Below are 57,671 nucleotides of genomic sequence, written 5' to 3'. Positions count from 1 at the left end.
CGGGAAAGTATAAAGAAAGGGGAATTAAAGAGCTCGACGGATACCAGGCAGAATTTGTTGTTGACGATGAGGAATTTATTGTTAAGGTGCCCGGTGAGATCAGGCATATCGGAGTTCTTACCGAGCCTATGTCTGTAGTTGAAAAGGCAATCGATGAACTGCTTCTTATTCAGGCCTCCAGGCTTCCGGAGAAGGACGTTACAGACTGGATCAAGGGGAAGAATGCGCTTGTAGCAGGACTGGGCCCTATAGGGCTCCTGGCCTCTTTTATACTCACACTCAGGGGCGCAAATGTCTACGGGCTTGACATTGTTGATGAAAACACTCACAGGCCCGCTCTTCTAAAGGCAATTGGCGGAAAGTATATAGACGGCCGTAAAGTTGAGACCACAAAAATTGACGAGACTTACCGTCCGATGGATATCATTGCAGAGGCAACGGGAATTGCAAAGCTGGAGTTTGAGCTAATGGACGTTCTGGGTATTAACGGCGTTTATGTGCTTACAGGAATTCCGGGCGGGGACCGCCCGGTTTCAGTTCTTGGAAGCAGGATTATGCGGCAGATGGTGCTGATGAATCATGTCATCTTAGGAAGCGTGAATGCAAGCATACATCACTACCAAATGGCAATAGACGATTTAGTCAGTGCCAACACCAGGTGGCCCGGGGAACTAAGCCAGTTAATAACCCACAAGGTGAAATATGAAAACTTTGAGAACGTGATGAAAAAACATTCCCCTGATGAGATAAAGGCGGTGATAGTGTGGGGGGAGTTTTAGGTTCAACGTTCGACGTTTAATTTAGAAGTATCATTTTCTTATAAAGAGCGTATCCGGTTCCCTTAACTGAATAAAGGTAAACCCCGGAAGAAAGGGGTTTACCGTTCATGTGGACTGCCTTCCACAGATACTCATTACTGCCATTTGCCCTGAGGCCAAGATCCTCTCTATAGACCAGGTTTCCCAGGAGGTCGTAGACGTCAAAAGTCACGTTGTCTTTGGCGGGAAGTGAAAATCTGATTTTTGTCATTCCGTTAAAGGGATTAGGATAATTCTGCTGAAGACTAAAGCTTTCAGGTTTCCCTGCGTTACTTTCCTCTAAATTGTTTCCCCCGACATCTGTTGAGGCCTTTTCAACTACAAGTCCGTACAGCTGTGCCATATCCGTTTTGGCGGCAAAATAAATGTCCAGCACCCCGTCGGTGACACTGATGCTATTGAAAACCTTTTCATAAGTCCTGTTAATTCCGGCTAAAGAATATAAGTCCAGGTTTAAGGCTTGTCCTTCATTCTCAACATAAACATCAAAAACTCTTTTGCTCGCCTGAGTAAAGTAATTCTCCATCAGCATCAGTTTTACGTTATACTTTCCTTCGGGCACGCGGACCTTGTAGGAAACCATCCCTTTCAATGCATTTTTATAGACCTCTGAAGTTCCAGTTGGCGGATAAGCAGGATCCACGCTTCCGTCCTGATATCCGTATTCAGAGGTTTCCTTCCATTCCTGGTCTGCAAGGAATCCGCTAACAGCTCCTCCGCCAGTGTTGATTTTTATAGGGAAGCTTAATGGCGTCTGTTTTATGAGTGAGATTGTTCTGGGTAAAAGTGTGTTGGCATCAGTGGACCTGTCCTTAACGTTAGCAACTGTTATTGACTGGACTGAAGCGTCGGAACTACCCAAAGAAAGTTCAACAGTTTTGCGGTCTTCGAGTAGTTGTGCACTGCTTACAGTAAGCCCCGCAGAAGTATAGTTGGAAGCTGATTCAGCGCTGGTCTTTTCGACCTCCTCAGAAAACTTTACTATAATTTTGTTTCCTTCAAGTCTGGCCCAGAGGGGCTGGGGTGTATTCTTATCGGTATAGCCCGTATGGTAGCTGTCTGTAATGCAGAGAATAAGCATGCCGTCTTTAATTACGGCGTTGTCAGTTATAAAGTCGCAGTTATTTCCATCCCACGTGTGAGTTGCCTTCTCCCAGCGCGACTGGTCCCATGAGTTAAAGTCGTCCTTCCATTTAAGCGAGAAGTTGTTGCCTGTTCCGTAGCTGCCCGAGCCCGGTGTATAGGCATAGTAGCTTACCCAGTCGTAGTATGCAAATGCCGGAAGCGCCGCCGGATTAAGCACGCCCGCCCAGTTTGGGTATGCAGGGTTCCAGACGTTCATCATAATCTTTTGTGCTTTATTCATGGTCTGGACGTGCGAGCCTGTCTGCCTGTAAACCTCAGTTCCGTCAACGAACCAGCTTACGTACTGCGGCGTCCATTCGAAAGCGTATGTATGGAAGTCGAGCGAGGGGTTGAATTCCACATAATTTGAGCGCACGTGGTTGGTCTGTCCTGAAGTTATTGCATTAAACTGGACGTTATTGCTGAAGCGCCCCATGATTTCGAGGTCTATTTCATTCCAGTCGGCAGTAGTCTGGATTTCGTGGTACGTAAAGAAAGAAGCCAGAAGGCCGTCCTTCTCAAATGACTTCATACGGACCTCAAATCTTCCGTATGTATATGCCTCCTTGGTCCTGTACTCAGCCCCCTTGTAAGTTTTAGCCGAGGCAGGAAGTGACGTAAGCATAATAGATGCAATAATAAAGTTAAATATTGAAGTAAATGGTTTTCTTATATTCATTTTGACACCAAAGATGTTTATTTAATAGGAAAGCATATAGAATTTAAGCAGTAGAGGCACCACAAAGGAAGAAGCTGTCGGCTTTAGCAGAGGCAAAGAAAGTTTTAGAAAGGTGGGGCAAATGCCCCACCTGATTCACATGAACAACTTTACTCAAAAGAGCGGTTTGAAAAAACAGTAACGCAACTACTTTTGGCTTTAGCCGCATTAGAAATTAATACCCAGAGTAAATTTCTGAATATTATTCAGGCGTCCGAACTTCTCGAAAGCATAGTCCAGTTTTACAGCTATGTTGCCCAGTATCTGCTGTTTAAGGCCGAAGCCCAAAGTAAAGGACTGTTCGGAATCTTTCAGGAAGAGGGAATTATAGCCGCCGCGGAAAGCCACGAAGTCGTTGAAGAGATATTCAGCGCCAGCGTTAACGCTTTCGTAGTTGTCGTTAGGATGCATTGCATCGACAGCCAGAGTCAGCTTATGCATCTGGGTTTTCAGGGGCTGATAAGCGATACCGACCCTGAAGTTCAGCGGCAGGGCCCATTCTTCAGTCTGAAGGTATGCAGGCACCTTGTCGTTAGTACCCATTTGTATAACCTTGAGAGCCGAGTTACCGGTCAGCTGCATTCTGGAACCGAAATTTGCAATAGACATAGCAAGAACGGCGCCGTCAAAAGGTGTCACGTACTGGACGCCCATATCGAGAGCGATACCCGTAGCGTTCATTCTCCAGATCGACTGGCTGATGAATTTGGGGTTAATGCCTATTGAAAAATTATCCGTAAGCTTAAGGGCGTATGCAACACTGAAGGCAACGTCATTAACCTTAAAGACTTCGCCGGTACCTTCCGGCTCGTTGATTGTTGTTACATTCATTTCGCCTATGTCGGAAGCGGTAAAGCTGGCGCCGATGTTTCCAAAGTCGCCCAGGCTGTAAGTAATACCGACATAGTTGAATCTGATACCCGCAAACCATTCAGTATGGTCAAACAGTACGTTTACGCCGCTGAGGTTTGCAAGGCCTGAAGGATTCCAGTACATTGCACTCGGATCGTCTGCAACTGCAACAAATGCGCTGCCCATTGAAGCCGCCTTTGCTCCCTGTCCTATAGAAAGGAAGGGAGCCGCAGTGGTACCTTTTTTCGAAACGTCGGCCACATAGGTCTGCGCAGATATTTCGAGCGTTGCAAAAAGCACAAGTACGATAAATATATATATTTTTTTCATTTTATTTCGACCTCTATTTAATTACCGCGAATTTACCGATATGCTCACCGATTCCGGGTGCATCGACGTGATAGATATAAAGGCCATAGGCTATATCCATACCGTCCTCAGAAACCAGGTTCCAGAAAACGGAGCCGTCGCTTGGGGCAGAATCCTTCTGCAGTGTTTTAACCAGGGCACCAGCGATAGTATAAATCCTGATGGTGCACTTAGCCGGCAGGTGAATGAATTCAATTCTTCTGTCGCCGCGGCCGAACTGGTTGAGTGTTTTAGGCTCCCATTCAGCTGCACTTATATAAGGGTTAGGCACAACGGAAATTCTATCAAGCTGATTCTGGGCCAGCGCATTGTCGACAGTAGAAGCCTTTGTTGTAAATGTAAAGGCGTCTCCCTGTTTAAAGGGCTTGCTGGTAGAAAGGATGAATTTATCTCCTGCCTGAGGCTCAACAGGGTCGCCGAAAAGCGGCCTGTAAGTAAAGTGCCATGCGAAGTTACGCTCGCTGAATTCTTTCTTGCCGTTTTTGTTCTTATCGGCAAATTCAACTATGGCGAATTCATCACCCACATTGAATTCACCGTTGTCGTCCAGGTCAAATACGATAACAGGAACGGTATCACCTGTTGCGATATTTGTAGCTATAAAGTTCACGTTCATCCCCTGATTGTTGGGGTAAGTTGCGCTTAATGACGGCACGGTTTTGCCGGGAAGGAACTCAAGCTGGTAATCATTAGGCCATTTAACGCCATACTGCAGATTCCTGTCTGCGTAAGCTCTAAGGAGATTACTTTTACCAACAAGCCAGTTAGTAAGTGAATCTACGATAGAGATGCTGTCGTTTTCGACACTCACGGTCATGCCGTCAAAAGGAAGGCTTGATTTTCCCTGACCGATGTGTGAAGTATCCTGTCCGACAACTATTGTATCTGTCTGGCTGCCTTCTGTTCTAATGATATCAAATGAGCTTGTAGTGTATTTCGGCATTAAGCCTGTTGAATTAAACCTAACCTTATAGCTGACGTTGTCCTTAATGCTGTTAGGGCTAAGGACGTCCACAGACATTCTACCGGTACCGACGCCCTCGGAAACTTTCTTAAGGTTGCCGACTATCTGCGGAGGTGTATATCCGGCCACCGGAGCATTTGGAGTTAAAACAGCGCAGTTAACGTCCACGAAGTTAACGTTTCCGGCAAAGTCCTGAGCAATGATCTTTGTACACTCAGTAGGCTGCAGGCCCTTGGTGCCGAATTTCGGGTCACCCATATCGTATGAAACCACGGCGTAATAGTATTTTATGCCGTTTTTAACGTCTGTATCCACGAATGAGTGCTGGAGGCCGTTATTGTCGCCTCTCCAGAAAGAAGCGCCGTTAATTCCAACAGGGTCGGGACCTTTAACGCTGTCAATAAGGTCGAACTGAGCAATCGGCTTCCAGTATTTAGGAGCGCCTTTTGAGTCAGTTATAGTCTTGATATCCTGGAATTCAGGTTCAGTACTTCTATAGATCATGTAACCTTCGAAGTCTTTCTTATAGCCTAATTCCGGTTTACCCTTTTCATATCCCAGGAACGGGTCGCGTGATTCCTCAGCCTTGCTGTCCCAGAAGAGGAACACTTTTCCGTCGCCGGCAACTGCAGTTACGTGCGGCTTCAAAGGAGGCTTAGAGAAGTTATAGTTAGCGTTATAGATCTGCTGAACCGTTTCCTTGTTGAAGATCAGGTCTTCTAAGTCGCTGCCGAAAACAAGAGCCATAGAGAATCTTTCTCTCAGTGCCTGTTTAAGAGGGAAGGGACCTGAAGCAAAGACCATACTGATATTCTTTTTCTGGATTTCGGTATCGAATGTACCGGAGCTCATTTTCTTCCACATCTGCTCGTCGTCTTTAGGCCAGCCGCCGCCTACGCCGCCGTCGCCAAGCACATAGATTGAAAGAGCAGTAAGACCGATCTGGTCTGATTCATTCTTATCTGTCTTGCCGAAATGAGGTTCACCGTCTGTAGGCATTCCGTCGCCTTCGCCTTCGTCGGGACCCTTATAGTCCACGTCAAATGGGCCGAGTCCGTCTTTACCCACGTCATCATTAAGGGGCTCATCTTTATCCCACTTGCCGTTGCCGTTTGCGTCAACATAGCCGAGCCAGTCGCCGTTTTCGTCGCCTGACCAGTGGAGCTTAGGAGCGCCAAAGATACCGATCGGTCCGTTTACAAGTTCTCCCGGGCCGTTGTCGCGTCTTTCATCAATAAGGCCGTCCTCATCGTTGTCGGTTCCGTCAAAAGAGTTGCCCGGGCTTTCAAGGTAAGCGTAACCGTAGTAGCCTATCTTCTTACCGTTGGTGAGCTGTCCGAGTGCATCCCAACCGTAAGCGATATCCAGCTTTTTATCGTAATATGCGTTATCATCGGAACTGTTCTGACCGCCCGAGCCAATATCGGTATAAAATCCGAAGTAAGTCTTTTCGTAATTATTGTCAGAAATATTAACTATATCATAATGCCAGAAGATAATATCTTCGGCCAGAACGTGCGACCACTGGAAGCCGCGAACTTCAACTCTGAGGCCAATGCCGCCACGGTCGTGGTCGGAGGCAATAGGGTAGAAGTTATAAGGGGGTCTTTTCCATTCGCCGTCTTTAGAATCGTCCATTACAAAGAAAGTCTCCTCGTCGGCATTTTTAACGCCGCGGCCGAAGTATCCATACCAGTATCCATCCCATTCTTCAGGATTTTCAACCGGCAGGGCTCTTGGCCATTTGAGGGGCCAGGTAGCCTGGTTGGAGCTGATGGCAGGAGACTTTGAAGTTGAATCTGTGTTTCCCGTAGGGGACTCATAGAAATATCCCGGTACAGGTTCAAATCCCCAAAGGTCACCTGTTACAGGGTCACTGTCCATCCACTCCCTGTAAGCGGTCTGCAGGGGATGGCTGAGCTTATTCGGGGCATCCGGTGTACTTATTTCGGTTGCCACCAGAACGCTAACGCCGTCGAGGTTATCGATACCGCTTCCTTTGGGCCATTCGCCTGAAGGTGAATTCGGCCAGTGGCCTACCTCACCCTGGTTCTGGAACAAAGTTCTGACCAGATTTCCCTGCAGGACCCCTTCTTTGCGGTACTGAATGTTGCCTTTGGGTTCGCTGCGGTATTTCATCATCTGATCGATGCCGTTTTGTGCAAAAGCCACCTGTGAAACGAGCAGCAATGCCAAAGTGTATAGTAGTTTTTTTGTCATTTTCATCTCCGGTATTCTCCTAAAATCCCACCGACAGGCCAAGACGTATCTGTCTTGGAGTCGAATACATTGTAGGATTATTAATCATGTCTTCAATAGTATTCAAACCGACAATCGGTACTGCTCTTTTTGTATTTAAGTCCGAAGTGGCTGTTCCAGTAGAGCCGTAAACACCATACTGATTCTTTATGTCGAGAAGGTTATAAACCAGGAGGAATGTATTGATGTTTAATCCGGCCACGTTGAAGTTTTTCTCAGCTCTTAAGTCCACATTATATGTTGAAGGCTTTATACCCATATTGTTGAATATGAGGCCGTTGACGTATAAAGGATCTTCTGTATAAGGCATACCTGTACCGTAGCTGCAGATAAGACCGACAGACCAGTCGCCCATATTGCCAACGTTCAGAGTGAGGTTAAGAGTTGATCTCTGATCCCAGTCCAGAGGCACAACCCTCTTGGGAGTTGCAATAGGAGGATCTGTCTGGTTGTTGTTAAATACAGATGTCGGGTCAGAAGAGTTACCCTCAGCGATCTGGTAGGTATAGTCTATCTTGGCTCCGAAATAGTCGCTGAACATCTTCTCAAGAGTTACAATAAATCCGCGTACGTTGCCGTAGTCCTGATTGATGTATTTTGCATAGCGGAAGCCTTCGTAAGTTTTAATAATTTCCATACCGAGCAAGTCTCTTATATCCCTGTAGTAAACTGTCAGGTCGAATGCAACGTTCGGGAAGAGCACCTGCTGAAGTCCGATTTCATACATTACAGTTTTCTGTCCCTTAAGATCAGGGTTACCTGTAATTGAGCTCAGGCCCGTAGTCGGGCTGACGATATAGTCAGAGTTATAATACAGGTTTTCAAAGTTCGGCATCTGGAAAAAGTGACCGTACGAGAAGTGGATTGCACCCTTGTCGCTGATTGGGAAAGAGGCTCCCAGGCGCGGGCTAATCTGGAACTTTGGTTTTGACTTTGTCATAAGTCCGGCTCCCGGATAGAGAGGGTTATTTCTCGGATTTTTCCAGTCAGCCGGCATGCTTGCATTGGCATCGAAGTATTCAAATCTTACGCCCGCATTGATGATCATGATATCGTATTCCATCTTATCCTGTATGTAGGCAGAAACTTCAAAAGGTTTCTTGGTGTATCCGGTATTATAGCCCCTGTCTGAAGAAGTGCCGTAGTTCATGTAGCCGAGTGTAAAGATTGTCTTGCCGTCAATATGAGAAGCTGTATCGGGAACATCCTCAGTTAAATTGATTATAGACATGCTATGGTTAAACATCTTATGCATTCTGGCTTCAATACCTGCACCGATCTTATGTTCTTTGGATACCTGGCTTGCAAGTGTCCACTTAAGGATATTGGTGCGTGTATATCTTTCATAGCGGTCGCCTTCATTGCCGCCTGAGCGGAAAGTATAATTCGTGATAGGCAGGCCCTGTGTTGGGTTTACATATCTTGAATCAAAGGGATCGGCATAAAGGTATCCGTAATAGTTATGGTAATTTGTCGAGAGCTGCAGGGTCTGGAAAGTGCTCTGAGAAATTACGTGTGTAGCCTGAAAGGTATTAATGGTATTATTGCGGTAGTGTTTTTTAATACCGTCAGGAGTCTGGAAAAATGAATGATTGTAGTATTTGTTATAGTTATCATCCCAGAACAAGCTGTAGCTGAACTTAAAGCCGGGAAGAGTATAGGTCAGCTTGCCGTTAAAAGAATATTTTTTGTTGGGGTTCATCGGGACGTAGCTGCCGTCGCCGGTGTTCCTCATTACATATTCCGTAGTGGTCTTAGTGCCGTCGAATACCTGTACCGGAAGGGGAGCATCGTCAGTTACATTATAGACCCTCTGTCCGTAGAGATAACCTTCGTCGTTAAAATAGCGGCCCGTAGTAAAGAACGTCAGTCCTTTGAGGTAGGGAACAGGTCCCGAGAAGCTGAACTGGAGGTTCTGGGAGGCCACTCTGTCCATTTTATCGAGGTTATGGAACAAATCTTTATGTGAAGTAACGTAATTTCCAACGTAAGCCGAGGCAGATCCCTCGTAGTTCTGGGAGCCGTCCTGAGTAACAATGTTAACGACGCCCGACATAGCCTGTCCGTATTCAGCGTTGAACGTACCGGAAATAACCTCCATCTGTCTTACGGAAGTATTTTCAATTTCAACGCCCATTGAGTTATTGAAAGCATCAGTAACGGAGACACCGTCGACGAGGTAAGCAACTTCGTTAGAGCGGCCGCCTCTAAAGTGTCCGCCGACGACGCCGGCCTGCAAATTAACAACCTGTCCAATACTTTCAACAGGCATCATTTTAATATCTTCGGAAGAAACCGTAGCCGTATTGGATGTAAGGTCTTTCTGAACCAGCGGGCGTTCAGCCCTTACGACAACTTCGCGGCCAATATTTATTGAAGTAGAGGAAAGCTTAATGTCAATTTTGGTAGTAAGATCTATCTTAACTATTACATCCTGGACAATTGTTTTCTGATAGCCTATACTGCTTGCTACAATAGTATATTTTCCCGGAGGGATATTATTTATATAATAATAGCCGTTCATATCAGCTGCGGCACCGAGGTAAGTGCCTTCCAGGACAATATTGGCGCCTACGATAGGTTCCCCAGTTTCGGAATCCACCACTTTTCCTGAGATTTTCCCCGTGGTTCCGGCAAAGGAAGCCGCACTCATAAAAAACATGAACAGCAACATACTTAAAACAAAAGCATAAGTATTTCTAGGAGTTTTCAAATTCTTAACCTCCCCAAGCATTTTTGCACAATCATAATTGTGGTTTACTCTAAAATTCATTTGTATTTCTGCTGTGATTGAAAAAAGGGGCGCAGGTCTTTTGGGCCTGCGCCGCCCGAGTGATTACGTGAAACTGTTACTTAAGCAGTAACATTTTATTAACCTGTCTGAACGAGCCGCTTTCGATCTGGTAGAAGTAGATACCGCTGGCGAGCTGTGAAGCGTCGAATTTAACTTCATAGCTGCCCTGGTTCTTTTCTTCGTTAACCAGAGTTGAGATTTCCTTACCGAGGACGTTAAATACTTTCAGAGTAACCCTTCCTGCCTGAGGAATTGAATACCTGATAGTAGTTGACGGGTTGAACGGATTAGGATAGTTCTGTGATAATGAATAAGATTTAACGGTTGTATTCTTTTCATTTTCAACGCCGACAACTGATTTCTTGCCAACCCAGGTATAAATCCATCTTGTAACATCCTGGTATGATTTGTCTTCGTTGTTTGGAGAATAGGTAAGGATACCTTCTCTTTCGCCTGTAGCGTCTGCATCATTCAAAGCGAAGTCGATTGGAATTTTCATGCCTTCGACCGGCTTGAACAATGAATCTGCGCCCGAAACTGTATGGCGTCTTGTCTGTATTTCAGTAAAAGGAATCTTAGCTTCAACTATATAGCCGCCGCCTGCTGTTTTTTCTGCCCAGTAGTAATTTTCACCTGGAGCGTAAAGGCTGTCTAAGGTTGGATTATCGAATCTGATCTTGGTCTGGTTAAATCTGATCTGGTAGTCAGGTGTAACGCCTCTGCCGAATGCCGTATGAGCAGCACCGCGGAAGTCATAAAGACCGATAAAAAGATCCGGGCAATCTCTCTTATAAGTATCAGCAGCTGTCATGCCATCGACATAGTCGTCAGTAACGTCAAAAGCTATGTAGAGGTTATTGTCGTCCATTGCCATATAAACCTTGGCAGAAATATCGGCATCGCTATCCCATTTCTGGTTAGCAGGAACAAAGCCGGTACCTTCAGTTTTCTTTATGCTGATCGGCTTATAGCCGAGAGTAGTAAAGAGATTAGTGAACTCAGTAATCTTACCATCAGCCTTAAAGTCGACCGGGGTTCCAAGAGCGATAGTCGGAACGCCTTTTGCACTGTTTGAAGTTGCACTTGCAGTTGAAGCAATCTTGCTTACGTTGCCGCTGGCATCTGTACAAGTAACAGCATAATAATAGCTGACACTGCCATCTTCGAGCGGGGTACGCAGGAGGTGAGTAACGGTACCTGTTCCGTGAGGAATTTTACCTTTAACGAGTTCAACGCCGTAAGAAGTTACATCTGTTATCGGTTTTAAGCTGCAGTAAACATTGTATGTTTCATTTGCTTCGCCCGGAACATCTGTCCAGCCGATAATATTAGTATAATCTGTAGAAGTTGTAGCCTGGAGGTCCTTGGGAGCCTCAGGTGCAATTACGTCAAATGAAGGGTTGCCCATCCAGACGTCTTCAACATAAATAACACATGGTTTTACAGATCCTGTTTCATCAATAATTTCAAATTTATTGACCCTTGTAGAATCAAATGTTGTAGCTGAGCCATCATGAGCTCCGCCCTGTAATGGCATTTTCAATGTTTTCCAGGTGCCATCCCAATTGTAATCAGCTTTCTTAAAGACATATTTGATGTTGCCCTTAGCTGCGTCGTCGAACTGAATTCTCAGGTCATCATTATATTCAGCCGGGATTTTTACTCTTAATTTCATTGTGTCGACATATTTCCAGTTTCCGCCCATATTTCTTTCGGAGAAATCGAAATAAATGCCGCACCAGCCGTGAGCGCCATTATCCCAGGTCTGAGGATCGAGTGTCCATTTAATGGCAGCCTTTCCTGCCACTGAGCCGCCCTCGGGGTCAACTACAGCCGAGGTACTGTTACCCCAGGCACCCATTGTCATATCGCCGCTGACAACCTTGCCGTTAAAGGCGACAAAAGGAATAGGTTTGAGGCCCGAGCGTTCAAAATCATCATATAATACTTCAATTGAATCTTCAATTGCGCCGGAAGTAATAAAAGAAATATTGTACTGTGATATATGAGTAAGATCGAGCTTCCCGTCGTTAATCGGAGGAGGATTCCAGCTGGATGGAATGATAACAAATCCTGAGTCGCCAGGAGCTACTGTTCTTTCCTTACTGTCAATTTCTTTTAGTGGCACTTTCAGGTTAACCCAGCCGCTGGCAGCATCTAAAATTGTTGCATTTTCATACACATATTCTTCCAAGTTGCCGGTTGTGTCCTGTCTGTCGCCCAGGTGGATTCTGAAGACGACGCTTTCAGGATGAGTTGGAGCTTTAACAACCTTGATCCAGAGGCTGAGAGAGTCGCTGCCCTGGAAGTTAAAGAACGGTGCACCCGGTTTTCTGGCGCGGATCAACTGGGCATAACTTCCCCAGGTATGAAGGTTGGCAACAGTAGCCTTGAAATCAAGTGCCGCTGTACCGCCATGTTTGTCAGTAGTACTAAGCGCCTGTGTCATCGTGGAACCGCTTTCGATATTGTTAATATAAAGCGAGTCCTTGATGGCGTTATCGAAGTTATCGATAACAAATACCTGCGCCTTTAGTGTAAAGGGACAGGCAAGGGACAAGAGAATAAATAAACGTAAAAAATGCTTTTTCATAGCACTTTACCTCTCCTTGTTTTGAAATAATGAATTATGAGTTAACCTAAAGAACATCTTATTTATTGATCAAAAGAAAATCCCCCAGAAGCTGAAGATGAAAACGACAATCAAGATGACGAGCGAGAACATCAGGTTTATCCTGTTGCCTGCAAGAGCGCCAGTCTGGGAACCATCGTAATTAACATTCTTAATGCTGTCCGAGAAATAGTAAGAGACTTTGTTTATTCCCGGCATCTCAGCGTCCTCCGGGATATAGCTGACAAGAACAATTACAAACACACAGACAATGAAGAGCATGATAGTAAAATGCAGGAAGCTTATCTGTGCAATGCCAAGAAGGAATGTATTATGAACCATATCCATTGAAATCATCATATCGAGCACGAGTTTACTCATTCCTATCATTTCTCCGATTATGAGTGTCCAAAGTGCTCCTCTTGCAGTAACCTTGCGGCTCAGTATGCCTGCCAGGAATACAGCCGTAACAGGAGGTGCAACAAGGGACTGTATGTTCTGGAGATAGAGGTAAACCTGTGAGTTAATAACCCTGACAAGCGGGACGCAGAGTATTGCAGCTACAATTGTAACCATGGTAGAGAGGCGCCCTACAAGGACGAGTTTTCTGTCTGAGGCCTCGGGATGCCTGGTCCTGTAAAAATCGTTTGTAAAAATGGTAGCCGTAACGTTAAAAACACTTGCAAGAGAGGACATTATAGCCGAAAGAAGTCCGGCAAGGACAAAGCCTTTGATTCCCATAGGAAGTATATTGCTTGCAAGGAGTGTCGGGTAGGCGTCGTCGCCGTTAATTTCAGGAAAGAGGGCTACGGCAATAAGTCCGGGCAGAACTAAAATAAAAATCGGGGTAATCTTAAAGCATGCAGCCAGGATTGAGCCGCGTCTTGCATCTTCGATGCTTTTGGAGGATAGAACACGCTGAACGATGTACTGGTCTGTACACCAATACCAGAATGCAACTATCGGGGCTCCGAATATAATACCCGTCCAGGGGAAATCCGGGTCGCTCATAGGCTTAAAGAGGCTGAAATAGTTTCCCGGCAGCTTCTGCTGGAGGCCATGAAAACCGCCGACTTCCATAAGGCCGAAGACCGTGAGCATTACGGCGCCCAGTATCAGCATAACGGTCTGGAATATGTGGTTTTTCATTACAGCCGTAGCGCCGCCGATTACGCTGTAAATACCCGTAATAAGCACAATTATTATGGCCGAGGCATATATGTTAATTCCGAAAATCTTGTAGAACAGGATGCCGCCGGCAAAAAGTGTGACCGATATTTTTGTGAATATATATAATATTATAGATAAGGCGGCAAAAAATTTACGGCTTCTTTTGTCAAAACGCTTCTCCAGGAATTCCGGCATTGTGTTTACACCCGATTTTATGTAGACCGGTGAAATGAACCAACCCAGAATAAGAAGGATGAAAATAGCCATTATTTCAAACTGTCCGACAGCCAGGCCCCTTGCGGCACCTGAACCAGCCAGACCGATAAAATGTTCGCTCGAAATGTTTGTGGCAAAAATTGACATACCTACTGTAATCCAGCCCATAGATCTTCCAGAGAGGAAATAATCCGAAGGATTTTTCGCCTGCCTGCGCGAGTAATAGAAGCCAAAACTTAAAACTACAATTAAGTAGGCGACCAGTATTATGCCATCAAGTAAAGTAAAACTGCTAAACACAATATCCCACAATTATTATGTTTGTCTTCTCATAAACAATGCCAGAGAAAAAAGGGGTACTAATGCCATGAATTAAAAGGAATTTAGGAGTAAGGGGATAAAAGGGGAGTGGTTTTAATTATTAAAATAATAATTTAGGCTTATTATTTTAATAATCAGGCCTCCCCGGAGGCAGAGCTTCTGCCCCCGGGAGTTCTCTGTGAGGCCTATTTAAGGAGTAACATCTTGCAGGTTTTAACAAAGCCGCCAGAATCCAGGCGGTAGAAATAAACGCCGCTGGAAAGCCCAAGCGCATATGAGCTGAGTTTTATGCTATAGGAGCCTCCGGCCTTTTCTTCATCTAAAAGTGTGGCAATTTCGCGTCCCAGTGAATCGAAGAGTTTAAGGCGGACTCTTGAGGTAAAGGGCACATGGAAAGAAATTACGGTTTCAGGATTAAACGGGTTCGGGTAGTTCTGCTCCAGGCTGTAGTTCCGGACTTCCTCAGTGCTCCCATTTCTATTTTCGACGCCAGTTGCAGTTCCGCCCAAATTAAAGTAAGGAGCATAAGCATTTTTAAGCGTAGCTGCGACCGGTTTAGCGGTCTGGCGGTCCATTGAGTAAAGCCCCATGCTCTGGAAGCCGTTACTCGAGATCTGCTGGCAGGAATACCAGTCAAAGATGCACCACCATGTAACGCCGGCAAGCGATCCGTCAGGGTTAACTGTCCCGTCAGATTTCAGAGAAGCGTGCTCCTTAAATGCCCTGAAAGTTTCATTAAAGACCGTCACCTGCGTGCTGGTGCTGTAGCCCGATTCACCCGACCAGTATCCGAACTCCGTATCCAGTATAGGTTTATTAGGGAAGCTTATCTTTGCGTTATTAAGGAAGTTCAGTGTCCCGTCGTAATACGTGCTCCCGTGGAAAATACCAAAGTACATAGTCCAGCCCGCAATGTCGCACGGTGCCTGCGAGGGGTCCCCGGGGCCCGGGCGGTCTGCCGCAGCAGACTGTGTAATAAGCCTTCCGTCGGGGTACAAATTATTTTTTTCCTGTTTTATCCTGAGTTCAAAGAGTTTGCGTCCGTCGACGTCCTTGGATTCGTTTGAAGTGCTCCAGAATAAAATTGAAGGGCGGTTAAAGTCCTTAAAGACCATTTCCCTGAACATCTGTTCATGGATATGTCTTAAGCTGTTCTGATTATACCAGTCCGTAGGGGTATCGAACCACCATACCGGGATTTCCTCTACTATGCTTATACCAAGGCGGTCAGAGATAAGGTATGTATAAAGGTTATTGGGGTAGTGTGCCGTACGGAGCATGTTTGCATTTACGCCTTTTACCTTCAGCATATCGGAATAAATTATGTTTTTGGGTATGCTCCGGCCGTACTGAGGGTGATCCTCGTGGCGGGCAACGCCGGTAAAGAATGCAGTTTTGCCGTTCAAGAGGAGTTTACTTCCCGCAGTCTGAACGGTTCTGATGCCGAACTGTGTGTAAAACTCGTCAACTATTTTGTCTTTATCCTTTAATGTAACTTTCAGTATATACAGGTTCGGCTCTTTCGGGCTCCAGAGCCTTGGGCTCGCAATATTCAGCGTGGTACGGAAGACCTTTGCCGAATCTCCGGGGATTAGAATTTGGGAAGCGGATGCTCCCGCGGCCTCAACCAGTGCTCCCACGAGGTCTTTTGCCTTTTCGCTTGCAACGTTTGCTTCATTTACCTGGGCATTAAAAATGTCAAGCGAAAGGCTGATGTTTTTATCAAGCGTATCTTTATTAAATAGAGTAACTGTGGCCTGAATGTTCCCGTTTACGTCCAGCGGGAGCACGTCGCCTCTCATGATGGTTACCGGGTTTGTGGCTTCCAGGTACACGTCGCCGATAATTCCCGTATAATTAAACCAGTCGACTTTATAAAACGGGACTATATCGTTTCTTGTACCCCAGGCGGGGTTATCCACCCTTACGGCAATTGTATTTTCCCCTCCCATGAGGAGTTTTGAAGTAACATCGAATGCAAAGGGGGTATAGCCTCCCTCATGGTAACCCAGGTAACTGCCGTTAAGCCAGACGTCGGCCACATAATTTACAGCATGGAAGATGAGTTTTACAAACTTTCCTTTCAGTGAGTCTCCAGCCGTAAACTTATAGCGGTACCAGACCCCGTCCTCGTAGTTTTCAGGCACGTTAGGGTAAGGTTTCATTGTATTTTCAACAGACGGGATATTTTTAACGGGCCAGGCGCTGTCGTCAAAGTCCGCCTTAAAGCGGTTCATAGCCTCGGAAACAAGGTTATTATAACCTGATGCATCTCTTTTACTTAGCGTTGTGAAGTCGGAGGCCTGGAATCTTTGTTTTTTCCAGTTTCCGGAAAGATTTATTACCATGCGGTCCTGCTTTTCGAACGAGGGGACGGGCATTTCGTTCTGAAACGGGATACTAATGCCATCTATTTTTTTTAAGGACAGTGTAGCTTCAAGTGTAGCTGTCTGTGCAAGTGTGAATTGTGCAGGGGATAAAAACAAGCATGCCGCAGAATAAAGCAGCCATATCTTTTTCATTAACATTTTTCCAGATAAAATTTATAAATCCGTCAGGTCCCGGGTGTCATTGTTCAAGAATAGTACCAGAAATATTTGAATGAATAAAAGAGTAGATTTCAGGCATTAATGCGGCTTTTCCAATTTTGGGAGTATTTGACGGGGTAATGGGGAACGAAGGAATTATTAAAATAATAATGCCGCAGGAAAGGAGCCTTTCCCGCAGCTAATAAACTGGTATCCTGCAGATGGTGCTACTTCAGGCCGAGCTCTTTAGCCATCCTGTAATAGTTCGGGGGAGCCAGCCCCAGCTTTTTTGCCGCTTCTGTATCAGAAGAGGAGTTTTCCCTGACAAATATGAAATATTTCTCCCTCACCATTTTTTCCATCTGCTTTAAGGGGATAACCTCACCTTCAGTAAAGAATTCAATACCATTAAGGCTTCCTGAAGACTGCTCATGCAGGTCGAAGCTTCCTATTACAAGCTTTGCCTGGAGGTAAGTTATCATCTTTTCGTCGCTGAAGAAAAATCTTTGTACAACGTTTATGAGTTCACGTATATTTCCCGGCCAGTCGTAATCAATAAGTATTTCCCAGGCGCTCTGGTCAATTTGAGGCTTCTCCTTACCCATATCAATACTCATTTTATTCATAAAATGGTCTATAAGAAGGTGGATATCGCTTTTCCTCTGCTTGAGAGGGGGCACAGAGATCGGGACGACGTTCAGCCTGTAGTAAAGGTCCTCCCTGAAGCGTTTAGCCCTCACCTCTTCTTCAATATTACGGTTTGTGGCGGCAATTATCCTCACATTGACCTTAATTTTTTCAGTCCTGCCAAGTTTTTCAAGCTCTCCTTCCTGTATAACCCTTAAAAGCTTCACCTGGGCTGAAAGCGGGAGCTCTGTTATTTCATCCAGAAAGACCGTACCGTTATTGGCAATTTCAAAGAGTCCCGGTTTTTTCTTATCTGCCCCTGTAAAGGCGCCTTTTTCATAGCCAAAAAGTTCACTTTCAATGAGGTCATTAGGAAGGCTTCCGCAGTTAATGGGCACAAAGTTCTCAAAACGGCGGGGGCTGTTGTAATGCAGGTTAAAAGCAATGATCTCCTTTCCAGTACCGGAGGCCCCTTTGATGAGAATGTTTACGTTGCTCTGCGAGTATTTTAATACGTCTTCCTTAAGGCGGGTCATTAAGACGGATTCGCCTATAATTTTCTTCTGTGCCAGTATGTCCTCAATGGTTCTTTTTAGTTTGAGGTTGGATTTATCCCTTTCTCTTTCCAAGAGGCACTTTTCAAAAGCATTAAAGATGCTGATAACGAAGTCAGTAGGCTGGTAGATATATTCCTCGATATCGCCCGGGTATTTGGTGCAGTACCAGAAGGCGCCGGCCTTCAGAAGTTTATTTGCAAAGTTAAAGTCGGTAAGGTTAATTGTCATTTTAGTGATAACAATGATCTGGATTGAAGAGTCAATCTCCTTGATCTTCTGTATCAGGGCCTCCCCCATAAGTCCGCCAGCTATCTGGAAATCCATAATAACGACGTGATATTTTTCCCTTTTGTCGTGCAGTATTTCAAGGGCATCTTTACCGTTTGAGACAATTTTGGAAATATGGATCTTTTCCTCAAACGGTTTTACTGTATTTTGCACCCTGCGGACGTCAAAATCCTCGTCTTCTATGAGCAGAACGCGAATCAAAGAACTGGATAGCATGTGAATTTTTCCTGATTTTATATCTATTATATATATGCAGTCAACGCGTCAAGTTAACTCTTATTTTATTAAGCCTTTATAGTAATAATAAACCTGCACCCTTTTTCCAGGTTTTCAGCGTCTATTTCCCAGCCGCAGCGCCTTGACATTTCGTAAGCGATGTAGCATCCGTAGCCCGAGTTCTGGAGTTCGGAGACTTTGCTGGTAACGTTTTCCTGGAATAATTTTTTAACACCGTTTTTGTTTACCTCCAGGAGGTCGGGCTGTATACCCTGGCCATCATCGGAAATAACAAGCGTAATTTTATTTAACTGGCTGTCGAACCGGGTAGTAACTGTAATTGTTATAAATTCACTTCCCCCGTGCTCAACCGAGTTCTGCATTAAGGGTTCAAGTATTTCCCAGACAACGAACTCATTTATCCCGATAACGGGCAGATTCTCATCCAGCTCCAGCTTAAAGTCGAAAGCATTTGAACGCGTGGAGGTGCGGAGGAATATATTGTCCACAATAAACCTTACAACCTCATTTAATTTTGTCCGGAAGAGCTGGTTTCTAATGGTCTGCACCGGGGGATCGTACCATTTCATGTCATAGATAACACGGGAGACAAAATTTGAGTACTTGGAGACCCTGTATTTGATATCGCTTGTATTGTCGGGGCTCAGCTGCCTGAGGTCATCCTTAATAAATCCCATTACCTTTTCGGCCTTATGGTGTGTATGGTATATCCTCTTTGTGAAGAGGAGCTCTTTTTCGTAGTTAATCTGTTTTTTAAGGTTCGTTTCGTGCGCCTCAAAGAGGAGTTTCTGCGCCTCATCCCTTTCCCTGACTGTGTAAGAAGATATAAAGTACATTGCCAGAAGTCCTAGTAAAATAAGGGAAAGATAGATTACAGACGTCTCATCAAAGCTCGAGATGATCTGGTTTGTAATAAGTGAAAAGTCGGGCGTATTCTTTATATACAGTGCTCCTATTACCTCACCCCTCAGGACAAAAGGGACAAATGTATTAAAAGTCTGCTTATCGGTTACAGTGCTGTAGATCTGTTCTTTTGACACCAGTTCTTCTTTTGCACTGTCATACATTGCAATTGCCTCTTTATGTGAAATTTTTGAGGCCGGAGGGTCTGAATTCTTAAACAGGAAGGAGAAGAGCACCTTCCCGTCATCAATGGCATAGACTTGCTTACCCTTATTTACTATAACACAGATTTCTTCAATATTATGCTGAAGGACCTGCTGGCTGAATATAATGTCGAAAGACTGTGTTATCCTGCTGATTTCATCCTCGTCCAGATTTTCCTTCGGGTTGATGCTTTCCAGGAGCAGTTCGAAAGATGTAGTAGTGAGGTTTGCCAGTTTTTCGGCTGAATCCTTCTGATACCACTTCTGTGTATTCGACAGAAATCCGTTAATTGAGGATTTATTAATGAACGAGAGAATAAGCTGAAAGGCAAACAGAATAATAAACAGCACCGTCAGGTGTCTGAACTCGAAATGGTATTCCTTAAATTTTTCCAGCAATTTTACTTTACTCATATATATTCATCACTTCATATCTATTCATCACTTGAGCAGAATGCTTTTTGAATTAATTTTTTCTGTTGCCTTATTCAGCGCCTCTTCAATGGGCATTTTATTCTGGATGGCAAGATTAAGATAGTAAGAGAGAATATCAGAAATGCTCGTATAGTGTTCGAGAAAAGGCCTGTGGATTCCACGGTCCAGCATTTTCCTGTAATTATTCAGTTCTTTGTGGGACTTCAGGAATTCCTTATCGCCATACAATTTTGTGTTTATAGGCAGATATCCCCCCTCTTCATAGAGCATTTTTTGCGCCTCGGGGCTCATAAGGTAATTGATGAAGACAACCGATTCTGGTATTCTGGAAGAGTATTTTGAAATCATAAGATTCCACCCCCCGTAGACCGAGACAGGTTTATGCCCTGCAAAGTGGGGTGTTGGAACCGCTTTAAGATTGCTATAGATAAATTTGCGGCTCATCTCATCCTTATAGTCCCTTAAGAACCCGGGCCAGCCGCGCAAAAAGATGCAGTTATTATCGATAAAATATTTGTAGCTCGGATTTTCCTTCAGGTTGGAGACTTCAGCCGGGGAAACATGGTATTTGTGTACCAGGTCAGTCAGAAGCCGTGCCGCCATAACGGCCTCAGGAGTATTTAATTTTATAGAGTCTCCTGAGACGATTGATCCTCCCTGTCCGGCAAGCATTTCCATAAAGCTGCATATGAGTCCCTCGTAATCATCGGCCTGAAAAACGAAGTATGGCTTTGCCCCGCCGGGGAGCTTATCCTTAAGTGCTATAAAATCGTCCCATGTTATTGAGGATTTGAGTTTGGATTTAATTTCCTCATAGCAGGGGAGGTTTCTCAGGAGGTCGTCCCTGTAATACATAAGAGCTATATCTATATATAAGGGGACTGCAATAAGTTCATTATTATAGTAACAGGACTGCATTGCGTAGCCCAGAAGGTTTCCCCTCTGAACCGGAGAGATATATTTTTCGAGCGGTATGCCCCATTTTACAAAACGGGGGACCCAGATCTGGTCAACTGCAAATATGTCTATTCTGTCACTTTTGCTGCGGAGGAAGCGGGTTAAGAGCTCCTTGCGTTCATTTGTGCTGAATTTTTCAAAAGGGAGGTTAATGGGCACAACCTCGATCTGGTTTTTGTACTTTTCGTTAAATTTGCCTATTACTTTCCCGAGTGCAGAGGAAATATGGTCCACATAATAGATCTTCTTAGCCTGCGAGCCGTCGCGGGCCTGAAATATGAGCGGCGATGAAACGTAGCCTATAAGAATAAAAGCGACAACCAGTACGGCGCTAATAATTACATAAAACAGCTTTTCAAATTTCACGAAGCGATTCTTTATTGATTTGTAATTCAAAAAATAATGAATTAAAGTTATCTGCCTGAAAAATCAGCTCACCAAATTTAATTAAATTTGCAAACTTTCCACGTATAATCGTAAGAAAGGGGGAAATTAATTAGCGCCGTGATCTTCCGCCCTTAAAGGGCTCAAAAAGCGCTGAAATTATCAATTTAATAATACTCCTTATTAAAATAATAAGCCCTTTATCAGCTGAGGGGATAAAACCCTGCAAATCAGTATGCACTTCAGGCTCCCACAGCTTATTTTAACTAAGGCATAATATTTGACCAACACCCAGTTGGGAAATATATATCTTGAGTAAAAGACGGGTTCGTAATGACCACAAGACGGGAATTTATTAAAAAAACAGCTTTAATAGCAGGGGCACTTGGCAGCTCAGGCTTCAGCTTTCCTTTTATTGGGAAATCTTATTCCAAGGAAGAGTTTTCCTTTGAAAGCAAAAGGCCTCCTCTAAAAGAAAGGAAATTCAGGAGTGAAGCCGTTGAGGAAAAAATTTCCAGCCTGAAGACTAAAATTAAGGACAGGGAAATCTCCTGGCTTTTTGAGAACTGTTTCCCCAATACGCTGGATACAACGGTGGAATCGGGCCGGTTTGAGGGTAAGCCTGACACATTTGTTATAACAGGCGACATACATGCCATGTGGCTAAGGGATTCATCGGCCCAGGTATGGCCTTATCTGCCTTTAATTAAGGATGACGCCCCTTTGAAAGAGATGATTGCAGGGCTGATAAACCGCCAGGCAAGGTGCATACTTCTGGATCCTTATGCCAATGCGTTCAATTTCGGGCCGACAGGAAGCGAATGGGCAAAGGACCTGACAGATATGAAGCCCGAGCTGCACGAAAGGAAGTGGGAAATTGATTCCTTGTGCTACCCCATACGTCTTTCGTACGGATACTGGAAAAATTCCCGGGACGCATCCATCTTTGATGCAAAGTGGCAGCAGGCGATGAAGCTTATAGTTAAGACGTTCCGTGAGCAGCAGCGTAAAAAAGGGAACGGGCCTTATTCTTTCCAGAGGGTTACAAGCTCGCTTTATGACACCGTGGCGATGAACGGGTGGGGAAATCCCACAAAGAAGGTGGGACTGATACACTCCATGTTCAGGCCTTCGGATGACTGCTGCATGTACCCGTTTTTAATTCCTTCAAACATGTTTGCAGCTGTTTCTTTAGACCAGCTTTATGAAATATTTTCTACAGAGCTTAAGGACAGGGCTTTTGCCGAAGAATGCAGGTCATTTTCAGCGGAGTTAAGTGAAGCAATTGAAATGTACGCAAAGGCGGAACACCTTAACTATGGAAGCCTCTACTGCTACGAGGCAGACGGATTCGGCAACAGGCTTTTTATGGATGACGCCAACGTTCCGAGCCTTCTTTCAATTCCGTATTTGGGATACAGGAAAAAAGACGATCCCTTATATATAAATACGAGGGCATTTGTGCTAAGCGCAGATAACCCATATTTCTTCAAAGGTACGGCTGGCGAAGGCATTGGAGGGCCGCACTGCGGGATGGATCAAATCTGGCCCCTGGGGATTACCATGAGGGCTCTTACCAGCCCGGAGGACAGGGAAATTCTTTATTGCCTTAAGATGCTTAAGGCGACACACGCTCAGACAGGCTTTATGCACGAGTCTTTCAATAAAGATAATGCGTCAAAATTTACAAGAAAATGGTTTGCCTGGGCGAATACACTTTTTGGTGAGCTAATAATCCAGCTGTATAATGAAAGGCCGCACATTCTGGATTCCGTGATTTAGGGTAAAAGAGTTTATATTAAAGCAGTTTCTTTTTAAAAAAGCTTATATTAATTAGTACATAAATAAAATGAATACGAAAAGCAAAAAACAATCTTAAAGGGAGATTATAATGGCTGTATCGAGTTCCACGATTGACGTTAAAAACCTGAAGACTGTACCCCAGCCTCAGGCTAATTACACACCGGCTCTGACTGTATTAACTTCACTGTTTTTCATGTGGGGTTTTCTGACGTGTCTTAATGACATCATCATTCCCCACCTTAAAGCAGTATTTTCACTGAACTACACTGAAGCAATGCTGATACAGTTCTGCTTCTTTGGGGCATATTTCCTTGTTTCACTGCCTTCAGGAATCCTTGTTGAAAAAATCGGTTATAAAAAAGGAATTATTATAGGCTTAATAACAGCAGGAATCGGCTGCCTGTTCTTTTATCCTGCTGCCGGCCTCAGATCTTATCCAATGTTCCTCCTGGCACTTTTTATTCTTGCCGCCGGAATAACACTTCTTCAGGTAGCTGCAAACCCTTACGTTGCAATACTTGGAAAGCCTGAGACAGCTTCAAGCCGTCTTAACCTGACACAGGCTTTTAATTCTCTCGGCACCACAATAGCACCTTTCTTTGGTTCTCTTTTAATACTTTCGGTTGCAGTTAAAAGTGCCGATGCTATTGCCCAATTAAGCCCGGCAGAACTTTCGGCTTATCAGGCAACAGAAGCCGCCGCTGTACAGGTGCCTTATTTAGGCCTGGCTGCAGCCTTGTTCGTGATAGCAGGCGTATTTGCAATATTCAAGCTTCCTGTAATTGAAGCCGCCAGTGCAGGTTCGGCAGACGGAAGCGGCCAGAGCCTCGATCAGAATCATGAAAGTGCATGGGGCTACAAGCACCTGGTCTTAGGCGCAATAGGAATTTTTGTTTACGTAGGAGCTGAAGTTTCAATAGGAAGCTTTTTAGTAAACTATCTCGGACAGCCTTTTGTTGCAGGACTTCCGGAAGCACAGGCAGGAAAATTTGTTTCATTTTACTGGGGCGGCGCAATGATAGGGCGCTTTATAGGTTCAGCCGTCCAGAGAAAGATTAAGCCGGGAGCAGTACTTGCATTTAATGCTTTTGTTGCCTCTGCTTTGGTTATAATTACCATGATTACAACAGGGCAGGTTGCAATGTGGTCAATTCTTTTAATAGGTCTTTTCAATTCCATCATGTTCCCGACAATCTTCACTCTTGCAATTGACGGCCTCGGAAAGCATACCGGACAGGCCTCGGGCATTCTTTGCATGGCAATTGTAGGCGGCGCGCTCATTCCTCTTTTGCAGGGTTTCTTTGCTGACAATATCGGCATTCACCATGCATTCTTCCTGCCAGCAATCTGCTACCTGTTCATAGCTTACTATGGACTTAAAGGCCACGTTCCTTCCCACTTAAAGAGGGCTTAAGAATATGGCAAAAGTTGACGTAACTCTTGGGATTGATATTGGCGGGACAAATACGGTTTTCGGTTTTGTAGACAAAGAGGGCAACTGCCTCATTGAGTCCTCAATACCCACATGTTCAAATGAAAAGGCCGACAAGCTTTTTGCAAGGCTTTATCCGGCGGTCAATGAAACTTTTGCAAAGATTTCAGAGAAGTGCAATTTTATAGGCATAGGCATTGGCGCTCCCAATGCCAATTATTATAAAGGAACTGTTGAACAGCCCCCTAACCTGAACTGGGGGACTGTAAACGTAATCGAAATGGTAAAAAAATATTACGACATTCCTTCAGCCATTACAAATGACGCTAACGCCGCGGCAATAGGTGAGATGCAGTTCGGCGCGGCCAGGGGGATGAAGGATTTTATCGTTATTACGCTTGGGACCGGTCTTGGAAGCGGCATAGTGGTAAACGGAAGTCTTGTTTACGGCCACGACGGTTTTGCCGGCGAAGTAGGCCACACGATTTATGACCCTGAGGGGCGGCACTGCGGCTGCGGCAGGCAGGGATGCCTTGAGACCTATGCCTCGGCAAGCGGAATCCGCAGAACCGTCTACGAGCTCATTTGCGACACAACGATTGAAAGTGAGCTTAGAGGTGTAAGTTTTAACGACCTCACGGCTAAAATGATTTATGAAGCCGCAGCAAAAGGGGACAAGCTTGCACTTGAGGCATTTGAGTTTACGGGAAAAGTCCTGGGCATAAAGCTCGCCGATGCAGTAGCTCACACAAGTCCCGAGGCCATAATTCTCTTTGGCGGCCTTGCCGCCTCGGGAGATCTCATTTTTGAACCGACAAAGCGCTACATGGAAAAGTATATGCTTAACATATTCAAGAATAAGGTTAAGCTTCTGCCATCGGCCCTTACAAAAGGCAATACCGCGGTTTTAGGGGCAAGCGCTTTAATCTGGAACGAACTTGAGAAAACTCAGAAAAGCTGAACGATTAATTTTAAGGAACACGCCTTTTAGGGCGTGTTCTTTTTTTCTACTGAAAACTTCTTATACAAACACCTGAATAATTAAACACTGTAACCCGGACTAATTTAATGATGAAAAAATTCCTTTTAATGTCGTTCCTGTCTATTGGTCTGTTAAACGTTTCGTGCAAAAAAGATGAGCAAAACCCAATGCAGCCTGAAACAACATCAATTGAAAAGAAAGTCGAGGACCTGCTTTCTCAGATGACGCTGGAAGAAAAAATCGGCCAGATGACGCAGGCCGAAAGAGCTTCCGTAAAACCTGAAGATGTGCGCGACTATTTTATCGGCTCTATTCTAAGCGGAGGTGGAAGCGCCCCGCAGGATAACTCAGCCCCGGGCTGGGCAAATATGTATGATGGTTTCCAGACGTACGCTCTTAAGACGCGCCTAAAAATACCTCTTATATATGGAGTTGATGCGGTTCACGGGCACAATAATGTCAAAGGTGCCGTAATATTCCCTCACAACATTGCCCTTGGCTGTACGCGTAACCCATCCCTAGTAGAAAAAGCAGCCAGAATAACTGCCGAGGAGATTGCCGCTACAGGCATAGACTGGACTTTTGCCCCCTGCATTGCAGTAGTAAGAAACGAAAGGTGGGGGCGCACATACGAAGGTTTCGGGGAGACTCCGGAACTCCAGGCAATGATGGCCGAGGCTGCAGTTAAAGGATTTCAGGGAAGCGAGTTTGACAGCCCCGCCTCAGTCCTTGCCTGCGCCAAGCATTTTGTAGGCGACGGCGGAACAACTGACGGGCACGACCAGGGCAATACCGTTATAGATGAAGAAACTTTAAGGAAAGTGCACCTTCCGGGTTACATTGCAGCCATTAAAGCCGGTGTGGGGTCCATTATGGTTTCTTTCAGCAGCTGGAACGGCGTTAAGATGCACTCGCATAAGTACCTTCTTACAGACGTTCTGAAAAATGAGCTGGGATTTAAGGGTTTTCTCGTTTCCGACTGGGCCGGAATTGAACAGCTGCCGGGAGACTATAAAACCCAGGTGGCAACAGCCATTAATGCAGGGCTTGACATGGCAATGGAGCCCGGCAACTGGAAACAGTTTATAACTGCAATGAAGGAACTGGTTCAGGAAGGGAGGATTCCCATGGCAAGAGTAGACGATGCCGTAAGGCGCATTTTAAGGGTAAAACTTCAGATGCACCTGTTTGAAAATCCCTACACGGATAAAAGTTTAATTGCTTCTTTTGGCTCAGACGCCCACAGGGAAGTTGCCAGGCAGTGCGTCCGGGAATCAATGGTATTGTTAAAAAACTTGAACAATATGCTTCCGCTGTCCAAAGGCGCGAAGAATATCATAGTCGCCGGGAAAAACGCCAACGACATCGGCAATCAGTGCGGCGGCTGGACAATAAGCTGGCAGGGGCAGAGCGGAAACATAACAACAGGCACAACAATTCTTCAGGCAATTAAGAATACAGTTTCAGCAGCAACTAAGGTTACTTATTCAGCCGACGGTTCCGGCGCACAGGGAATGGACTTTGCAATTGCTGTAATAGGCGAGACTCCGTATGTTGAAGGCGGGGGCGACCGCACGGACCTCAGGCTTTCAGCCGAAGACATAAGAGTAGTTACAAACCTTAAGAACGCCGGCATTCCCGTTGTTACTGTACTCGTCTCAGGAAGGCCCATGATAATAAGCGACATTATTAATAAAACAGACGCCTTTATGGCAGCCTGGCTGCCGGGGAGTGAGGGGCAGGGCGTTGCAGACATTCTTTTCGGGGACTACAAACCCACGGGCAAGCTTTCACACAGCTGGCCCCAAGCGATGACACAGATTCCGATTAACGCCGGCGACAAGACCTATGAGCCTTTATTTGAATACGGCTTTGGCCTTTCTTTTTAAGGATCTTTGGTTAAGACATTTATAGTTCAGACATTTTTTTGTTCTAATATTAACTAATAAACTATCTATTCTAATGAGGTAATGATGAAAAGATCAAAAGGAATAGTACTTCTTGCTGTTCCACTACTTGCTTTATTTTTGTTTACCGGAGGCACTCCGAAGGTAAAAAAGCAGAAAACACTGGTGAAAGTGGATTCTCTGCTCTCTATAATGACTTTAGATGAAAAGATCGGACAGATGACACAGGTTGACATGGATGCCCTTGATGACCTGGAAGATATTAAGACACTTGCTTTGGGATCGATGTTAAGCGGCGGAAACTCGGAACCTAAGGACATTTCACCCGAAGGCTGGGCCAATGTTTACGACAAATACCAGTCATATGCACTGCAGAGCCGCCTTAAGATACCGATGATATACGGAATTGACGGCGTTCACGGCCACAATAATGTTAAAGGTGCAGTAATATTTCCTCACAACGTGGGCCTGGGTGCAACAAATAACCCTGGTCTGGTTGAAAAAGCCAATCATGTAATTGCCGAAGAGATCGCTGGAACAGGAATCGACTGGACATTTGCCCCGTGCGTTGCCGTTCCGAGGAACGAAAAGTGGGGACGCACATACGAAGGCTTTGGCGAGACTCCTGAAATTACAAAAACCATGTCGAGGGCTTCAGTACTTGGATTGCAGGGCAAGAAACTTTCAGACGGAAGTTCAATCCTTGCATGCGCAAAGCACTTTGCCGGTGACGGCGGAACGATGAACGGAAAAGATCAGGGAAATACAGTCTGCGACGAAAAGACATTCCGCAAACTCTTCCTCCCCGGTTATGCTGAGGCCATAAAGGCCGGAGTTACAACAATAATGGTTTCCTACAGCAGCTGGAACGGCGTTAAGATGCACCAGCACAAGTACCTCCTTACCGACGTTCTGAAAAAAGAGCTTGGCTTTAAGGGATTCCTCGTTTCAGACTGGGCAGCAATTGACCAGATTTCTCCGGACTTCAAGGAGGACGTTGAGCTTTCAATCAATGCCGGGCTGGATATGATAATGATACCGAACGGCTCACAGAAAAAGAACAACTACAAAGAATTCATTAAAGACTTAAAAGAGCTGGTTCAGGAAGGAAAAGTTCCTGTTGCAAGAATTGATGACGCCGTAAGAAGAATTCTTAAGGTTAAATTCGACATGGATCTGTTCAATCATCCTTACACAGACAAGGCTTTAACGGCAAAGATAGGCTCCAAAGAGCACAGGGAAGTTGCCCGCGAATGCGTAAGGCAGTCGCTTGTTCTTCTTAAGAACTCGAACAATACGCTTCCAATTTCAAAGAACTTAAAGAGAATACACGTTTCCGGAAGAGGCGCTGGTGATATAGGAATGCAGTGCGGCGGCTGGACAATAAGCTGGCAGGGGCAGTTAGGTGACGTTACAACAGGCGGCACAACTGTACTTCAGGCAATAAAGAATACCGTTCCTTCGACAAACGTTACTTTCTCCAAAGACGGTTCAGGCGCCGAAGGAGCCGACCTGGGTGTTGTGGTTGTAGGTGAAAACCCCTATGCAGAAATGCTTGGCGATACAAGCGACCTCAGTCTGAATCCTGAAGACATAAAGGCAATTGAACAGGTTAAAAAAGCCGGTATTCCGGTAGTTGTAGTGCTCTTTTCAGGAAGGCCACTAATAATTGACCCGGTCTTAAAGTATACAGATGCTTTCGTGGCAGCCTGGCTGCCGGGAACTGAGGGGCAGGGAATAGCAGACGTGCTCTTCGGAGACTATAACTTTACAGGCAAGCTGACACACTCATGGCCGAAGACAATGTCGCAGGTTCCGATAAACATCGGGGACAAGAATTACGATCCCCTTTTCAAATACGGTTTTGGGTTACATTATGATAAAAAAGTGACGAAGAAATAAGTCACAGGTCAATCTGATTTCCCCCTCCATACTGAAACGTTTCAGTAAAATACGGAGGGGGATTCTTTATTTAAACAAATTTGTAAATTGCTTCCCGGGTGAAAAAGGAAGTAATTTATGCTCTTTTTCCGAGTGTTCCAGAAAAGAAAAGGTGCGGTTTTACTGAAAAATTTTGACATAATTTTATTCTGCAATATTACAGATATTTACTAAAAAAGGCAGATTTCAGCAGAACCAGGATTTTTAAACTTTTTCAGGGGAACACATTTATGGCACATTTTACAATGCAATTAAGGATTAGCCCTTATGAAGAAACTAATAATTGCAGGGTTATTTTTAGCCGGCATGAACTTCTTTACTGGCTGCTCTGCCACAAAGGAGACAACTGATATGAAAACTTCCCGCCAGCAGATCAAGCATTTATCAAAATTAGTCAAGACCAGGGTTTCAACCGATTACCTTCTTTATCTACCGCAGGATTACGGCAAAGATGAAAAGAAGTGGCCTTTAGTACTTTTCCTGCATGGGGCAGGTGAAAGGGGTTCTGATATAAATATTGTTAAAAGGCACGGGCCCCCGAAACTTGTTGAACAGGGGAAGGACTTTCCTTTTATTCTTGTTTCACCGCAGTGCCCCGAGGACCAGATGTGGTCCATCGGCACGCTTGACTCACTTATAAATGAGATTCAGGATAAATACGAAATTGATCCCGCGAGGCTCTACGTTACGGGCCTCAGCATGGGAGGCTACGCAACGTGGAAAATGGCAGAAACTTATCCCGACAGGTTTGCAGCCATTGCGCCCATATGCGGCTGGGGTAACGTTTCTACGGTCTGCAGCCTGAAGCACCTTCCCATCTGGACATTCCACGGGAAGAAGGACCGCTCGGTACCTTTTGATAAATCCGAAGAACTAGTAAACGCGCTCAAAAAATGCGGAGGAAACATTCAGTTTACCGTATATCCCGATGCCGGGCACGACTCCTGGACCGAGACCTACAACAATCCTAAGCTTTATGAGTGGATGTTAAAACAAACCAATAACCATTATGACTGAAACTGAAAGGCCGCGCTTAAGCGCGGCCTTTCAGTCCGTTTTTTCCTTTTATTCTTATTTAATATTACCGGGGAGGATAATTCCAGATGTTAAAGAGGTCCGCCTGTTTTATAACAAAATTAAGTTTCCTGTTAGTCTCTATGTCTACATTTTTAACTGCCGGCACAGATACGCTTAAAGCCACAGACCGCCCATGGAAAGGGAGCTCCATACTGGGTAACGGGCAGGTTTGCGCCGTATATTCAGATGACGACAGGATAAGCGCCATCTCGAAGCTCAGAGGCCTTCAGCACTTCTACTATAAGGATTATACGGCTGACTACATTGCATCCACCTCATTTACACTTACCGATGAAGCCCCGGGACGCATGCGGCTTCACAAGAATAACAGCAAATCTATCGGCATGGAGAATTTTTTTACTACGCTTACGCGCGCAGCAACCGAAGGGGGCAAGGTTACAAAGGTTCGCTGCTTTGTGCACCCTAAAGACGCGGTCATTTTATCCCTGGAAGTTGAAGGCGCCGGAGCTTCACACGCACAGAAGTTTGAAATGCTTTTAAGAAAAAGCATAATAACAGACCGCAGGACCACGCTTACCTCGCTTAGGAAGGAAGGAAACACTGCCTATGCCGTGTGGTCAAACGGGACTGTAATAGCCGTTGCACCAAAGTTTTCCAGACACATACTTGAAGTAAGTGACTCCACAATTTCAATATACGGCCAGGTTAAAAACAAGGAACTGCTTGAAGTAATAACCGTTGCCGCCGGAAGCACTGAGGAGGCAAAAGAAAAAATAAAGTCTCTTAAGGATGAGGCGGATCTTAAGAAGACAGCCTCTGAGTACTGGACGAAGTGGCTTAAAAAAGGCAAAATGCCCCAGTTTAGCGGTGCCGAAGGTGAAAAGTATCTGGAATTCTACAAAAGAAATTTATACGCCGTTAAGTCCGCAAACTTAAACGGCATGATTCCAGCCGACATAACAGGGCAGTTTGTAACAAACAACATGCCGCAGCTTTACCCGAGAGACGCCATGATGGCAGCCAGGGTTTTCCTTCTTACAGGTCACACAGAAGAAGCCGAAAGCGTAATTAAATTCTGGATGAATCCTGAAATACCAAAGAAATCCAAAGGTGAATTCTTTGCGCGATATGACGCATATACAAAAGCAGTAGACGCCGGAAGCGGAGCCCGTTATGACGAGCCGGAGTGGGATGCTAACGGGTATTTAATTCAGCTGATAAATGAATACCATAAATTGACCGGAAAGTGGCTTTCAGAAAAGGATTTTATCTATGAACTGGCAGACTTTCTTGTAAGCCACATAGACAAAAAGGGCCTTCTTTTTGAAGGAGGGATTGTGGAGTGGACGGGGTACCTGCCTTCAACCAATATGACAAGCTCCGCGGCACTTAAGACGGCGTCGGAATTTGCCGGTCTGCAGGGTGACAGGGAAAAGTCAGAAGCATATAAAGCCGCATCTGAAAAAATCGCGTCTTCACTTATAAAGATGTTTGACAGGAAAAGGGAGATACTTGCTGACGTGAGGTCATTCGGAAGAAAGTCTGAAGGAAACGTAAGCATTACAGAGCCATCCAAAGACACATTATTCCTCTGGGACACCTCAATGAACTTTGGGGTATTGTGGGGATTTCCGGATAACGATATGGTTAGAAAAACAAATGATTTTATACAGAAGAACAACGTTAAGGCCGGCGGCGGCGTGCAGTACTTTGAGGCTCCCGATCCGGGCTTAAGCGGCTACGGAAGCGACCTGTTCTTTTTTACAACTCCCGCCTCAGCGCAGTACCAGATTTTATACGGAAGTAAAGACGCTGCAAAAATGCATATAGACTGGATGATCAGTAACGCCAACTCATACGGGCTTATGCCTGAAAGGATTTACTTAAATCAGTCGGACTGCAGCCCGGCTTCACCTCTATCCTGGTGCAACGCCGAATTTGCAGCTACAATTTTAATGTTCAGCAGGAAATAAAAGGTCAAAGCCACTGAAAAGAGTTCAGGGCTTGAAAGGAGATAAAAAGGGTAACACCAACTAACTATAAACAACTAAGGAATAAAAAATGAAGCTTCATTTTTACGGTAAAATTAAAATATTACCACTATTAGCATTTATTGCAGTAATATTCATGGGAAGTAAGATGCCGGAAGGCAAAGCACCTTATAAAAATCCAAAACTCCCGATTGAGGAGAGGGTAGGTGACCTGCTTAAGAGAATGACTCTGGAAGAAAAGATTGATCTTTTGGGCGGAACAGGCTTTGCAACAAAGCCTATTGAAAGGCTTGGGATTCCTGAACTTAAAATGTCCGACGGCCCCTTAGGCGTAAGATGGGAAAAGTCAACCGCTTTTCCTTCAGGAATTGCAATGGGTGCAACCTGGGAGCCGGAGCTGATCGGAAAAATCGGGCAGGCAATAGGGCGTGAAGTAAAATCCAAGGGGCGCCACGTGATTTTAGGCCCCTGCGTCAATATTGCGCGCATTCCACAGGGAGGACGTAACTTTGAAAGTTTCGGGGAAGATCCTTTTCTTACCACACAAATGACAGTTCCTTACATTAAAGGTGTGCAGAAGGAAAACGTTGCCGCAACTGTAAAGCACTTTGCATGCAACAACCAGGAATTTCAGCGCATGTTTGTAGACGTAAAGGTTGACGAAAGAGCGCTTAATGAAATCTATCTTCCTGCATTCAAGGCTGCCGTTCAGGATGCCGACGTCTGGGCAGTTATGTGCGCATACAACAAGGTAAACGGGCACTTTGCAAGCGAAAACGACTATCTCCTTCTGGACATGCTGAAGAAGCAGTGGGGCTTTAACTGGCTTGTTATGAGTGACTGGGGGGCAGTACACTCATCCATTCCCGTTGCACAGGGAGGCCTGGATCTTGAAATGCCTACAGGAGAGTATCTCAACCAAAAGACACTTATGGAAGCCGTTAAGAACGGTACAATCAAAGAATCAGTAATTGACGACAAGGTTACAAGGATTTTAAGAGTAATATTCAAGCTGGGGCTTTTTGAAAACCCGGGCAAGGAAGATAAGAGCCTCTTAGGAACAAAAGAAAACCGTCAGGCGGCATATGAAACCGAAAGAGCCGGAATTGTACTTCTTAAGAACAGCAACAACATTCTTCCTCTGAACCTGAAGAACATTAAGTCCATTGCAGTAATCGGCCCAAATGCCAAGACTTTAAGAACCGGGGGAGGCGGAAGCTCAATGGTAAGTCCCCTTACTTCTGTAAGCCCGCTTGAAGCTTTGGAGAAGGCTTTAGGCAAGAAGGTAAAAATAAACTTTGCCAAAGGTGTTGAAACCTCGGGCGATACAAACCCGATTTCCTCTGACTTCCTTTTTACAGACGAGTCGGGAAAAGAGCACGGGCTAAAAGGGGAATATTTCAGCAACATGGATTTATCGGGCACACCAGCCTTTACAAGAGTTGATAAGGAAATAAACTTTGACTATGGCGACGGGGGTCCGAAGGAAGGTTTCCAGAAAGACAAGTTTTCAGTCAGGTGGACGGGCTATGTTAAAGTTGCAAAGTCAGGAGATTACATTTTCGACTTCGCTACGGATGACGGTGCGAGGTTTTATCTAAACGACCAGAAGCTTGCCGAGGACTGGACGGACCATGCATTAACTTCCATATATGCAAAAGCTACGCTTGAGGCAGGAAAGTATTACAAGTTGCGCATGGAATTCTACGAAAATGGCGGCGGCGCTGCAGCACGCCTGGGATGGAAGCAGCCCGAAGGAAAACTTCTTGAGCAGGCAATAAACGCCGCAAAGAATTCAGACGCGGCACTCATTTTTGCCGGCACAAATTTCAATGTAGAGACTGAAGGGCGCGACAGGGATAACCTTGTACTTCCGGACGGACAGGATGAGCTCATAAAAGAAGTAGCAAAAGCAAACAAGAATGTCGTTGTTGTTCTTACCTCGGGAAGCCCGGTGCTTATGGACCAGTGGCTTAATGACGTTCAGGGAGTTTTTGAGACCTGGTTTGGCGGCGAACTGATGTCGGATGCCATAGTGGACGTGCTTACAGGTAAATATAACCCGTCAGGAAAACTACCTGTTACATTCCCGCACAAATGGGAAGACTGCTCGGCCTACAATACATATAAGTCACAGGACAGCGTTACTTATTATTCAGACGGAATTTATGTAGGCTACCGCCATTTTGAGAAGAATAACATTAAGCCTCTTTTCCCGTTTGGCTTTGGGCTTTCATACACTGACTTTAAGTACAGCGACATAAAAGTCTCCCCTGCAGATAAAGACGGTAAAGTTCAGGTCAGCTTCAGCATTCAGAATACGGGCAAAGTTATGGGTGGCGAAGTTGCACAGCTTTACTTAAGAGACGTGGAATCTTCAATTGACCGCCCCATGAAGGAGCTCAAAGGCTTTAAGAAGGTTTACCTCAAACCCGGAGAGAAGAAGACGGTCAGCTTCACGCTGGACAAAAACGCAATGTCGTATTTTGATCCCGCAAAGAAGAGCTGGGTAATGGAGCCGGGCAAGTTTGAAGTTCTTGTTGGATCTTCCTCTGAAGACATCAGGCTTACAGGCTCATTTTCAATTTGAGTATATAAATAGTAAAAGAATTCTTACCCTCAGGATAGTTTTTCCTGAGGGTTTTATATTTTTAATATCAGCATAAAATTGAATATATTTACTGCCCGGGTAAAGAAGTAACATTTTTATTCCGATAATAGGCAGAACAAATAAATCTATTTTCAGTGTATTTCAAACAAGATTCCACAGGCCAGGATATCTATGAAAAAGCTATATATTTTAGTCCTTATCATTTCTTTAAGCCAGTTTATTTCAGCTCAGGAAAAAGAAAAAGTTATTGCCACGGCGGGCAAGGAGAAAATCAGCGCCAATGAATACAGAACGCGCTATGAGCTGATGCCGCATATCAGTAAGAATCAGGATTTAATTGATTCTCTTAAATATGAATTCCTTTATTCGCTTGTTGCCGAGAAGCTCTGGGCGCAGGAAGCCGCGCGCTTAGGGATGGACACAACAGAGATAATAAAATATTCCATGAAGTCGATTGAGAAGCTTTATGTAAAAGACGCCCTTTACAAGCAGGAAGTGGAAAATAAAATTAAGATAAGCGGTGAGGAGTTAATTAAAGGCACTTTCAGAACAGGCTTTAAGCTTAGCGCAAACATTATCAGCTCCGGGGATTCTTCAGAAATATTTAATATTTATGCCGCATTAAAGAAGGGTGCCTCATTCGACTCACTTCTGCACACAAGGCCTGAATACAAGGACCAGGAGCTGCCCCTGGCAATAACATACGGACAGATGGAAGATGAACGGATTGAAGACTCGCTCTATGCAATGAAAGTGGGGAATATATCGCAGCCCTTAAGGACAGAAAACGGCTGGTTCATTTTCAAATTAAAGAACAAGGAAGAAGTTGTCTTTAATAATAAAAAGGCAGATGAAACCACAAAAAAGGCGCGTGACATTATTAAGCAGCGTAAGGCAAAAAAGCTTGAAACGGCTTTTCTTAATGAATTTATGCCTAAGGCCGAAGTAACGACAAGCGGGCCCTTGTTCTGGAATGTGGTCGGGAAATCCGCAGCCCTTCTGATCGAGAAGGCAAAGCGTCCTGAATTTAAGAATTCAAACGTGAACCTGGATGAACGCGACGTCTCTAAAATGATAAGCCAATTCGGGCGCGACTCGCTTAATATGGCACTCATTCATTTTAAGGATAAGTCAGTATCGCTCAGGGATTTCCTTTACAGTTTCGTTACTGACGGCTTTACTGTAAAAGAGCCCACATATGAAAAAGTTGTTGGAAAGCTGAGAACGTACCTAAATGACTATATTTCGCAGGAGATCCTTTCCAGGGAAGGCTACAGAAGAGGGCTTCAGAACATGCCTGAAGTAAAAAGCGATATGAAGCTCTGGAAGGAGAATTACATAAGCCAGATTCTGAGGAACAAGTTCCTGGATTCAGCCAAGGTAAGTGACGAAGAAGTTCAGGAATACTACAACAAGCTCAACAGCGGAGCCCCCGTTCCCGAGGTAAATGTAATTGAGATATTCACAAAGGACTTAGGGGAAATTGAAACCATATTAAACGAACTTAAAGCGGGCAAGGATTTCCGTGATCTGGCCAAGATCTACAACAAGAGGGAAGCGACAAAGAATAAAGGCGGTGAATACGGATTTTTCCCGATAAATATGTATGGTGAGTTAGGCAAAACGGCTGCCAAGATGAAAGTTGGGGAAGTTTACGGTCCCATGCAGCTTGGAAACGGGTATTCAATTTTTAAGCTTATTGACAGAAAGGAAAAGAGGGATTCTCTTTCGAAGCCTTTTGAAGAATTGAAGGATCAGTACAAAGATGATCTTTTCAATAAAAAGCTGACCGATGCATTTGACGGCTACACGGTAAAGCTGGCACAGAAGTATGGGGTAAAGATAAATGACGGAGCCTTAAAGAACCTGAACGTAACGACCATACAGATGTTCACATCGCGCTACCTGGGTTTTGGCGGAAGGATTGCGGCAGTGCCATACACAGCCCCATGGTTCGAGTGGTTCAAGCAGTTTAAGAAGATGAAGAATTACAATCCGTAAACTTCAGCCCGAATATTTAATATTTCAAAAAAGCTCAAAATGAAAATTTTGGGCTTTTTTTGTGCCCGTTCCTTATCGAATGGGAACGTGGCGCGGCTGGCCGCGGCGCGCGTGGATTGTTTGCGATCATTTTCCCGGGGTTCCTACATTCGCCACGGCGAATTTGGTCACCGCCGGGCTATCAACACTATGCCGCTGACCGCGGCATTTCAATACAACGGATATGTACATTTCCATTACATTTTCCATTTGGTCTGCAGCGTTAATGATCTTTCAGGCGTGTGTCGCTGTGGATTTTGCCGTCCAGTATGTGAATGATTCTTTGCGTGCGTTCGGCAAAGGTTTCGTCGTGCGTTACTACTATGATTGTCTGCTTGTGCTTTTCGTTTAATTCTTTGAATAGGTCAAATACCATGGCGGAGTTTTTTGAGTCGAGGTTTCCAGTCGGCTCGTCTGTAAGGAGGACCAAAGGGTCGTTTGCAAGGGCGCGCGCTATAGCAACCCTCTGCTGCTGGCCTCCCGAGAGTTGGTTGGGGCGGCTTTGGAGCTTATCCGAAAGCCCTACGCCGCTTAAAAGCTCAGTGGCTTTTTTCTTTGCCTGCGCGGAAGAATATTTGCCGCGCGCAATCATGGGCATCATAACGTTCTCTAAAGCCGAGAATTCGGGAAGAAGAAAATGAAACTGATAGACAAAACCCATCTTTGCGTTTCGTACTTCGGAGAGCTCATCTTCATTCATTGAGGATATCTCAAGATCTTCAAGAAACACTTTTCCTGAGGTCGGTTTGTCCAGGCCTCCCATGAGGTAAAGCATTGTGGTTTTACCGGAGCCCGAGGGACCCGTAATTGCTGTAAATTCACCTTTTTCAATCTCAAAGGACAGGTCGGGAAGTATGGTTGTATCCACCTCGGTGCCATTGGACTTTGAGACCAGCGTTCTTGAGACGTGTTCAAAACGGATTATTGTGTTATACATTTTTATTTGACTTCAGTTAATATAAATTATAATACAACATGGTTAAAAGATAGAAATAAAAGCAAAGAAATGTCAATTAAGTTTTAGAATTGAATACTAAAAAGTTAGAGTAAATATTCCTGTTTTGCCGACCGGAGGCAGGCATTACCCGCCTCCGGTTCTTTTATTGTTGTTTCAATCTATCACTTGAGAAGCATCATCTTGCCGCTCTTAACGAAGTCATTGGCCCGGATCTCATATATATAGGTCCCTGAAGGCAGGCTTGAAGCATTGAATTCCACCTCATACCTTCCTGTCTCCTTAACCTCATTTACAAGAGTTGCGACTTCCTGTCCTAGCATGTCAAAAATCTTGAGTGTGACTTTTGATGTCTTAGGAACCTGATAATCTATAACTGTGGAAGGGTTGAATGGGTTGGGGTAGTTACGGCTGATGGCATATTCCTTTACAACTTTCTCTCCGCTATAGTCAATCTTTTCTATTTCTGCAGCCTTGTACATAGTGCCACTCTCATCAGGAACGCTGTGGCTGTCGACAAGAAAACATTCAGCATCTAAGTTTACTTCAGTCCTGAGCCTCATTCTGACTGTCTTGTTTCCAATTCCTTTCGGGTTTACCTGGAATGAGCTCTGCTTATTCTTAATAAACTGGTCTTTTGAAAGATTGATTTTATTAAAGCTCTGAAGAACTCTTCCTTCCGCATCTATGAGATCTAGCGTATAGGAAATGCTTCCATCTTTTCCCAGAGCCTTTAACGCCGCGGATGATTCGGTCACTCCGTAATTTAAATTAAATAAGAATTTAGAATTATCAGTAAGCGTAAAAGGCTCAGTCGTCATGTATTTATTCAGGCCATTTACATCAGTAATTCTAAGCGTGTCACTTACGTCCATGAATTTAACAGGCTTTTCGTCAATAGACATGTCCTGAAGTGAAAAATAAAACTCAGAGAGGCTGTCTGACCTCAGGACAATGCTTCTGCCTGATGTCTGCGTGGAATTTTCCTTGTACAGTCCGTAATAGCTCCCGATGGAATTTGACTTTGTGAAGCTTAAAGGAAGAGAACCCGCAGTATTGTTGAAGCTCATGACGAACATCTTTCTTGAAGTTCCGCCGGCATCATTGTTCAGCTGAACATTACGTCCTGTGGTATTAAGAGTATAGATATTCGACAGCGTCCGGCTGTCCGTAAAGCGGTTCTGGCATACATTGTAGTAGTAGAATTCACTGAATGTAAGAAAATATCCGTCACTTCCCAGGTTCAGGCTCTGGGAAATAACGCGGCTTCCAAACTTCCAGAACCTAGGGTTCCACGTCCCATCAGAGAACATTCCCCTAAAGACGTCACTCCACTGTCCCTGGTTATTATCGCCAATCCAGGCTAACCTGACTCCGTTATTATTGTCAGATCCTACTATCATAGAGGGCATTGAGTTTTTTATTAGTCCGCTTCCATTGGATATATTTGCATTATATTTGTTACATATTATTCCCTGAGGCACTCCCTGGCTGACAGAAAGCCTTGCGTAGCTGATCGAACCTGACTTCTGCCCTGCTACATCCGAAATATTATCTTCCCATGCAAGGTGGAATGTATTGTTGTCCAGCTTGTTGGATACAAGGCATGGATGAAGTGATTTAGTTCCGCTGTTAATGCCTTCTATATAGTTCATGTAATAAATATAATTCCCGTCATGGCTGCAGTATGCACCATAGAAGCCGTCCTCCTGCCCGTCATAATTGTTCCTGTTATCCTTCCATACAACCAGGAACTCTCCATAGGGGATCTTTCCGAAAGCTATAACAGGCATTGCTTCACCTTCCGAAAGATCATTGAAAATTGGATTTTCAGGATAACTTAAAGGATAAAATATGGTACTACTCTCATTCTTGCTGTATTCTACCGAGCAGTACCTGATATCACTTCCTTCCTGGAATACAATACCTATGTAGCCGTAGCCGTTTAGGTCAGCATAATCTATGGATGGGGACTTTCCCCCGGAACCACTTATAGGTTTTCCATCATTCATCATCTCCCAAGAAGCGCCCTCATTACTGCTCCTTTCATACCAGACGTAACCCATGCTTTCATAAACCATGTGAAGGCTGCCGTCAGGAGTACGGATAAATTTCCGCTGGCTTGAGCTTGAGAAGGCTGTTGAAGCATTTGATTTATTAGGAATTTTATAAAGGGCAGTATAAGTTGCATTGTCAGTTGGTGTTCTTAATGAACCTTCTCCATCTTCCCATCCTGCAAAGTCATAGGTCCCTGTTGTTTTTGTAAGAGTTTCTGAATACGGGATATTTAGGCTGTTTCCTTCTACCACACGGGTTAGATCATTTGTCTGAAAGTTTCCGTCGAATTCTGTTTTGTCTACTCGGTTGATTACATATTTTTTCCATAGTTGGGCAGTGTAAGTCACATAAAATTCATTTTCATTTGCGGCATCTTGAACTTCAATATTTCCAAATGTAATTATATTTAATTTATTGTCTTTGGACCAATAACTTTTCGTAGATTGTACTGTATTGGGGTCCTGATTCCAAACCCAGTAGTGAGTACCATCAAACTGTTCTTCCTTTGCCCTTAATTTAATGACTGTTCCAATCTTTTTTCTAATTACGGTATCACCAGGTACTTCAGAAAAAGGACCGTTGTTAATACTGAGGTCGATCTTACCTATACCGTTACTGTTCTTAATTGTATATTTTGTTCCTATTTCATAAGTATACCTTAACTGCAACTTTTCGAAGGAGCTTGCAGTTGTGGATTCGTTTTCATTAGCAGCTCTTAAACCGAGATAAATTTTGGTTTTTCCCGATTCAATTGCATTATTAACAAAGTCCCGCAATTTAGTTATACTCATTTCAACAGTACGAGCTGAGGTTCCAACAAAAAAGTCAAGTTCTGTTACTCCGCTTGCTTCAGTCATTGCCCACAGATCGGCATATTTTAAGCTGCTTCCTATGTCAGGAATATAGTACAACCTGAAATTTGAAGCGTATGAAACATCGTTTTTATAAATAAACTCCACATTAGTTACATAAGCACCTGCCGGAAAATTAATTGGAAATTCACATATTGAGCGGCGAATAGTTTTGGCTTCAGTAGAACTACCAATGTAGACACCATAGTCAAATGGAAAACCATCAAAAAAACTGCACTGCCCATCAGGGTACAAATATTTTTGAATCAGATTCCTATTTGTAACATCGTATGTCTTGGTACTTTCCTGAGGAAATGAAACCGAGAAAGAAATCAGCAACAAGAATAAGATCAAAAGTATCTTATCTGAACCGGCTTTAAGGAAATAACTTTTCATTTCTCCTCCCAATTAGTAATTTGTGTAAATAAGTGTTATTTTAAACATAAATAGCCCCCGGTCCTGCCGAGATAGCAGGATTATTAAGGTAGCGAGCCTTTAGGTGGACTATTTAACCCAGGGGGCAGTGCGCCAACACTGTCCCTTGAATTTCTTCTGAGCTATAGCTTCTCATATGTTTTAATCCTTCAGTTTTCCTTTCACAAGGTAGTAATCTCCTTTTTGATCAGAGCCCATAAAAAAGATCTCCTTTTCAAAAGCTATCACACGGCCGTGCAGCCAAATGTCATCTTTAAGTTTGAAGATGATCTGCGTATCTGTGCCGTTATAATGAGCCAGGCCCTCTCTCTGCCAGATGAACATATCATTTATATTTCTGCCTCCCATAATAGATCCGTTATTTAGAGCTTTTATTGAAATGAATTCTTTATACTGCCCTTTGTAGTACTCATAAACCATTCCTTTCATTTCAACTAACAGTTTGCCCTGAATTCTGTAGATAAAACATTCAGAATTTCTGCTGTGATCTGAACCTACAGCAATTTCTTTCAAGCTTTTATTCCCGTCATATTCATAGATAGCCATACTGTCAGAAAAAGGATGATAAGTGAACTTTGTGGCATAAATAAGGCATTTACTGCCTTCTCCTGTCGGGTGTATTTCATACAGGTCAATATTCTTCCTGCTCAGGACCATTTTCTCTTTCCACCCATCGGCATACTTGTGATAAATAGCTCCATAGTTTGTCTCAGCAAAGTCACTGCTGAAGCCGACGGCCCAGAGGTCATTCGGGCTGTTTCCTCTTATGTCTGTTATCATCACCCCGCCACTGGTCGTGAGACTGTCAAGCCTGGGTTCAAACTGCTTTTCCCACTGGAATCCATCAAAGTGCCATATTCCATATCCGCCCATATATGCGTCTTTGGTCCCAAAACCGAAGATACTCCATGAATACATGCTCCACCAGCCTCTCTGATACCAGGAAACCCCGTCAAAGTGCATGAGTCTCTTTCCAAAGTCCCCGTTGTTTCCTACCACCCATACATCGCTTGGTCTGCTGCCCCAGATATTTATGAGGCTGAGCATTGTGCTCTTTATAGTATCCACACTCCACTCGTAGTCACGCCTGCCCGGTCTTTCTTCTATGGGGGATACTGGATCTCCTTTGCATGAGAATGCCTGAGAAATTAAAATGAGGAAAGAAAGGCTGATGAATGTTCTTTTCATTTCTAAGCCCTGAATGTTTCGAGAGAGAAAAAGAATATAATTACTAATGGCTTAACTCTCTTAAGTTATACTCCTCTAAGCTTAAAGTAAATACGGGGGCATACGTATTTTTCAAAGGAGTCTGATTATTCAGCCGTTAAAGCACAGTCTTGCCAGGATAGACTGGGTCTATTCTAAAAGAATGCTCTTTTTCTTTGTCACTGATGTCTAAAGCTGTTCTGTTCACATTCTCTTTATGGACGCTGACTGTGTTTTCGGACCTAGAATTATTCTGAAATGAATAGGGATGTTTGGACGCTTTGGAGAGTGGAATAAGTATCGCAGTATGTATGGCTTCTGTTTTCATTTGGCACTAAATTGGGGAGCCTTATATAATCTATACAGAAAGAAAGTTATCTTGCTTATTTTTAAAAGTCAAGACTTGGATCTAAAATAATTTAGATTTTGATAATTAATTACCTATTTACTGGTTATTCAGGAGCAGATTGCAGCATTATGCGTCCAAGGTGTGAGGAAATACACTCTAAGGAGAGCGTAGAAAATTAAAAGCGAATGCAGGGAAAATATTTCGAAATATGAGTCGTTAAAGTTTTTATGTAAATACAAAATTCAGCTTCACAAGAATATAAAGTTTAAGGAATTTATTTTTTAAATCAACATACCATATCTGCCTTCCATAGTATTTAAAAAATTATTTATCTTTCACCTCTTAAAATTTCCACAGGGTTTACACGGGCGGCTCCGCGGGCGGGGCCGATGGATGCAATAAGGCTTACTACAAATGCAAATAGCGATGCAAGCACAAAGTACCAGGGGCTTTTTCCCATCTGAAGACGGTCGCTCCGCATGGAGGTGTTTGACTCGGACGGGGTAATCTGTATGGAACCCATTATGAGTATTAAGATGTATCCCAGAAGACACCCTATGGCAGCCCCAATTATTGCAACCAGCGTTCCCTGCAGTATATAAATTACCGTAATTTCTTTTTTCTTATATCCTATGGATTTCAGTATTGCTATATCCCTGTACTTTTCCAGCACGTTTGTTATCAGCACATTGGCTACTCCGAAACCTGCAACAAGTATTACAAAAAACACGAGGAAGTAAACCATCATCGATATCATCTTGTAAAGTGATATTACGCTTGATGAGATCTCTTCCCACGTCTTTGACTTGTAGTTTGTTTCTTTTTCAATTGTGCGTGCAACAGCGTAATCGCGCTTTAAGTCGTTTACCCTTAAATATATCTGGCTTACCTCATCGGGGCGGTAGCCTGCGATGTTCTGCGCTACACGCAAATTTACGTATGCGTTGTTATCAATGTCGTTTATGCCGGTTGAATAAATTCCAACAACCCTCACCTGGAAAGTCTTGCCGAGGTTTGATACAAACTGGAGCTTGTCACCAAGGCGAAGGCCGAAGTCTTTGGCTGCCGTTGTGCCAAGCATAAGTCCGTCGGGCGTTTTTTCAAGTTCGGTGAATCTCCCCTGGGTCATATTCTGGCTGAACTTTACTATTTCATCCTGAGATCGGGGATTGATGCCGAAAATTTCCAGGGGCTGCGTAATTGTGCCGAACTTTGCAATTACAGTCACATTCACTACGGGCGATGTAACGCTCACCTGTGCGTCTGACTTAATTAAAGCTTCAACGCGCTTATAGTTTTTAATTATCTCCTCATCCTGGCGTTCAACATTTTTAATGAGGTTTATTGCCGTTCCTTTCTCAGCCTGCCATAGGGTGTCGCTTACAAGTGAAGTCATCTTTTCGCCTGAGACCACAACGTGAGGCGCAATGTTTACAATCTTATCTATAAAGCTGCTTAAAAGCCCGTCCATTAAAGATACAGCTGAGATAAGCACCATAACACCCACACCAATGCCGGATATGGTTAAAAGTGTCTGGCGCTTCCTGGAAGTAAGCTGCCTTAAGGCAATATTCAATATCTGGTAATTAACTTTCAAAAGTTTCTTATACTTTTTAATTTTTAATTGACTTCACGCTCTTAAGATTTCCACAGGTTTAAGGTTTGCCGCACGCCTCGATGGGATGTAGCTTGAAAGGGCGCTTACAATAACTGAAAAAAGGGCAACAATTACGTATGAAGAAAAAGTCTCAACCATTGCTATATGATCTCCCCTTACAACCGCGCTTTCGCCGTATGAAATTGGTAGCGAGGCGATAAAGTTTGTAAGGAAGTGCCCGGCAGTCATTCCAAGCACGGCGCCCGTAATTCCGAATATCATCCCTTCAGAAAGGAATACCAGTTTTATCGTGGTGCGGTCAACGCCCATAGACTTCATTATTGCAATATCCTTCTGTTTCTGCAGGACAATCGTAATAAGCACGTTTGCAATTCCGAAGCCCGCGACGATAAAAACAAATATTACGAGGAAGAGCGTTATGTTGTTGTTGCGCTTAAAGAGAGTAAGGAGGTTCAGATTGGCCTCCTCCCATGTCTCAGCCTTATAGCCCGTAAGAGATTCCAAACGGCGGGCAACGTCATTTACAACAGAAAGGGAAGTCGTGTGCATTCCGATTCCCGAGACCACATTGTCAGAAAATCCATTAATCGACTGCGCGAGCCTCAGGTTTACGTATGCCAGGTTGTCATCGGTTGCGCTGAATCCGCTCGAAAAAATACCGGCTACTCTGAGTATATAAATTTCGCCGTTTTCCCCTGCAAGCTGAATTAAGTCGTGATAATCCGCCTTAAGCTTCTTTGCCATTCCGGAGCCGAGGAGAATTCCGTTTTTTGTATAGTTCAGCTCATCCAGGCTTCCTGTTTTCACATTCTTTTCAAGGCTTGCAATTCCCTTCTCCCTTTCGGGGATAATGCCTTTAATTATGGCCGTCCGGGTAAGCGTTCTTTCCCTTAAGACACCGCGGGTTTCAACAAAAGGAGCCACGGCGTCAATTTCACCTATGGCATCGGCAATTGAAATGACCTGGCGGAAAGATTTTATTTCTTTTTTTTCATCGGGGATTATTCTGCTTGAAATAAAAAACTGATCTTTTCCTCCGGGGGAGGATTTTAAGAGGAGGTGTTCTTTTCCCTCAAGCTTTTCCCCCTTAATTGTGACAAGAGGGGAGATCTCAATAATTTTGCTTTGAATGTCGGAGATTATTCCTTTAGTAAGTGCAAATGTAATGATCATTACCATGGCGCCCGTTGCAACGCCGGTTATAACGAGCACGGTCTGCTTTTTCTTTGCCTCAAGGTGCCTTAAGGCGATAGATATCACAAAACGTAGCTTTGACGCTATTTTAAGCCGCCGGGTCATTTTAATTTACATCAACTCTCATGTTATCGGTATAGCTTCCTTTAGGCTGGTCCACAATCCTCGTCCCTTCCGGAAGTCCGCTTTCCGAGACGTCGGCAAACCTTCCGTCCAAAGTCCCCGTATTAAGCTGAATTTTCTTCAGGCGCTCGCCTTCAATCTTAAAGACGTAGCGGCTGCGGTTCTCCTCAAGAATTGCCGTCCTGGGCAGAAGAAGGGCGTTTTGTTTTTCACCGGCCTTGATGTTAATTGTAGCCGTCATGCCGAGATTCAGCTTTTCGGGTGACTGTTTAAGTTTTATATAGACCCTGGAGGTTTTTGTGGCCTCATCCGTTCTGGGCACAATCCTCTGAAGAACACCTTCATATTTCTCATTGGGATAAGCGTCAAAGGCCACAACAGCCGGCATGCCGGAGCCTATCCTGCCCAGGTCCTGCTCGTCGACCTCTCCCTGAACGACAATGGAATTTGGAGCCATAATTTCAAAGCACTCGGCGTTCGGCGTAAGATTATCGCCAAGGTTTACCCTGACGTTTACAAGCACGCCTGAAAAAGGCGCCGTAACGACGGTTTTTGTGAGGTTCTGGCGGGCTATATCCAAAGCGAGCCTCCTTTGGTTCAGGCTCACACGGGCCAGGTCGTAATTTTGTCTGGCGTCCTCGTAATCTTTTTTTGTAATGCTGTTAGTTTTGTAGAGGCTTTCCTTTCTATTAAGGTCACGTTCTTTGGCTTTAAGGTCCAGCTCTGCCGTCTCAATCTGGTTTTCAGCATCCCTCAGCCTCAGCTCCTGGTCGCTTCTGTCGGTCCGCAAAAGGACAGTACCTTTTTTTACAAACATCCCTTCTTTCCCGATTATATATTTTACTATTCCTCCGGCTTCCGAGCGGAGTGTGGCAACGGAATCGGCCGTTACTGTGCCGGTAGCATAGATTAAAGTTACAAGATTGCCTTTGGTAACTGGTACGGTCTGAACTTTTTCATGGTTGAAGAAAGCCTTATAGACGATATAGACTGCAACAATAAGCACGAGGGAAATAATGATGATATACTTTCTTTTCATTTATCTGCCTGAAGTTAGTATGTGAAAGAAAAGCCAGGGTTTGCTGAAGTTTAATTTAGTGAAATATATTCAAATTTCCACGAATTAAGCCTCCTGCTTAAAGAGCCTCTTAAAGCCCGGGTAAGGCTTTAAGGCTATAAGCTGGAATTGGATCAGGTTTTCTCTTACCAAGGGAAGTGCGGAGAGTACCTCCCGGGCTTCTTCTATACTATCAGATTCAAGAACAAGCACGGCAGCATCCGTTTCCGTTCTGAAATAAAGTTCACGAATGGTACCATTCTGGTACAGCTCCCATACCTTCCGGGCCTCTTCCTGAAGGAAGGGCTGAAACCGGTCCTTTCCAATTCCGGCATTTTCAACTTCCAGAGCAAGGATTTTCATTTTCACTCCCAAATTTTGTTTTAACAAAATATGACACAGAAATATTTTTGTCAAAAAAGCCCTGTGACTTTTTCTTTCAAAGTCCTTACCTTTGTACGAAACTTTATTGCGAAGTTTTATTCAACTTTTTATTCATCATCGGGAAATGAACTTCATGAAAAAACTTACTCTTATTCTTTTAGCCTTCGCTTTCACTGGGCTTTTTGCACAGGCAAATCCGCCCAAAAGGGAATTCAGAGGCGCCTGGGTAGCTACAGTAGCTAATATTGACTGGCCTACAAACAGAAATGCGACTCCAGGAGAGCAGATAGCAGAGCTTGTTTCAATTATGGATAAGCTTAAAGCATCCGGCGTTAACGCCGTTGTATTCCAGATCAGGACTGAGTGCGACGCCCTTTATCAGTCTAAAATTGAACCGTGGTCGTACTGGCTTACGGGAGCCCAGGGTAAAGCACCCGAGCCTTTTTTCGATCCCCTTCAGTTTGCAATAAGTGAAGCCCACGCCAGAGGCATGGAGCTCCACGCCTGGTTCAACCCTTACAGGGCAGTTAAAACAATCGGCGACTACCAGGCCTCAAGTAACCACGTATCGGTTCTTCACCCCGACTGGCTTCTGACATTTAAGGATTACAAGATGCTGGATCCGGGGCTTCCTGAAGTTAAAAACTATGTGCTTTCAATTGTTTCCGATGTCCTCAGGCGCTATGACGTGGACGGAATTCATTTTGACGACTACTTCTACCCCTACGGGCCCAAAGTTTCAAAGGAGGATTCAGTTACATATGCCAAATACCATGGCAGCTTTACCAATGTTGATGACTGGAGAAGGGACAATATTAACAGCCTTATGGCAAGTATTTACGACACAATTAAGGTTGTAAAGCCCAGGGTTAAGTTCGGCATAAGCCCATTCGGTATTGTTGAGAATAAATATGCCGGCACAAACGGCTTTGAATCCTACAGCATACTTTACTGCGACCCCCTGACATGGATCAAGAATAAGAGCCTGGACTATATGAACCCGCAGCTTTACTGGGAAATAGGCCACGCAAAGGCAGATTATGCAAAGCTCCTTCCATGGTGGGCTTCTGTAACCAAGGATATGCACCTTTACATAGGGCAGTATTCAAGCCAGATGGCTTCGCATAATTACAAGGGAAAGAAGACCGAGCTTGAGGATCAAATAAACTTAAACCGCACAACGCCTAACGTTCAGGGAGAAGTCTTCTTCAGCTCAAAGTCTTTGACAGAAAATTTCTCGGGCTTTGCAGACACATTAAAGAATAATTTCTATAAGTACCCGGCTCTTCCGCCTGTAATGCCGTGGAAGGAAACTACGCCTCCCCTTGCACCGGAAAACCTCACGGTTAAAGGGGATTCAACGGGAGCAACGCTTGAATGGACAGCTCCCAAGGCTGCAAGTGACGGTGAGACCGCAAGCTACTACGCTGTCTACCGCTTTACGGATAAGGACGAGATAAACCTGGATAACCCGAAGTTCCTTCTTAACGTCATTTCCGCAAAGAAGGCAAAATATAAAGACCCTATTAAGCCCGGTAACGGCACAAAGTATATATATGTAGTTACAGCGCTTGACCGCCTGTTCAATGAAAGTGAAAAAAGCACCACTACTCTGAGCCTTAAGTAGTTAATTAAAGAGGCGGAGCACGCTTCAAAAAGCTCCGCCTCCTTTTTTCCCCTCCTAATTTCTTTTCTTATTTCCTAATTACTGACTGTTAATTTTCCTCAAAAGCTCTTATGTTTGTATCCATTACAAACTCAAAAACTATCAAGAAAGCAAATTATTGATGAAGAAACCTGAACTAATGGCTCCGGCAGGCGACTGGACAATGCTCACTACAGCCGTAGAAAGCGGGGCAGACGCGGTTTATTTCGGCATTGAAAAGCTGAATATGAGGGCAAAAGCCAAGAACTTTACGCTTGAGGGCTTGCCTGAAATTGTATCATTCTGCAAAGAGCACGGGGTTAAGAGCTATCTGACACTGAACACCATCATTTTTGAAGAGGAAGTAGGGGAATTAGATGAGATCATTCCGGCGGCAAAAAAAGCCGGCGTGGATATGATAATATGCTGGGACCTGGCTCTGGTTGAAAAATGCCGGGAGCACGATATGCCTTTCTGCGTCTCCACACAGGCTTCCATTTCAAATTCTGCCTCGGCAAACCTGTTTAAGTCCCTGGGAGCACGCAGGATTGTCATGGCACGCGAGTGCTCCCTGGAAGAGATAAAGAAGGTCAGGGCAAATACAGACCTTGAAATTGAAGCTTTCATACACGGAGCGATGTGCATTGCAGTAAGCGGAAGGTGCTTTATGAGCCACCACCTTTTCGGCAAAAGCGCAAACCGCGGTGAATGCATACAGCCATGCCGCAGGGAGTACGAGGTAATTGACGGGCAGATCGGTAAATCGATGGTCTTAGGAGAAGATTACGTGATGTCGCCAAAGGACCTGTGCTCCATAGAATATATAGACATGTTAATTGAGGCAGGGATTGACTCATTCAAAATTGAAGGACGGAAAAGGAGTCCCGAATACGTTGCCAGGACGGTTTCCATCTACAGGAAGGCAATAGACCTCTATTTTGAGGGTGGTCTGACAGATGAAATAAAAAAAGATATGCTCCACGAGCTGGAGAAGGTCTATAACAGGGGATTTTCCTCAGGGTTTTATTTTGATGTTCCAAGTTCGGCCGAGTATGCAAATATTTACGGGAGCATAGCAACAACCAAGAAAGAATATGTAGGCAAAGTTATAAACTACTACAAGAAAACCGGCATTGCGCACATAAAGCTGGAAACAGGCAATATTTCAGTGGGTGAGGATCTCCTTGTAATAGGGCAGACTACAGGCGTTGTTGAACTGAAGCTCCCGAACATGGTAAATAATGAGGTCCCGGTAACTGAAGCCCAAAAAGGCGACGAAGTCACATTTGAATGCGCAGAAATCATACGTCCCAAGGATATGGTTTATAAAGTCGTTGCGGCACGTTAGATACTGAAAATTATTCTGCAGGGGCGCATGGCGGTGCGCCCCTACATTTACGACCCAAATTCCTACTATTTTTTGATTTAGCCCCTTCAATTCATTATCTTTGTCTATTGTACTAAACAGAGTTATTACCAATTAATTTTATAAAACTATGAAGTTAAGCAAAGCATTTATACCGACCTTGAAAGAGGTCCCGACTGACGCAATAATTCCAAGTCATATTCTTATGCTGCGAACCGGCATGGTGCGCATGCTTTCAGCAGGAATTTATTCATTCCTTCCGCTGGGTTATACCGTTGTAAAGAAAGTGGTTGAGATCATCCGTGAGGAGATGGACGCCATAGGCGGACAGGAGTTCCACCTTCCGGCATTAAACCCGAAAGAGATCTGGGAAGAGACAAACCGCGTTGAGGCATTCGGAGACACGATGTTCCACATTAAGAACAGGGATTACGTCCTGGCCCCGACACACGAGGAAATTATGACATACCACGCCAAAGGGGTAGTTAAATCTTATAAAGACATGCCGCAGATCTGGTATCAGATACAGACAAAGTTCAGGAATGAACCGCGCCCTAAAAGCGGCGTAATACGCGGCCGTCAGTTTTTAATGAAAGATGCTTATTCATTCGATACTTCATGGGAAAACCTGGATAAGTCATACGCACAGCACGACAAGGCATATAGAAAGATTTTCGGCCGCTGCGACCTTAAGTACTTTGTAGTCGGTGCATCAAGCGGCGCCATGGGAGGCAACCGCTCTGAAGAGTTCATGGTTAAGTCGGAGGCCGGTGAAGACACAGTAGCACACTGCGAACATTGCGGCTACGCAGCTAACGTTGAGGTTGCAACTTCCGTTGTGGACGGCGCTCCAAGGTTTACAACTTCATTTGCAGTAGAGGAAATCTCAACTCCAAAAGTTAAATCTATTGATGAGCTCTGTGAGTTCCTTAAGATCAACGAAACACAGTGCGCAAAGTCGAGAGTTTATATTCATAACGATGAACCTGTACTGGTTCTAATGCTTGGAAACGACGAAGTAAATGAAACCAAGCTTGGAAGTGTGCTCCCGGGAACATTAAGACCGGGGCATCCCGATGAATTAAAGGAAATTACAGGAGCTGATGCAGGTTCGATCGGCCCCATCGGCTTTAAGGGAAGAATTATTGCGGACCTGCGCTTAAAAGACGGCAATAACCTCTATAGCGGCGCAAACAAAAACGACTACCACATTGGCGGAATTGATTTGATGCGTGATGTCCCTACTGTGGAATACTTTGATTTAAGAACCGTTCAGGCAGGTGAAGTCTGTACAAGGTGCGGCGAGAAACTGGACGTCTTTAAGGCAATTGAGCTTGGGCACATCTTCAAGCTCGGCACAAGATATTCCGAGGCTATGGGAGCCACATTCCTGGATGAGCAGGGAAAAGTAAACCCGATCATCATGGGCAGCTACGGCATCGGCGTCGAAAGGGTTATCGCCTGCTATATTGAGCAGCATAATGATGAAAAGGGAATTATCTGGGATAATACACTTGCCCCATACCAGTTCCATTTAATGGGACTTAATATGAAAAAGCAGGAAGTCATTGACGCCTCAAATAAGATCTATAATGACCTTATGGATATGGGTTATGACGTTTTATTTGACGACAGGGTTGATGCACAGGCGGGCTTTAAGTTCAATGATGCGGACCTTTTGGGCCTCCCGGTCCAGGTAATTGTAGGCGACAAGAACCTGAAGGAAAACAAGGTTGAAGTAAAGGTCAGGAAGACAGGGGAACGCTTTACAATTGAAATTGACAAGCTTTATAATAAATTGAAAGAATTAATTTAGAATGCGGGCATGAAGAAAGAAATTTCTTCATGCCCCAGGACTTACACCTTTTGAACCTTTAGCTTATTTAGCCTAGATGAACGACATTTTTATTTATTCTGAAGAACACCTGCTTGAGCAGATGAAAGCCGGGACATATGAGCTCGGGTATTACAAGGTTAGATTTTATACAGAACAGGGCCGCCTTGCAGAGGAAAAGACAGGCACAATTTCAAACTTTTACCTCTATCCCAGCGGCGGGGCACTCCGGGATGAAAACATGAATATTGTGCTTTATAACTCAAAGTTCGACACCTACAGGGGATTTGTCCCTCCACATAAGATAAAATAGATCAGATTTTATGGATAACAAACTTTACCTCGTTTCCACTCCCATCGGCAACTATGATGACATTACTCTCAGGGCATTAAACATCCTGAAAGAAGCAGATTTCATCATCTGCGAAGAGTTCAAGGAAGCCAGAAGGCTCCTTTCGCAGTACAAAATAGAAAAAGAGCTGATTTCGCTAAATGAGCACAATGAAAACGAAGTGGCTAACGACATTCTGCTTAGAATTCTCCAGGGTGAGTCGGCGGCTTTAATTTCAGACTGCGGAACGCCCCTGTTTTCAGATCCGGGGCACCTGTTAGTTGACCTCTGCATCAGCCAGAAAATTGAGGTTGTACCTGTTCCCGGGGCAAATTCGCTTCTTCCGGCCTTAACGGCCTCAGGGTTTGATTTTGAAAAGTTCTACTTCTACGGCTGGCTTTCACCCAAAAAAGATGAAAGGCGGGGTGAACTTTTGAGGCTTAAAGGGATTAACGAGGTAATTGTAATTATGGATACCCCATATCGCCTGAGGTCTCTTCTTTCTGACGTTTTGAAAGCCTTCGGCCCATCGGTCAGAGTTGCGCTTGCGTATGACATTACAATGAAGAATGAAAAATTCTACCGCGGCACGGTTTCACAGGTGCTGGAAGCTGCAGAAAAGAAGCAGCTAAAGGGGGAATTTGTGCTTATTGTCAATAACAGGCGTTTAAGGCGCTCCTAAGTGTGACGCAAGTTGACTTTTACCATTGATTTAGGGGCAAATTTTTGATAAAATAGGGTTAGCTTTTGAACTTTGAAATGCAAAACCGGGTTTTGCTGAAAAAAAGAATATAATTGGAGGAAACATGCTAAGAGTTCAGGATGTGGATTTAACGCCGAATCCCCAGGCTCTGAAATTCATTCTAAGCGAAAAACTGCTTAAGAGTGAGACAAGACACTTTAAGAATAAAGAAGAAGCCCAGTCAGACCCCCTGGCTAAGGGTATTTTTGATATAGATGGGGTGGAATCTGTGTTTTACATGGACAAGTTTGTCACTGTTGAAAAAAATCCTGCTGTTGACTGGGGTAAAATACAGATGCCTTTCATTAAATTTATACAGGGTTTCGATAAAACACTGCTTCCCGAAGAAAAAGAGCCGGAGCCTTTAGGAAAAGAAGAGGAAAGTGAGCTTTTAAGGCAAATTAATTCTTTTCTGGACCAGAGGGTACGCCCTGCCTTGGCCGGTGACGGCGGAGGGCTGGAGGTTCTTGGAATAGATGGTTATATGCTGCGCATCCGCTACCAGGGTGCATGCGGAAGCTGCCCGAGCGCAATAAGCGGTACACTGAATGCAATTGAAAACCTGCTTAAAAGGGAGATTAACCCGGCAATTGAGGTTATCCCGGGCTGATTTTTTTCTAAGGACAGGCTAAAAATTAAGAAGCCGCCTTTTAAGACCATGAGTCTTAAGGCGGCTTTAATTTTTTACATAAAAAAAGCGGTAGAAAACCGCTCTTTCAAAGTAAGTCTATTTAAAAATTACTTTATGTCGGTTACTTTGTTAACGTCATCAAGACGGACAAACTTTTCCTGGAATTTTGTGCTGCCTTCTTCAGACTTGATTGCCTTAATAACCTTAACATTAACTCCGGTAGACTTATTCTTGTTTTTCGCCTTGTCGCCAAAGGTTTGGGTTTTAGCCATCTTTTACTCCATTGAATTTATTTTCACAAATATAAAAAGATTCAGAATCAAAAAAAAGCGCTAAAGTATACAAAAATGGGGCCCAAAATTTCGCATTATTGGATTTAGAGTTTTTTTTATTTAATCTTTAAATTATAAGCCTTACGTTTATTATGTTAATTACCTGACCGGACAGGCAGGCTTTTTTATTATTATCCGGAAATCAAGAGGGATATTTATGTCGACATTAGAAAAAACATATAAGTTTTCTGAAAAGTATTCAAATATTAAGTATAAAAGGCTGGGGAAAACGGGTTATCAGGTCTCCATTTGCGGTTTCGGCACCTACAGGGTTGACTACAGGATACAGGAACACGCAAAAACACTCGCCTATGCCTTAACAAACGGGATTAACCTGGTGGACACATCCTCAAACTATTCCGACGGGGGGAGTGAAATTCTTGTAGGCAACGTCGTAAACGGCCTTATGGAAAACGAGGGGCTGGAGCGTGACGAGGTGGTAATTGTATCCAAGGGGGGCTACATTCAGGGAGAAAACCAGGAAATTGCCAAGGAAAGGGAAACACTTGGCACACCGTACCCTGAAGTTGTAAGGTGCGCTCCCGACCTCTGGCACTGCATTCATCCTGAATTTCTTCAGGATCAGATAACTGCTTCACTTGAAAGATTAAAACTCGGGTACATTGACGTCTATCTTCTGCACAACCCCGAGTATTTCCTAATGTATACCGGAACGAGGGATGTAGAGAAGTTAAGAGAGGAATATTACAGAAGGATTAAGAATGCCTTTATCTATCTGGAAGAAGAAGTAGCTAAAGGCAGAATACTACATTACGGGATTTCCTCAAACTCTTTCGGTGAGGAGAATGACAAAAGAAGCTTTACTTCACTAGAGGAAGTGCTGAGGCTCTCGAAGGAAATTTCACCCGAGAACCATTTTTCTGTTGTCCAGCTGCCCTTAAACCTGCTGGAAAAAGGGGGTGCCGAAAACTTAAACCAGGAAAAAGGGAAGAAAACTTTCCTGGAGCTTGCTTCTGAAAACGACCTGGGAGTGCTTGTAAACCGCCCGTTAAACGCCATCAAGGGGAATAAGATTGTAAGACTTGCAGATTTCAGCGTAAAGGAGGACAGGACAGTGCCTGAGATCAATCAGCTTATTGGGGACTTAAAAAAACAGGAAGACAGCATTAAGGCTTCCTATGTAACCGATCTTAGCATTGAGGCCAAGGATAAGCAGACCATAATTGAATCGATGTCGCTTGCCTCTGTTCTTGAGAACACCTTCGGAAAGTTTGAAAGCGCAAACCAGTTTATTGAGATAAAGAAGCAGTTTTTTATTCCGCGGGCGAACTATGCAATTAACGAGATCTATAAGCATTACGACAGCGAAGAGGATGTGATCTCAAAGCTGAACTATTACGCTACAACGGTAAATATTGTACTTGATTCTATGGAAAGCATTTTTGCAAAAGAATCCAACAGCAAAAACAGGAAAGTCCATGAGATGATTGCTCCCTATCTGAACGGAAGTGCAGACGACCTTTCACTTTCGCAGAAGGCAATCTTAATGATAAACTCTCTTCCTAATGTAACAAGCACACTGGTCGGTATGAGGACCCAGAAGTATGTGGATGACGTCATCGGCTCAATTGAAACATCCTACGCCCTTAAGGCAGGGGATTTCTGGAAAGATGAATTAAAGGATTGAGGTTCCCATCATAAAAAGGCGGTAAAGATATGGATATTGAACAGTTTCTTGTCAAGCCGGACTCTCAGGTAAAACTGAAGGATCATAAAACAAACGATACAGGCGGCTACAAATCCAAAGAAGACGCCGGGGAAAAGCTTGCAGACAATATTACCCAAATGGATGATCTGCAGGCTAAGCTTTTTGCGCAGGACAGGTATTCGCTTCTTCTTGTATTTCAGGCAATGGACGGAGGCGGCAAGGACTCGGCAATTAAGCACGTCATGACGGGTCTTAACCCGCAGGGCACACAGGTCTTTAGTTTTAAGCAGCCATCAAAAGAAGAGCTTGATCACGGGTTCCTGTGGAGGATAAGCAAAGCCCTGCCTGAAAAGGGGAGGATCGGGATCTTTAACCGCTCGCATTATGAAGAGGTCTTAATTGTAAGGGTGCACGATCTGGTAAAAAGCGAAAGGCTCCCCGAATGGGTCTTAAAGGACAATATATGGAAGATGCGCTTCCGCCAGATCAACGATTTCGAGCGCTACTTGTATGAAACCGGCACATACGTCGTTAAATTCTTTCTTAACATATCCAAAGATGAACAGAAGAAAAGGTTCTTTAAGAGAATAGAGGACCCGGCAAAAAACTGGAAGATTACTGAAGAGGACATTGCCGAGCGGGAATACTGGGACGATTACCAGAAGTGCTACGAAGATGCAATATCTGAAACCAGTACAGAATATGCGCCGTGGTACATTATTCCGGGCGATAAGAAATGGTTTGCCCACCTTGCAATTTCGGAAGTTATAGTAAAGACCATGAGTTCAATGGATATCTCATTTCCGAAGGTAAAAGGAAAGCAGCTTGAAGCTCTGGGCAGGCTAAAAGAAAAACTATCCAAAGAATAATTTTATGAAGATCTATTATAAGTTTCTGACACTGGCATTTCCTGCGCTCATTCTCTTCGGATGCAAGGACAAGCTGCCGGTAAAAGACGACCTTTCAGGCGCAAAATATGATCTTTTAACGCAGGACAGCACGAGAGCCACTTTCCCGGCGAACGTGAAGGGAAAGGTTGTTGTCCTCGGGCTCATTTTTACGCACTGCCCCGACATATGCCCCCTCATTACAAATAATATGGAGCGCATTCAGCAGGAGGCAAAAAAAGAAGACCTTAGCGGCGTGTCGTTTGTCTCGATAAGCTTTGACCCGTTGAGGGACAAGCCTTCGGTCTTAAAAGAATATGCAGATGTCAGGGAAATTGACATGAAGAACTGGATTTTCTTAACCGGAAGGCCCGGTGAGATAGACTCTCTTAAAAAGCAGCTCCATTATGTGGCAATTGCAGGGGACACCACTTATTCGGAAACGGGAGAGCCGTCCTACTTTTTTGTACACACAGACAGAATAACACTTATGGATAAAGAAGGGAAGGTAAGGCAGGAATACAAAGGAAGTAATGTTAACGTTGAAGAAGTAATGAAAGACATAAAAGCTCTTGCCGACTAGAAGTAATTTTTTCTCAAAGCAGAGGAGGTTCAGTTGTATATATTTGTCATGCTGATTATGGCGCTGCCTTTTATGCAGCAGAACGGCATTGAGATTAAGGATGCCTGGATCAGGCCGGGGGCAAAGGACATGAATACAGCCCTTTACTTTGAAATTATTAATCACACCGGTAAGCCCGACACGTTATATGAGGCCAGGTCGAACCTGGCGCAAAAAGTAGAGGTGCACGAGACCTACAAGCAGGGGGACATGATGGGAATGCGCCCGGCAAAAATAGTAATAGTAGGGGCCAACTCCAGCTTTAAGTTTCAGCCGGGAGGGCACCACGTAATGTTTATAA

Annotated in this window: 38 protein-coding genes (1 of these 38 running past the window's edge); 20 read left to right on the top strand and 18 right to left on the bottom strand. The window is 44.3% G+C overall.

What is annotated here, in order from left to right; all coding sequences use genetic code 11:
- Window positions 1-779 carry the 3' portion of a glucose 1-dehydrogenase gene (locus tag HF312_12390; GenBank protein ID MCU7521009.1) on the top strand. The gene continues 328 nt to the left of window position 1, outside the view, so 779 of the gene's 1,107 nt are visible here — the last part of the coding sequence; its start codon lies off the left edge, out of view; the stop codon is at window positions 777-779.
- A 16-nt stretch (window positions 780-795) separates the two neighbouring features.
- Here HF312_12390 and HF312_12385 read toward each other — a convergent pair whose 3' ends face one another.
- The 10 genes from HF312_12385 to HF312_12340 all read right to left on the bottom strand — a co-directional run bounded on the left by HF312_12385 (window position 796) and on the right by HF312_12340 (window position 21,318).
- Entirely contained in the window at window positions 796-2,622 is a 1,827-nt protein-coding gene (locus HF312_12385; protein MCU7521008.1) for a family 16 glycosylhydrolase, read from the bottom strand.
- Between the two features lie 207 nt (window positions 2,623-2,829).
- Complete coding sequence (locus HF312_12380) at window positions 2,830-3,843, bottom strand: UPF0164 family protein (GenBank protein MCU7521007.1); 1,014 nt, start codon at window positions 3,841-3,843, stop codon at window positions 2,830-2,832.
- A 13-nt stretch (window positions 3,844-3,856) separates the two neighbouring features.
- Window positions 3,857-7,066, bottom strand: a complete 3,210-nt coding sequence (locus HF312_12375) for a hypothetical protein (GenBank protein ID MCU7521006.1) — start codon at window positions 7,064-7,066, stop codon at window positions 3,857-3,859.
- A 19-nt stretch (window positions 7,067-7,085) separates the two neighbouring features.
- Window positions 7,086-9,818, bottom strand: a complete 2,733-nt coding sequence (locus HF312_12370; GenBank protein MCU7521005.1) for a TonB-dependent receptor — start codon at window positions 9,816-9,818, stop codon at window positions 7,086-7,088.
- Window positions 9,819-9,954: 136 nt separating this feature from the next.
- Complete coding sequence (locus HF312_12365) at window positions 9,955-10,398, bottom strand: T9SS type A sorting domain-containing protein (protein ID MCU7521004.1); 444 nt, start codon at window positions 10,396-10,398, stop codon at window positions 9,955-9,957.
- Window positions 10,399-12,561: 2,163 nt separating this feature from the next.
- Window positions 12,562-14,196, bottom strand: coding sequence for a sodium/solute symporter (locus HF312_12360; protein MCU7521003.1), 1,635 nt, complete (start codon window positions 14,194-14,196; stop codon window positions 12,562-12,564).
- A 206-nt stretch (window positions 14,197-14,402) separates the two neighbouring features.
- Window positions 14,403-16,739, bottom strand: coding sequence for a T9SS type A sorting domain-containing protein (locus HF312_12355; protein ID MCU7521002.1), 2,337 nt, complete (start codon window positions 16,737-16,739; stop codon window positions 14,403-14,405).
- 233 nt (window positions 16,740-16,972) lie between these two features.
- A complete protein-coding gene (locus HF312_12350; protein MCU7521001.1) occupies window positions 16,973-18,433 on the bottom strand; it encodes a sigma-54-dependent Fis family transcriptional regulator in 1,461 nt (486 codons plus the stop codon).
- A gap of 68 nt (window positions 18,434-18,501) precedes the next feature.
- Entirely contained in the window at window positions 18,502-19,974 is a 1,473-nt protein-coding gene (locus HF312_12345) for an ATP-binding protein (protein ID MCU7521000.1), read from the bottom strand.
- A 27-nt stretch (window positions 19,975-20,001) separates the two neighbouring features.
- Window positions 20,002-21,318 (bottom strand): extracellular solute-binding protein, encoded by a 1,317-nt coding sequence (locus HF312_12340; protein ID MCU7520999.1) that lies wholly within the window; start codon window positions 21,316-21,318, stop codon window positions 20,002-20,004.
- A 351-nt stretch (window positions 21,319-21,669) separates the two neighbouring features.
- On the opposite strand from HF312_12340, the gene HF312_12335 reads away from it, so the two are divergent.
- From HF312_12335 to HF312_12295, 9 genes are all read left to right on the top strand, one after another.
- A complete protein-coding gene (locus HF312_12335) occupies window positions 21,670-23,118 on the top strand; it encodes a glycoside hydrolase family 125 protein (GenBank protein MCU7520998.1) in 1,449 nt (482 codons plus the stop codon).
- Window positions 23,119-23,227: 109 nt separating this feature from the next.
- A complete protein-coding gene (gene fucP, locus HF312_12330) occupies window positions 23,228-24,553 on the top strand; it encodes an L-fucose:H+ symporter permease (protein MCU7520997.1) in 1,326 nt (441 codons plus the stop codon).
- Window positions 24,554-24,557: 4 nt separating this feature from the next.
- Complete coding sequence (locus HF312_12325) at window positions 24,558-25,532, top strand: ROK family protein (protein ID MCU7520996.1); 975 nt, start codon at window positions 24,558-24,560, stop codon at window positions 25,530-25,532.
- A gap of 110 nt (window positions 25,533-25,642) precedes the next feature.
- Window positions 25,643-27,442 (top strand): beta-glucosidase, encoded by a 1,800-nt coding sequence (locus HF312_12320; GenBank protein ID MCU7520995.1) that lies wholly within the window; start codon window positions 25,643-25,645, stop codon window positions 27,440-27,442.
- Between the two features lie 84 nt (window positions 27,443-27,526).
- Window positions 27,527-29,362: a beta-glucosidase gene (locus HF312_12315; protein MCU7520994.1), complete on the top strand. Its 1,836-nt coding sequence runs from the start codon at window positions 27,527-27,529 to the stop codon at window positions 29,360-29,362.
- Between the two features lie 390 nt (window positions 29,363-29,752).
- Complete coding sequence (locus HF312_12310) at window positions 29,753-30,418, top strand: prolyl oligopeptidase family serine peptidase (GenBank protein ID MCU7520993.1); 666 nt, start codon at window positions 29,753-29,755, stop codon at window positions 30,416-30,418.
- 140 nt (window positions 30,419-30,558) lie between these two features.
- Window positions 30,559-32,412: a hypothetical protein gene (locus tag HF312_12305; GenBank protein MCU7520992.1), complete on the top strand. Its 1,854-nt coding sequence runs from the start codon at window positions 30,559-30,561 to the stop codon at window positions 32,410-32,412.
- An 88-nt stretch (window positions 32,413-32,500) separates the two neighbouring features.
- Window positions 32,501-35,020 (top strand): hypothetical protein, encoded by a 2,520-nt coding sequence (locus HF312_12300; protein ID MCU7520991.1) that lies wholly within the window; start codon window positions 32,501-32,503, stop codon window positions 35,018-35,020.
- A 192-nt stretch (window positions 35,021-35,212) separates the two neighbouring features.
- Entirely contained in the window at window positions 35,213-37,042 is a 1,830-nt protein-coding gene (locus HF312_12295; GenBank protein ID MCU7520990.1) for a hypothetical protein, read from the top strand.
- 262 nt (window positions 37,043-37,304) lie between these two features.
- Here the strand turns inward: HF312_12295 and HF312_12290 are convergent, their stop codons facing one another.
- From HF312_12290 to HF312_12260, 7 genes are all read right to left on the bottom strand, one after another.
- The gene (locus HF312_12290) at window positions 37,305-38,018 is read right to left on the bottom strand and encodes an ABC transporter ATP-binding protein (protein ID MCU7520989.1); all 714 of its coding nucleotides are present in this window, start codon (window positions 38,016-38,018) and stop codon (window positions 37,305-37,307) included.
- A gap of 182 nt (window positions 38,019-38,200) precedes the next feature.
- Entirely contained in the window at window positions 38,201-41,341 is a 3,141-nt protein-coding gene (locus HF312_12285; protein ID MCU7520988.1) for a T9SS type A sorting domain-containing protein, read from the bottom strand.
- A gap of 180 nt (window positions 41,342-41,521) precedes the next feature.
- Entirely contained in the window at window positions 41,522-42,568 is a 1,047-nt protein-coding gene (locus HF312_12280) for a hypothetical protein (GenBank protein ID MCU7520987.1), read from the bottom strand.
- A gap of 695 nt (window positions 42,569-43,263) precedes the next feature.
- Window positions 43,264-44,532: an ABC transporter permease gene (locus tag HF312_12275; GenBank protein MCU7520986.1), complete on the bottom strand. Its 1,269-nt coding sequence runs from the start codon at window positions 44,530-44,532 to the stop codon at window positions 43,264-43,266.
- A 33-nt stretch (window positions 44,533-44,565) separates the two neighbouring features.
- Entirely contained in the window at window positions 44,566-45,852 is a 1,287-nt protein-coding gene (locus HF312_12270) for an ABC transporter permease (protein ID MCU7520985.1), read from the bottom strand.
- A 1-nt stretch (window position 45,853) separates the two neighbouring features.
- A complete protein-coding gene (locus HF312_12265; GenBank protein ID MCU7520984.1) occupies window positions 45,854-46,909 on the bottom strand; it encodes an efflux RND transporter periplasmic adaptor subunit in 1,056 nt (351 codons plus the stop codon).
- Between the two features lie 84 nt (window positions 46,910-46,993).
- Window positions 46,994-47,290 (bottom strand): superoxide dismutase, encoded by a 297-nt coding sequence (locus HF312_12260; GenBank protein ID MCU7520983.1) that lies wholly within the window; start codon window positions 47,288-47,290, stop codon window positions 46,994-46,996.
- A gap of 154 nt (window positions 47,291-47,444) precedes the next feature.
- On the opposite strand from HF312_12260, the gene HF312_12255 reads away from it, so the two are divergent.
- From HF312_12255 to HF312_12230, 6 genes are all read left to right on the top strand, one after another.
- Window positions 47,445-48,938: a family 10 glycosylhydrolase gene (locus HF312_12255; protein ID MCU7520982.1), complete on the top strand. Its 1,494-nt coding sequence runs from the start codon at window positions 47,445-47,447 to the stop codon at window positions 48,936-48,938.
- Between the two features lie 160 nt (window positions 48,939-49,098).
- The gene (locus tag HF312_12250) at window positions 49,099-50,304 is read left to right on the top strand and encodes a U32 family peptidase (GenBank protein MCU7520981.1); all 1,206 of its coding nucleotides are present in this window, start codon (window positions 49,099-49,101) and stop codon (window positions 50,302-50,304) included.
- A gap of 148 nt (window positions 50,305-50,452) precedes the next feature.
- Window positions 50,453-52,138, top strand: a complete 1,686-nt coding sequence (locus HF312_12245) for a proline--tRNA ligase (protein ID MCU7520980.1) — start codon at window positions 50,453-50,455, stop codon at window positions 52,136-52,138.
- 76 nt (window positions 52,139-52,214) lie between these two features.
- The gene (locus HF312_12240) at window positions 52,215-52,469 is read left to right on the top strand and encodes a hypothetical protein (protein MCU7520979.1); all 255 of its coding nucleotides are present in this window, start codon (window positions 52,215-52,217) and stop codon (window positions 52,467-52,469) included.
- 10 nt (window positions 52,470-52,479) lie between these two features.
- Window positions 52,480-53,169 carry a 16S rRNA (cytidine(1402)-2'-O)-methyltransferase gene (rsmI, locus tag HF312_12235; GenBank protein ID MCU7520978.1) on the top strand — a complete coding sequence of 230 codons (690 nt, stop codon included), beginning with the start codon at window positions 52,480-52,482 and terminating at the stop codon, window positions 53,167-53,169.
- A 124-nt stretch (window positions 53,170-53,293) separates the two neighbouring features.
- Window positions 53,294-53,839, top strand: a complete 546-nt coding sequence (locus HF312_12230; protein ID MCU7520977.1) for a NifU family protein — start codon at window positions 53,294-53,296, stop codon at window positions 53,837-53,839.
- A gap of 128 nt (window positions 53,840-53,967) precedes the next feature.
- Here HF312_12230 and HF312_12225 read toward each other — a convergent pair whose 3' ends face one another.
- The gene (locus tag HF312_12225; GenBank protein ID MCU7520976.1) at window positions 53,968-54,132 is read right to left on the bottom strand and encodes a hypothetical protein; all 165 of its coding nucleotides are present in this window, start codon (window positions 54,130-54,132) and stop codon (window positions 53,968-53,970) included.
- 217 nt (window positions 54,133-54,349) lie between these two features.
- Here HF312_12225 and HF312_12220 point away from each other — a divergent pair, with 217 nt between their 5' ends.
- The 4 genes from HF312_12220 to HF312_12205 form a co-directional block, all read left to right on the top strand.
- Window positions 54,350-55,840, top strand: a complete 1,491-nt coding sequence (locus HF312_12220) for an aldo/keto reductase (protein MCU7520975.1) — start codon at window positions 54,350-54,352, stop codon at window positions 55,838-55,840.
- Window positions 55,841-55,869: 29 nt separating this feature from the next.
- On the top strand, window positions 55,870-56,730 hold the full coding sequence (locus HF312_12215; protein ID MCU7520974.1) for a polyphosphate kinase 2 family protein: 861 nt from the start codon (window positions 55,870-55,872) through the stop codon (window positions 56,728-56,730).
- Between the two features lie 4 nt (window positions 56,731-56,734).
- A complete protein-coding gene (locus HF312_12210) occupies window positions 56,735-57,331 on the top strand; it encodes an SCO family protein (protein ID MCU7520973.1) in 597 nt (198 codons plus the stop codon).
- Between the two features lie 33 nt (window positions 57,332-57,364).
- A partial coding sequence (locus HF312_12205) for a copper chaperone PCu(A)C (protein MCU7520972.1) occupies window positions 57,365-57,671 on the top strand: 307 nt, incomplete at its 3' end.

It is taken from the genome of Ignavibacteria bacterium (assembly GCA_025612375.1).
In the GTDB taxonomy this organism is placed as follows: domain Bacteria; phylum Bacteroidota; class Ignavibacteria; order Ignavibacteriales; family SURF-24; genus JAAXKN01.
This window is presented reverse-complemented; position numbering and strand designations above follow the sequence as displayed.

What these genes read in the sequence shown, in the direction of transcription:
- HF312_12300 (MCU7520991.1), top strand. Translation starts at nt 32,501, where the DNA reads ATGAAGCTTCATTTTTACGGTAAAATTAAAATATTACCACTATTAGCA.
- HF312_12295 (MCU7520990.1), top strand. Translation starts at nt 35,213, where the DNA reads ATGAAAAAGCTATATATTTTAGTCCTTATCATTTCTTTAAGCCAGTTT.
- HF312_12220 (MCU7520975.1), top strand. Translation starts at nt 54,350, where the DNA reads ATGTCGACATTAGAAAAAACATATAAGTTTTCTGAAAAGTATTCAAAT.
- HF312_12315 (MCU7520994.1), top strand. Translation starts at nt 27,527, where the DNA reads ATGAAAAGATCAAAAGGAATAGTACTTCTTGCTGTTCCACTACTTGCT.
- HF312_12365 (MCU7521004.1), bottom strand. Translation starts at nt 10,398, where the DNA reads ATGAAAATTCCAATCGACTTCGCTTTGAATGATGCAGACGCTACAGGC.
- HF312_12375 (MCU7521006.1), bottom strand. Translation starts at nt 7,066, where the DNA reads ATGACAAAAAAACTACTATACACTTTGGCATTGCTGCTCGTTTCACAG.
- HF312_12210 (MCU7520973.1), top strand. Translation starts at nt 56,735, where the DNA reads ATGAAGATCTATTATAAGTTTCTGACACTGGCATTTCCTGCGCTCATT.
- HF312_12285 (MCU7520988.1), bottom strand. Translation starts at nt 41,341, where the DNA reads ATGAAAAGTTATTTCCTTAAAGCCGGTTCAGATAAGATACTTTTGATC.
- HF312_12310 (MCU7520993.1), top strand. Translation starts at nt 29,753, where the DNA reads ATGAAAACTTCCCGCCAGCAGATCAAGCATTTATCAAAATTAGTCAAG.
- HF312_12215 (MCU7520974.1), top strand. Translation starts at nt 55,870, where the DNA reads ATGGATATTGAACAGTTTCTTGTCAAGCCGGACTCTCAGGTAAAACTG.
- HF312_12345 (MCU7521000.1), bottom strand. Translation starts at nt 19,974, where the DNA reads ATGAGTAAAGTAAAATTGCTGGAAAAATTTAAGGAATACCATTTCGAG.
- HF312_12260 (MCU7520983.1), bottom strand. Translation starts at nt 47,290, where the DNA reads ATGAAAATCCTTGCTCTGGAAGTTGAAAATGCCGGAATTGGAAAGGAC.
- HF312_12290 (MCU7520989.1), bottom strand. Translation starts at nt 38,018, where the DNA reads ATGTATAACACAATAATCCGTTTTGAACACGTCTCAAGAACGCTGGTC.
- HF312_12305 (MCU7520992.1), top strand. Translation starts at nt 30,559, where the DNA reads ATGTCTACATTTTTAACTGCCGGCACAGATACGCTTAAAGCCACAGAC.
- HF312_12245 (MCU7520980.1), top strand. Translation starts at nt 50,453, where the DNA reads ATGAAGTTAAGCAAAGCATTTATACCGACCTTGAAAGAGGTCCCGACT.
- HF312_12355 (MCU7521002.1), bottom strand. Translation starts at nt 16,739, where the DNA reads ATGAAAAAGATATGGCTGCTTTATTCTGCGGCATGCTTGTTTTTATCC.
- rsmI (MCU7520978.1), top strand. Translation starts at nt 52,480, where the DNA reads ATGGATAACAAACTTTACCTCGTTTCCACTCCCATCGGCAACTATGAT.
- HF312_12270 (MCU7520985.1), bottom strand. Translation starts at nt 45,852, where the DNA reads ATGACCCGGCGGCTTAAAATAGCGTCAAAGCTACGTTTTGTGATATCT.
- HF312_12385 (MCU7521008.1), bottom strand. Translation starts at nt 2,622, where the DNA reads ATGAATATAAGAAAACCATTTACTTCAATATTTAACTTTATTATTGCA.
- HF312_12325 (MCU7520996.1), top strand. Translation starts at nt 24,558, where the DNA reads ATGGCAAAAGTTGACGTAACTCTTGGGATTGATATTGGCGGGACAAAT.
- HF312_12280 (MCU7520987.1), bottom strand. Translation starts at nt 42,568, where the DNA reads ATGAAAAGAACATTCATCAGCCTTTCTTTCCTCATTTTAATTTCTCAG.
- HF312_12320 (MCU7520995.1), top strand. Translation starts at nt 25,643, where the DNA reads ATGAAAAAATTCCTTTTAATGTCGTTCCTGTCTATTGGTCTGTTAAAC.
- fucP (MCU7520997.1), top strand. Translation starts at nt 23,228, where the DNA reads ATGGCTGTATCGAGTTCCACGATTGACGTTAAAAACCTGAAGACTGTA.
- HF312_12380 (MCU7521007.1), bottom strand. Translation starts at nt 3,843, where the DNA reads ATGAAAAAAATATATATATTTATCGTACTTGTGCTTTTTGCAACGCTC.
- HF312_12225 (MCU7520976.1), bottom strand. Translation starts at nt 54,132, where the DNA reads ATGGCTAAAACCCAAACCTTTGGCGACAAGGCGAAAAACAAGAATAAG.
- HF312_12350 (MCU7521001.1), bottom strand. Translation starts at nt 18,433, where the DNA reads ATGCTATCCAGTTCTTTGATTCGCGTTCTGCTCATAGAAGACGAGGAT.
- HF312_12240 (MCU7520979.1), top strand. Translation starts at nt 52,215, where the DNA reads ATGAACGACATTTTTATTTATTCTGAAGAACACCTGCTTGAGCAGATG.
- HF312_12335 (MCU7520998.1), top strand. Translation starts at nt 21,670, where the DNA reads ATGACCACAAGACGGGAATTTATTAAAAAAACAGCTTTAATAGCAGGG.
- HF312_12255 (MCU7520982.1), top strand. Translation starts at nt 47,445, where the DNA reads ATGAAAAAACTTACTCTTATTCTTTTAGCCTTCGCTTTCACTGGGCTT.
- HF312_12265 (MCU7520984.1), bottom strand. Translation starts at nt 46,909, where the DNA reads ATGAAAAGAAAGTATATCATCATTATTTCCCTCGTGCTTATTGTTGCA.
- HF312_12230 (MCU7520977.1), top strand. Translation starts at nt 53,294, where the DNA reads ATGCTAAGAGTTCAGGATGTGGATTTAACGCCGAATCCCCAGGCTCTG.
- HF312_12250 (MCU7520981.1), top strand. Translation starts at nt 49,099, where the DNA reads ATGAAGAAACCTGAACTAATGGCTCCGGCAGGCGACTGGACAATGCTC.